The organism is Agrobacterium sp. 22-221-1 (genome assembly GCF_053522445.1).
This window is the reverse complement of the sequence record NZ_JBNWCL010000027.1, coordinates 1-57,062: the sequence shown is the minus strand read 5'-3', so window position 1 is coordinate 57,062 and position 57,062 is coordinate 1. Positions and strand designations below refer to the sequence as shown.

The 57,062-nt window shown below is 60.9% G+C and carries 52 protein-coding genes (1 of these 52 running past the window's edge); 22 read left to right on the top strand and 30 right to left on the bottom strand.

From position 1 onward, the window contains the following. From ACQZ5N_RS25185 to ACQZ5N_RS25175, 3 genes are all read right to left on the bottom strand, one after another. Nucleotides 1-689, bottom strand: the 5' portion of a protein-coding gene (locus ACQZ5N_RS25185) for an MFS transporter (protein WP_448734436.1). 493 nt of this gene lie to the left of the window's left edge; 689 of the gene's 1,182 nt are visible here — the first part of the coding sequence; it begins with the start codon at nt 687-689; its stop codon lies off the left edge, out of view. Nucleotides 690-893: 204 nt separating this feature from the next. Beyond that, nucleotides 894-1,541: an outer membrane protein gene (locus tag ACQZ5N_RS25180; protein ID WP_448734435.1), complete on the bottom strand. Its 648-nt coding sequence runs from the start codon at nt 1,539-1,541 to the stop codon at nt 894-896. Between the two features lie 545 nt (nt 1,542-2,086). Next, nucleotides 2,087-2,374 (bottom strand): hypothetical protein, encoded by a 288-nt coding sequence (locus ACQZ5N_RS25175; RefSeq protein ID WP_004433441.1) that lies wholly within the window; start codon nt 2,372-2,374, stop codon nt 2,087-2,089. A gap of 270 nt (nt 2,375-2,644) precedes the next feature. Between ACQZ5N_RS25175 and ACQZ5N_RS25170 the strand changes: the two genes are divergently transcribed. The 3 genes from ACQZ5N_RS25170 to ACQZ5N_RS25160 all read left to right on the top strand — a co-directional run bounded on the left by ACQZ5N_RS25170 (nt 2,645) and on the right by ACQZ5N_RS25160 (nt 5,615). After that, nucleotides 2,645-3,823: a hypothetical protein gene (locus ACQZ5N_RS25170; RefSeq protein ID WP_448734434.1), complete on the top strand. Its 1,179-nt coding sequence runs from the start codon at nt 2,645-2,647 to the stop codon at nt 3,821-3,823. Between the two features lie 107 nt (nt 3,824-3,930). Continuing rightward, nucleotides 3,931-4,572 carry a DUF1007 family protein gene (locus ACQZ5N_RS25165; protein ID WP_164865297.1) on the top strand — a complete coding sequence of 214 codons (642 nt, stop codon included), beginning with the start codon at nt 3,931-3,933 and terminating at the stop codon, nt 4,570-4,572. Further along, entirely contained in the window at nt 4,566-5,615 is a 1,050-nt protein-coding gene (locus ACQZ5N_RS25160) for a nickel/cobalt transporter (protein WP_448734433.1), read from the top strand. The genes ACQZ5N_RS25165 and ACQZ5N_RS25160 overlap by 7 nt, the downstream gene beginning before the upstream one ends. On the opposite strand, the gene ACQZ5N_RS25155 is transcribed toward ACQZ5N_RS25160, so the two are convergent. The 4 genes from ACQZ5N_RS25155 to ACQZ5N_RS25140 form a co-directional block, all read right to left on the bottom strand. Then, complete coding sequence (locus ACQZ5N_RS25155; RefSeq protein WP_004433425.1) at nt 5,612-5,857, bottom strand: hypothetical protein; 246 nt, start codon at nt 5,855-5,857, stop codon at nt 5,612-5,614. The two genes, ACQZ5N_RS25160 and ACQZ5N_RS25155, sit on opposite strands and share 4 nt — an antisense overlap. Continuing rightward, nucleotides 5,844-6,536 carry a GNAT family N-acetyltransferase gene (locus tag ACQZ5N_RS25150; protein ID WP_448734432.1) on the bottom strand — a complete coding sequence of 231 codons (693 nt, stop codon included), beginning with the start codon at nt 6,534-6,536 and terminating at the stop codon, nt 5,844-5,846. The genes ACQZ5N_RS25155 and ACQZ5N_RS25150 overlap by 14 nt, the downstream gene beginning before the upstream one ends. A gap of 263 nt (nt 6,537-6,799) precedes the next feature. Next, a complete protein-coding gene (locus ACQZ5N_RS25145; protein ID WP_004445183.1) occupies nt 6,800-7,495 on the bottom strand; it encodes a tellurite resistance TerB family protein in 696 nt (231 codons plus the stop codon). A gap of 108 nt (nt 7,496-7,603) precedes the next feature. Then, nucleotides 7,604-8,242, bottom strand: coding sequence for a 2-dehydro-3-deoxy-phosphogluconate aldolase (locus ACQZ5N_RS25140; RefSeq protein WP_004433419.1), 639 nt, complete (start codon nt 8,240-8,242; stop codon nt 7,604-7,606). 171 nt (nt 8,243-8,413) lie between these two features. On the opposite strand from ACQZ5N_RS25140, the gene ACQZ5N_RS25135 reads away from it, so the two are divergent. From ACQZ5N_RS25135 to trhO, 3 genes are all read left to right on the top strand, one after another. Next, on the top strand, nt 8,414-8,917 hold the full coding sequence (locus ACQZ5N_RS25135) for a CYTH domain-containing protein (RefSeq protein ID WP_448734431.1): 504 nt from the start codon (nt 8,414-8,416) through the stop codon (nt 8,915-8,917). Next, nucleotides 8,901-9,809: a CHAD domain-containing protein gene (locus tag ACQZ5N_RS25130; RefSeq protein WP_080819088.1), complete on the top strand. Its 909-nt coding sequence runs from the start codon at nt 8,901-8,903 to the stop codon at nt 9,807-9,809. The genes ACQZ5N_RS25135 and ACQZ5N_RS25130 overlap by 17 nt, the downstream gene beginning before the upstream one ends. 275 nt (nt 9,810-10,084) lie before the next feature. Then, a complete protein-coding gene (gene trhO, locus ACQZ5N_RS25125) occupies nt 10,085-11,029 on the top strand; it encodes an oxygen-dependent tRNA uridine(34) hydroxylase TrhO (protein ID WP_080853567.1) in 945 nt (314 codons plus the stop codon). A gap of 224 nt (nt 11,030-11,253) precedes the next feature. On the opposite strand, the gene ACQZ5N_RS25120 is transcribed toward trhO, so the two are convergent. The 11 genes from ACQZ5N_RS25120 to ACQZ5N_RS25070 all read right to left on the bottom strand — a co-directional run bounded on the left by ACQZ5N_RS25120 (nt 11,254) and on the right by ACQZ5N_RS25070 (nt 27,016). Continuing rightward, nucleotides 11,254-13,497: a putative bifunctional diguanylate cyclase/phosphodiesterase gene (locus ACQZ5N_RS25120; RefSeq protein ID WP_448734430.1), complete on the bottom strand. Its 2,244-nt coding sequence runs from the start codon at nt 13,495-13,497 to the stop codon at nt 11,254-11,256. Between the two features lie 258 nt (nt 13,498-13,755). Continuing rightward, nucleotides 13,756-14,535, bottom strand: coding sequence for a MetQ/NlpA family ABC transporter substrate-binding protein (locus ACQZ5N_RS25115; protein ID WP_004433407.1), 780 nt, complete (start codon nt 14,533-14,535; stop codon nt 13,756-13,758). Nucleotides 14,536-14,568: 33 nt separating this feature from the next. Continuing rightward, the gene (locus tag ACQZ5N_RS25110) at nt 14,569-15,237 is read right to left on the bottom strand and encodes a methionine ABC transporter permease (protein WP_004433403.1); all 669 of its coding nucleotides are present in this window, start codon (nt 15,235-15,237) and stop codon (nt 14,569-14,571) included. Next, entirely contained in the window at nt 15,227-16,267 is a 1,041-nt protein-coding gene (locus ACQZ5N_RS25105) for a methionine ABC transporter ATP-binding protein (protein ID WP_059758520.1), read from the bottom strand. The genes ACQZ5N_RS25110 and ACQZ5N_RS25105 overlap by 11 nt, the downstream gene beginning before the upstream one ends. A 367-nt stretch (nt 16,268-16,634) precedes the next feature. Beyond that, nucleotides 16,635-17,264, bottom strand: coding sequence for an NAD(P)H-dependent oxidoreductase (locus ACQZ5N_RS25100; protein WP_080853569.1), 630 nt, complete (start codon nt 17,262-17,264; stop codon nt 16,635-16,637). Between the two features lie 368 nt (nt 17,265-17,632). Beyond that, a complete protein-coding gene (locus ACQZ5N_RS25095; RefSeq protein ID WP_448734429.1) occupies nt 17,633-19,012 on the bottom strand; it encodes a GH1 family beta-glucosidase in 1,380 nt (459 codons plus the stop codon). Between the two features lie 727 nt (nt 19,013-19,739). Continuing rightward, nucleotides 19,740-21,050 carry a xylose isomerase gene (xylA, locus tag ACQZ5N_RS25090; RefSeq protein WP_080853571.1) on the bottom strand — a complete coding sequence of 437 codons (1,311 nt, stop codon included), beginning with the start codon at nt 21,048-21,050 and terminating at the stop codon, nt 19,740-19,742. Between the two features lie 204 nt (nt 21,051-21,254). Beyond that, the gene (gene xylB, locus ACQZ5N_RS25085; protein ID WP_137454217.1) at nt 21,255-22,709 is read right to left on the bottom strand and encodes a xylulokinase; all 1,455 of its coding nucleotides are present in this window, start codon (nt 22,707-22,709) and stop codon (nt 21,255-21,257) included. Nucleotides 22,710-22,813: 104 nt separating this feature from the next. Continuing rightward, entirely contained in the window at nt 22,814-23,836 is a 1,023-nt protein-coding gene (locus ACQZ5N_RS25080) for a LacI family DNA-binding transcriptional regulator (protein WP_448734428.1), read from the bottom strand. Between the two features lie 347 nt (nt 23,837-24,183). Continuing rightward, nucleotides 24,184-25,767 (bottom strand): DHA2 family efflux MFS transporter permease subunit, encoded by a 1,584-nt coding sequence (locus ACQZ5N_RS25075; RefSeq protein ID WP_003520997.1) that lies wholly within the window; start codon nt 25,765-25,767, stop codon nt 24,184-24,186. Between the two features lie 34 nt (nt 25,768-25,801). After that, complete coding sequence (locus ACQZ5N_RS25070; protein WP_080853573.1) at nt 25,802-27,016, bottom strand: HlyD family secretion protein; 1,215 nt, start codon at nt 27,014-27,016, stop codon at nt 25,802-25,804. 160 nt (nt 27,017-27,176) lie between these two features. Here ACQZ5N_RS25070 and ACQZ5N_RS25065 point away from each other — a divergent pair, with 160 nt between their 5' ends. From ACQZ5N_RS25065 to ACQZ5N_RS25035, 7 genes are all read left to right on the top strand, one after another. Beyond that, nucleotides 27,177-27,863 carry a TetR/AcrR family transcriptional regulator gene (locus ACQZ5N_RS25065; RefSeq protein ID WP_059758536.1) on the top strand — a complete coding sequence of 229 codons (687 nt, stop codon included), beginning with the start codon at nt 27,177-27,179 and terminating at the stop codon, nt 27,861-27,863. Between the two features lie 163 nt (nt 27,864-28,026). After that, nucleotides 28,027-28,773, top strand: a complete 747-nt coding sequence (locus ACQZ5N_RS25060; RefSeq protein WP_080853574.1) for a TerC family protein — start codon at nt 28,027-28,029, stop codon at nt 28,771-28,773. A 29-nt stretch (nt 28,774-28,802) separates the two neighbouring features. Continuing rightward, nucleotides 28,803-29,291: a hypothetical protein gene (locus tag ACQZ5N_RS25055; RefSeq protein ID WP_448734427.1), complete on the top strand. Its 489-nt coding sequence runs from the start codon at nt 28,803-28,805 to the stop codon at nt 29,289-29,291. A 114-nt stretch (nt 29,292-29,405) separates the two neighbouring features. Further along, nucleotides 29,406-31,178, top strand: coding sequence for an SLC13 family permease (locus ACQZ5N_RS25050; protein WP_448734426.1), 1,773 nt, complete (start codon nt 29,406-29,408; stop codon nt 31,176-31,178). A gap of 212 nt (nt 31,179-31,390) precedes the next feature. Next, entirely contained in the window at nt 31,391-32,848 is a 1,458-nt protein-coding gene (gene gltX, locus ACQZ5N_RS25045; protein WP_080854793.1) for a glutamate--tRNA ligase, read from the top strand. 223 nt (nt 32,849-33,071) lie between these two features. Next, complete coding sequence (lysS, locus tag ACQZ5N_RS25040; protein ID WP_448734425.1) at nt 33,072-34,571, top strand: lysine--tRNA ligase; 1,500 nt, start codon at nt 33,072-33,074, stop codon at nt 34,569-34,571. A gap of 306 nt (nt 34,572-34,877) precedes the next feature. Further along, entirely contained in the window at nt 34,878-36,617 is a 1,740-nt protein-coding gene (locus ACQZ5N_RS25035) for a patatin-like phospholipase family protein (protein WP_448734424.1), read from the top strand. A 54-nt stretch (nt 36,618-36,671) separates the two neighbouring features. Here ACQZ5N_RS25035 and ACQZ5N_RS25030 read toward each other — a convergent pair whose 3' ends face one another. Then, nucleotides 36,672-37,574, bottom strand: coding sequence for a hypothetical protein (locus tag ACQZ5N_RS25030; protein WP_448734438.1), 903 nt, complete (start codon nt 37,572-37,574; stop codon nt 36,672-36,674). 314 nt (nt 37,575-37,888) lie between these two features. Between ACQZ5N_RS25030 and ACQZ5N_RS25025 the strand changes: the two genes are divergently transcribed. From ACQZ5N_RS25025 to ACQZ5N_RS25005, 5 genes are all read left to right on the top strand, one after another. Next, entirely contained in the window at nt 37,889-38,779 is an 891-nt protein-coding gene (locus tag ACQZ5N_RS25025) for a metal ABC transporter substrate-binding protein (protein ID WP_448734423.1), read from the top strand. After that, nucleotides 38,776-39,684 (top strand): manganese/iron ABC transporter ATP-binding protein, encoded by a 909-nt coding sequence (locus tag ACQZ5N_RS25020; RefSeq protein ID WP_003523118.1) that lies wholly within the window; start codon nt 38,776-38,778, stop codon nt 39,682-39,684. The genes ACQZ5N_RS25025 and ACQZ5N_RS25020 overlap by 4 nt, the downstream gene beginning before the upstream one ends. Beyond that, a complete protein-coding gene (locus tag ACQZ5N_RS25015; protein WP_448734422.1) occupies nt 39,665-40,525 on the top strand; it encodes a metal ABC transporter permease in 861 nt (286 codons plus the stop codon). The genes ACQZ5N_RS25020 and ACQZ5N_RS25015 overlap by 20 nt, the downstream gene beginning before the upstream one ends. After that, a complete protein-coding gene (locus tag ACQZ5N_RS25010; protein ID WP_448734421.1) occupies nt 40,522-41,376 on the top strand; it encodes a metal ABC transporter permease in 855 nt (284 codons plus the stop codon). The genes ACQZ5N_RS25015 and ACQZ5N_RS25010 overlap by 4 nt, the downstream gene beginning before the upstream one ends. Nucleotides 41,377-41,587: 211 nt before the next feature. Beyond that, nucleotides 41,588-41,761, top strand: a complete 174-nt coding sequence (locus tag ACQZ5N_RS25005; RefSeq protein WP_003499086.1) for a DUF1328 domain-containing protein — start codon at nt 41,588-41,590, stop codon at nt 41,759-41,761. Between the two features lie 57 nt (nt 41,762-41,818). Here ACQZ5N_RS25005 and ACQZ5N_RS25000 read toward each other — a convergent pair whose 3' ends face one another. Next, on the bottom strand, nt 41,819-42,550 hold the full coding sequence (locus tag ACQZ5N_RS25000) for an SDR family oxidoreductase (RefSeq protein ID WP_448734420.1): 732 nt from the start codon (nt 42,548-42,550) through the stop codon (nt 41,819-41,821). 199 nt (nt 42,551-42,749) lie between these two features. Here ACQZ5N_RS25000 and ACQZ5N_RS24995 point away from each other — a divergent pair, with 199 nt between their 5' ends. Beyond that, on the top strand, nt 42,750-43,523 hold the full coding sequence (locus ACQZ5N_RS24995; RefSeq protein ID WP_425644918.1) for an IclR family transcriptional regulator: 774 nt from the start codon (nt 42,750-42,752) through the stop codon (nt 43,521-43,523). Between the two features lie 106 nt (nt 43,524-43,629). On the opposite strand, the gene tal is transcribed toward ACQZ5N_RS24995, so the two are convergent. Then, complete coding sequence (tal, locus tag ACQZ5N_RS24990; RefSeq protein WP_003523123.1) at nt 43,630-44,595, bottom strand: transaldolase; 966 nt, start codon at nt 44,593-44,595, stop codon at nt 43,630-43,632. Nucleotides 44,596-44,801: 206 nt separating this feature from the next. Between tal and ACQZ5N_RS24985 the strand changes: the two genes are divergently transcribed. Further along, entirely contained in the window at nt 44,802-45,788 is a 987-nt protein-coding gene (locus tag ACQZ5N_RS24985) for a sugar-binding transcriptional regulator (RefSeq protein WP_059759550.1), read from the top strand. A 152-nt stretch (nt 45,789-45,940) separates the two neighbouring features. On the opposite strand, the gene ACQZ5N_RS24980 is transcribed toward ACQZ5N_RS24985, so the two are convergent. Further along, nucleotides 45,941-46,813 (bottom strand): methylated-DNA--[protein]-cysteine S-methyltransferase, encoded by an 873-nt coding sequence (locus ACQZ5N_RS24980; RefSeq protein ID WP_035259893.1) that lies wholly within the window; start codon nt 46,811-46,813, stop codon nt 45,941-45,943. A gap of 267 nt (nt 46,814-47,080) precedes the next feature. After that, complete coding sequence (locus ACQZ5N_RS24975) at nt 47,081-47,563, bottom strand: DUF2244 domain-containing protein (protein WP_003523126.1); 483 nt, start codon at nt 47,561-47,563, stop codon at nt 47,081-47,083. Between the two features lie 37 nt (nt 47,564-47,600). On the opposite strand from ACQZ5N_RS24975, the gene nth reads away from it, so the two are divergent. Continuing rightward, nucleotides 47,601-48,383 carry an endonuclease III gene (gene nth, locus ACQZ5N_RS24970; protein ID WP_137005569.1) on the top strand — a complete coding sequence of 261 codons (783 nt, stop codon included), beginning with the start codon at nt 47,601-47,603 and terminating at the stop codon, nt 48,381-48,383. On the opposite strand, the gene ACQZ5N_RS24965 is transcribed toward nth, so the two are convergent. Further along, on the bottom strand, nt 48,345-49,082 hold the full coding sequence (locus ACQZ5N_RS24965; protein ID WP_425644920.1) for a sulfate transporter family protein: 738 nt from the start codon (nt 49,080-49,082) through the stop codon (nt 48,345-48,347). The genes nth and ACQZ5N_RS24965 overlap by 39 nt on opposite strands. A 298-nt stretch (nt 49,083-49,380) precedes the next feature. Here ACQZ5N_RS24965 and ACQZ5N_RS24960 point away from each other — a divergent pair, with 298 nt between their 5' ends. Beyond that, nucleotides 49,381-50,214 (top strand): MurR/RpiR family transcriptional regulator, encoded by an 834-nt coding sequence (locus ACQZ5N_RS24960; protein WP_425644921.1) that lies wholly within the window; start codon nt 49,381-49,383, stop codon nt 50,212-50,214. Nucleotides 50,215-50,322: 108 nt separating this feature from the next. Here ACQZ5N_RS24960 and ACQZ5N_RS24955 read toward each other — a convergent pair whose 3' ends face one another. From ACQZ5N_RS24955 to ACQZ5N_RS24930, 6 genes are all read right to left on the bottom strand, one after another. Next, a complete protein-coding gene (locus tag ACQZ5N_RS24955) occupies nt 50,323-51,252 on the bottom strand; it encodes an IS110 family RNA-guided transposase (RefSeq protein ID WP_448734419.1) in 930 nt (309 codons plus the stop codon). A 306-nt stretch (nt 51,253-51,558) separates the two neighbouring features. Then, nucleotides 51,559-53,133, bottom strand: a complete 1,575-nt coding sequence (locus ACQZ5N_RS24950; protein WP_448734437.1) for an FGGY-family carbohydrate kinase — start codon at nt 53,131-53,133, stop codon at nt 51,559-51,561. 60 nt (nt 53,134-53,193) lie between these two features. Further along, complete coding sequence (locus ACQZ5N_RS24945; RefSeq protein ID WP_425644922.1) at nt 53,194-53,913, bottom strand: HAD family hydrolase; 720 nt, start codon at nt 53,911-53,913, stop codon at nt 53,194-53,196. A gap of 7 nt (nt 53,914-53,920) precedes the next feature. Next, entirely contained in the window at nt 53,921-55,405 is a 1,485-nt protein-coding gene (locus ACQZ5N_RS24940) for a mannitol dehydrogenase family protein (protein ID WP_448734418.1), read from the bottom strand. Between the two features lie 61 nt (nt 55,406-55,466). Continuing rightward, complete coding sequence (locus ACQZ5N_RS24935) at nt 55,467-56,243, bottom strand: L-iditol 2-dehydrogenase (protein WP_425644926.1); 777 nt, start codon at nt 56,241-56,243, stop codon at nt 55,467-55,469. Continuing rightward, on the bottom strand, nt 56,240-57,062 hold an 823-nt coding region (locus ACQZ5N_RS24930; RefSeq protein WP_448734417.1), incomplete at its 5' end, for an ABC transporter ATP-binding protein. The genes ACQZ5N_RS24935 and ACQZ5N_RS24930, both read right to left, overlap by 4 nt.

The window sequence follows — 57,062 nt, the reverse complement described above, 5'->3', positions numbered from 1 at the left end:
GCATGGGCAAAAGACATGCAGAAGCTGGCGGCCGCCGCCAGAAGCAGCGGCAGGTTGCGCCCTGTATCGTCGTCACCCGCCTGTCGCCGCTCCATCGGGCTGGTCTGGTCGCGCGGCACGACCGCAAGAGCAAGCCCGCCCCAGATGACCGCCATCAGCATGGCATTCACGAACACGGCTTTCGCGCCGGCAAGATCGAAGATCAGATAGGCGGCGGCGGGAAGCAGCATCCATGCCAGCGACACCATCGTCCGCAGGAAGGCATTATAGGCGGCCGTATCCAGCGCCTTCACCCGGCCATGATACCGGCCGTAACTGAAAATGAGCGTGCTGGCGGCATTGGAAAGCCCCATGCCGGTCGCCGTTATCGCCACCAGCAGCGCCAGATGCCCGAAACTCGCCGCCGCGGCCGCGACAAAAGCGCCGCACACGGAAAGTATCAACAGCGGCCTCACCCGCACCCCGGCATCGACACGCTCGCCATAAACACGGCTGGCGACAATCGAAGCCAGCGCCGCCGTCACGCTGTAAAAACCGACGGTCGCCGGCGGATGGCCAAGCACCTGGATAATGTAAAAACCGATAAACGGGACGACGGCCGCATTGGTGCTGCCGGCAATAAAAACCAGCAGGGCGATCAAATAGGCCTGACGATCGAAAGCGCCCGGCAAAGTGCTTTTCTGTAGCATGGGAATCGACTGAAGGCTGGGAGGCGGGACGGGATGACGGCGACCACCATCACACCAAAACGGCCTGCTGTTCAAGCCTGCCCGAAAAGCAATGCGCGTTTTCATCTTCGGCGAAACGCTCGCTGGATTGATGCCAGGATCGCCGCATCGAGCGCGTGGGGCGTCGCAAGGTTGCGCCGCCCCCTGTCGAAAACGGAATAACCGTCAGAACTTTACGCCGAGGCCAACCTTGACGACGTGTTCGCTGACATCGCCGGTCGAGGTGATCGGACCGGTACGGTAGGTTGCCTTGCCGAAGTCGTTGTAACGATATTCGACGCGTCCAAACAGGTTGTTGGTGAAGGCATAATCGACACCCGCACCGACCGTCCAGCCGTGCAGGACCTTGCTGTCCTCACCGAACGGCGCTTTGACTTCGCTATCCGTCGCGGTGTAGCCGGCGGCGGTATAGATCAGCGCACGGTCGACAGCGTAGCCGGCGCGCAGGCGTGCAGAACCATTCAGGCCTGCGGAAACCTCGCTGGTAACGATGGTCTTGTCGCCCCAGGCGTAACCGAGATCACCCTCGACGCCGAGAATGACGGAAGGGGCAACTTCGAAATTATAGCCCGCGAAACCGGAAAAACGGCCGCCGTCAAATTCATGCTTCGTGGTGACGCCAAAAGTCGTCGACTTAACCCGGTTCCAGCCGTAACCCGCAGACGCACCGACATAAACACCATCCCAGGAAAAGGCAGGCGCAACGTCGTTGACGACCGGCGCGGACGGAATGTCGCTGACGGCATCGGCGGCAACGGCCACGCCGGAGAAAACACCGAGCAGGCCGAGCGCGAGAAGTGATTGTTTCAACATGCGATAGCTCCTTGAAAATAACATCCCGTCACCTGCGGGCTGCGAGTATTTCGCGACCAGAAGCGCAGCGTCGTGACGGGGTTAACGCACCCGTAGATTGAAGAACATCGTGGTTAAAATCGCGTAAATAGCGCAGATAAAATAGCCGTCATGAAACGTATTTCGATTAATATCTGCAATATTTACCAAATATAAATTAGAATTAACGCGGATATTCACAAGTCGGCCGCCGCAACGTAAAAACGGCTCCCACCACATCACAAAAACCACCACGAGTAGTGGCCATCCCGCACTTCTGTGCGCGTCGTTCACATCGGCAACGCGGACAAAAAAAGAGGGCCGCGAGGCCCTCTTCCAGTCATGCGATGCGCCGTTTGTTCTTGCCGGAAACGCCATGCGTCAAACACACGCAACTCGAGGATCATTGCCGGCTTATGCGCTGCGCGCATCGTCTGCGTCGAAAATCCCTGATGATTTTCGAGCTGTTGCGTTGGAGCGGGATGGAGAAAAGCCCGATGGTTTCGCCATCCCGTTCCACGTTTCGGTTAGTGGCGGCGCTTTTTGCCGCCGTCATTCTTGTTGTCGATGACATCGACGGACGTCTTGTTGCCGTTCAGCACACCGTTCAGGATACCGGTCTTGTTGCCATTCAGAATCCCGTTATTGGACAGGATACCGCTGACACCGAGATCGATGCTCGGCGAGACGACGACAAGGGCGCCGCCCTTGTTGCTGTTGCCGGACAGGATGCCTCCCAGAAGACCGCCCGCATTGGCCTGACCAACGGAAGCGACAGTAAGAATAGCGGCTACACAAGCGAACTTTGCAATCATTTCTCTCTCCTCTTTTGTTTGATCACGCCATCTGGCGTAACTGAACTGTATATTTAGAGGATTCTAATTCAAGCAAAGGCTAATATTACAATAAACGATTAACACTAATACTTGCGATTTTAATAAAATTTTACATATCGCATCTTCGCGTTTCCGCCCCTTGTTCAAACAATGTCGGTCAGCACCTGTGCCGCAACAGTAAAGCGGCGCGGGAAACTTTATTAACCATCCAAATATAAGATATTGCTTAATTAGAGACCGGAGATGCGAATGCGGGTGGGGGGATATATCGCGCTTGTTCTCGGGCTTGCCTGCGCCTGCGGCGCGCGGGCGGGGGAAAAGGCCGATGAGCACAATGTCACCTATAAATCCGGCATTGCTTATGACAGCAATTATTTCGCCGACACCAACCGGCTGAGCGCGATTTCGCTGCGCGCCGGCTTCGGGCTCAATGGCAAGATCGCGCTGGAAGGGGCTGAGCTGCGTTATTCGCTCGAGCAGGAAGAGGTTCGCCTGCCCCGTTATCGTTTCGCCAATGAACATAACACCATCGCGGCGCTGGGGCTGACGAAACGATTTTCCGAAAAGCTGGAATGGGCCCTTGAGCTGCGCGGCACCCGCAGCGATGCCGGCGATATCTTCCTGCACCTGCCGGAAGAAGACATTGGCTACCGGCAGCTGGATCACAAGCTGGAGGCGTCTTCCCAGCTCGGCATCCTCGCCCTTGGCGGCAAGAACACGCTGACGGCAAGCCTCGCCAGCCTGATGAAAGGCAAGGCGCGCTTCCGCCCGGCCTATTTCCTGCCCACCCGACTGGAAGCGAACGAGGCGCTTTTATCGCTGAAGGCGGAACATGCACGATCGCTCGGCGGCGGCGAGGCCGGGTTGACGCTTGCTTACGACCGTATCGCCGTTCCTGAGGGGCAGCAGGAAAAATATGAACGTTTCCCGGCCAATACGCTGCGAGGTTCTCTGGCCTATGGTTACAGGTTCTCCGACCGTTTCGCGATTCTGGCCGAAGCGGGCTTCACCTCCATTTCCGGCGATGAGATCAGCGACAAGGTAAAGCGCACCCGCCCCTATCTGCGGGCCGAGGCCGAGGTGAAGGCCACCGAGCGTATCGCCTTCGGCGCGGGCTTTTCGCAGGACTATGCGCTTTTCGACCCGGATGACCCGATTGCCGAATTCCATCGCCGCTTTCAATTCGTCGTGAAAAGCAGGCTCACCGAAAAGGTGGGGCTCGATCTTGCGCTGCACCGGGTCCACAAGGACTGGATCTATTATAATTACGATACCAGCGAGCGCCGGCTGGTCGCGACGCTTTCCTTCGATACCGGCAAGAACAGCAAGCTGGAGGTGGAGTTCAACCGCCTGCTGCATGGCGAGCGCGATACCGATCTTGCCTATAGCGGCTCCAGCATCACCTCGCGTTTCAGCGGCACCTTCTGAAATTTAGTGTCAGCCCGCGCGAAGGATCAGCCGCATCAGGTCGAAATTCGGTCCCAATTTCTGCTAGAGTCAGGCCTCAAAGATTCGAAGGCAGGACAGACCGGATAATGAACAGACGCTTTTTGCTCCTCGCGGCCGGCCTTGCCTGCGTTCCCGTCGCCGCGGCGGCCCATCCGCATATCTTTGCCGAAGCCCGCATGGAAATCGTCGAGGGGCCAAACGGCACCGTTCAGGAAGTGCGCAATATCTGGCGTTTCGACGAGATGTTCTCGGCAAGCGTAGTGATGGACTACGACAAGAACAGCGATCTGAAGCTCGACAAGGACGAGCTGGCCGAGATCGGCAATACCGTGCTCGAATCGCTCGCTGAATATTCCTACTACACCTTCATCACCGCCAATGGAAAACCGGTGGAATTTTCCAAGCCCGAGGCCATTCACGTGGACTACAAGGATCAGCAGATCCTGATGTTCTTCTCCGTGAAGCCGGCCAAGCCTCTGGCCGTCAAGGGCAAGCTCAGCTTCGGCGCCTGGGATCCAACCATGTATACGGCAATCGATTTCGCCAAGGACGGCGATATCGCCACGCAGGGTAAGGATCTGAATGCCTGCAAGCACCACGTGGTGCGCCCCGATCCCGACGAGGTGATCTCACAGAACCAGGGCACGCTCACCGACGCCTTCTTCAACGATCCGACCGGCACCGACATGACCAAGCTCTTCGCCACCCGGCTGGAGGTCTCATGCTGAGCCGCAGGGCCGGCCTCTTCGCCGTCGCCATCGGCCTTATTGCCGTGGCCGGTGCGGCCCATGCGCAGTCGCCGCTCGGCATCGGCTCGGCCGAACCTTCCTTTTCCGTCGGCGGTCCCTTTGCGCCGCTGATGCAATGGATCAATGTGCACCAGCAGATGTTTTATCGGGCGCTGACCGGGGCGCTGAAGGCCATGCGTGAGGATGGCTGGGCGCTCAGCTCGCTGATAGGCCTCTCCTTTGCTTATGGCGTTTTCCACGCCGCCGGCCCCGGCCACGGCAAGGCGGTCATTTCGTCCTACATGATTGCCAATGAAACCCAGCTGAAACGCGGCATTCTCATTTCCTTCGTCTCGGCGCTCATTCAGGGTTTGATGGCCATCGGCCTCGTCGGTGCGGCCTGGCTCGTGCTGCGCGGCACCTCCATCACCATGACGAAGGCGACGCAGGCGATGGAGATCGCCAGCTTCGCCATGGTCGCGCTGTTCGGCGCCTGGCTGCTGGTGCGAAAACTCTGGTCGCTGCGTATCCGGCGCGAGCCTGTCGCGGTTTTCGCGCCGGCAGGAGAAACCTCGGCCGGCAGAACCACCGGCATGGGCACGGGGCTGCGGTTCCAGGGCAAGCCGGTCTTTGCAGATCACGACCATGACGGCACCGGTGATCTCTGCGCTGCCTGCGGAAAGTCCCACGCGCCCGATCCCATGTTGTTGAAGAGCAAGAACTTCAGCCTGCACGAGGCATGGTCCGCCATCATCGCCGTGGGGCTCAGGCCCTGCTCGGGCGCGATCATCGTCATGAGCTTCGCGCTTCTGAACGGGCTTTATCTCGGCGGCGTGCTCTCCGTCCTCGCCATGTCGCTCGGCACGGCCATAACGGTATCGCTGCTCGCCATCATGGCGGTCTCGGCAAAAGGCCTCGCCGTGCGTTTCGCCGGCCCCGGCAGCCGCAGGGCAGCCGGCATCAGCCATGCGATAGAGATCGCCGGTGCGTTCTTCGTGCTCATCATGGGGCTGTTGCTGCTCGGCGCGTCGCTTAGGCTCTAACCGTCACGACGACGCTGGTAGCGGGCGCGCAGCCAGAACAGCAGGAAGAAACACAACACCGCCACCGTGCCGAAGGCCGCGGCGAGCCAGGGCGAATAATCGCCAAGCCACAGCATGATCTTCGGCATGACGAAGAAGACCAGCCCGAAACCGACGATGATGAGGGCGGCGGCGATGGCCGGCGACCAATCCTTCTTGCCGGGGCTCGGCTTTTCAGGCGCCGGGTTTTCAGGCAATGGCATCGGCAAACTCCGCACGGATATCCTCAAGCTTGCGCTTCTGCGCGCCATCGTCCGCAAAATTCTCCGGCGCAAGCCAGGCTTCGAAGGCTTTGCCGATCAGCGGCCACTCGCCGTCGATCATGGAAAACCACGCCGTATCGCGATTTTGCCCCTTCGAGATCATATGCTGGCGGAAGACGCCCTCGAAGGTGAAGCCATAACGCTTCGCCGTTATCTTGGAGGGCTCGTTTTCATTGTGGCATTTCCACTCGTAACGGCGATACCCCAGATCCTCGAAAACATGTTTCGCCATCAGGTAATGCGCCTCGGTGGAAAGAGGCGAGCGCTTCATCTTCGCGCCATGGGCGACGGAGCCGACCTCGACCACCCCGTTGGCGGGATCGGGCCGCATATAGCTCGCCATGCCGACGATATCGCCGGTGGCGTTTTCAACGAAGACCAGCGTGACCCAGTTGAGCTTCTGCCCCGCGCCGACGAGCCAGTCGCCGAAAGCGTCGGCATCGGGAAAGGCGCTTTGCGGGAAATATTTGAGCAGCGCATTCACGCCCTCGCCGCCAAGTGCGGCCCAGAGCCTTGCAAGATGTCTTTCGCGATCGAACGGCTCAGCCGTCACGTAACGGCCCTTCAACACCACCGGCTGCGGCGGCGGACATCCCTTGAAATCACTCAGATCGCGCATTCTCTTCCCCATTTGCTGGGAGAAGGATTAGGGCAAGCGGGGCGGGATGACAACAGTGCATGTGTCGGGTCGGCGGGTGTGGTTTACCCCCCTCTGCCCTGCCGGGCATCTCCCCCTCAAGGGGGGAGATCGACCCGAGGCGACCTCTCGGCCATCTTCAGCGTTGCGAGTGAGCGAGCGTTTTCTTCTGGCTGATCTCCCCCCTTGAGGGGGAGATGCCCGGCAGGGCAGAGGGGGGTGAACCGCGCCCGCCGAGGCTAACCTCAAACCTTCGCCGCCACCACCGTCGCCTCGATATGGTCGACCAGCGCATCCGGCAGCCCAAGCCGCCCGGCAAGAAGGTCGAGATAGCCCCGCTCCGCCCGCGTATCGGCCTCGATGGCAAGCCGCGAGGCGGTGTAAAGCTCCACTTTCTGCTCTTCCGTGCGGGCGGCAGCCACCAGCGCGTCGATGTCGAGCGGATCAGCCAGTTCCTTTTCGAGGAAACGCTCGGCTTCGCTATCAAGGCCGGAGACCTGCACCTTGTCCATGATGTTGGCGCGCTCCTTCTCATCGATATGGCCGTCCGCCTTGGCGGCGGCGATCATCGCCTGGATGAGCTTCAGCGCAAAATCGTTGGAAAGGGCCGGCGATTGCGGATGGAAGGCGGAATCGGCGGGCGGGGCGAGCAGCTCCGGCTCGGGTTTCGGCGCGGCTTCAGGCGCCTGGCCGGACTTGTAATTCTTGTAGGCGAGGTAACCGAGACCGGCGATGGCGGCCACGCCGCCGATGGTGGCGACATTGCCGGCGAGCTTGCGGCCGGTCTTGGTGCCCAGAATGGCGGCGGCGAGCGCGCCGGCCTTTAGCGGATTGTTCTTGGCGATATCGGCGGCCTGCCCGGCTCTGTCACGGACGCTTCCCGAAAGGCCCGGCACCTGCGAGCCGAGGAATTGTTCAAGAAGCTTCTTGGCGTCGAACATCAAAATCTCCTGTAGAGGTCAAATCTACAGGGGAGATAGGAAGCCGTGGGCCGAAAACAAATGTCAAACCCGCTCACGCCTTCGTGAACGGGTTTGACAGAATGCAAATCAGGCGCGCAGTGCGGCGGCTTCGGCGGCAAGCTTGGTGATGCCCGCCCAGTCACCCGTCGCCACCAATTCGCGCGGGGCAACCCAGGAGCCGCCGACGCAGACGACGTTCGGCAGGGAGAGGTAATCATTGGCATTCTTGAGCGACACGCTGCCGGTCGGGCAGAAGACCGTGCCGGCGAGCGGCGAGGACAGCGCTTTGAGATAAGGTGCGCCGCCGGCCTGTTCGGCCGGGAAGAACTTCAGCACCTTGTAACCCTCGTCGCGCAGCGCCATGACTTCGCTGGCGGTGGCAGCCCCCGGAAGCAACGGCACTTTGGAACCGCGCGCGGCTTCCAGCACGCTTTTGTTGATGCCGGGGCTGACGATGAAGGTGGAGCCGGCTTCCGCCGCAGCTTCGAAATCCCTGGCATTGAGAATGGTGCCGGCGCCGACATTCGCGCCCTCCACTTCCGCCGCAACCGCACGGATGGCGTCGAGCGCCGCCGGCGTGCGCATGGTGATCTCGATTGCCTTCAGGCCGCCTGCGACCAAAGCGCGCGCAAGCGGCACCGCGGAAGCGGCATCATCCACGATCAGCACCGGCACGACCGGCTGGAGCTTGAGGATGGAGAGCAGTTTTTCGGAGTCCTGGGCCAAGATGAGCCTCCCTTGCGCAATTGAAACGATTGAAATTCCGTCTACCGATTAGCCTGCCTCGGCTTTCATGTCGAGGCGCGCCAGCCGCATTTTTATCCAGATACTTCAATCAATTCGCTTCATCACACTATCATATTGCGATAATCTGGCGCCCCAGTTCGCGGAGACAGCATGGCCAAGGAAATTGAACGGAAGTTTCTTGTTGCAGGCGGTGAATGGCGCAATGAGGTCACGCATAGCATGGCTTTCCGGCAGGCATATGTCGCCTCGATGGAAAACCGCTCGGTCCGGGTCAGGATCGTCGACCGGCGCGATGCAACCCTGACCATCAAGATCGGCGCAAGCGCGCTTGTTCGCGACGAATATGAATATTCCATCCCCCTCAAGGACGCCGAAGAGCTGATGGCGAGCGCGCCGGGCGTGGTGATCGAAAAAACCCGCCACACCGTCGATCATGGCGGCTTCACCTGGGAAGTGGATGTTTTCGAAGGGAAATATCACGGGCTGGTGGTGGCGGAAGTGGAAATGAACGACGAGAATGCCGATCCCGATCTGCCGTCCTGGCTGGGCAGGGAAGTAACCGGAGACAAGCGCTTCTCCAACCAGTCGCTCGCCATGGACTGCCTGAATATGGACTGTCCGAACGGAGACCTGCCGGATGCCCTTCAGAATTGATCCGAAAAAGCCCTTCGACAATGAAATCCGTCGGGCCGGGCTGGAGCTGATCGACGATACGGTCACGATCCTTCGCGACCAGCCGTCCGGATCCCACGAGGCCGTGCATGACGCCCGCAAGCGGTTCAAGCGGCTGCGCGCCCTCTATCGCCTCATCCGCAAGGCGGCGCCGGACTTCGGCCGCGAGGAAAACGCCCGTATTCGCGATATCGCCCGCTCCCTCGCCTTTGCGCGCGATGCCACGGCGCTGGTGGAGACGGCGGAATATCTCGAGGCCTTCGCGCGCTCGGACGCGCAGGGCGAAGCGTTGCGCTCGATCACCGCGATGCTGCGCGCGCGCCGCGACGACGCCATAGAACATGAGGCCGGTCTCGACGAGGCCATTGCCGCCGCCATTGCCGGCTGCGGGGAAGCGCGCAGGAAGCTCGAGGACCTGTCGCTGCCGGATGAGTTGAAAGACACCGCCCGGCTGCTCAGAAGCGCCTGGGCGAAACAGAGGAAAACGGCACGCAAGGCGCTCACCGATTGCCACGAACAGGCCGACGTTGAGCATTTCCATGAATTGCGCAAGTCCGGGCAGGCCTATTGGATGCATCTTGGCCTGATGCGCCGGCTCTGGCCTTCCGCCATGCGCGCCAAGCGGGCCGATACCAAGCGGCTGGTGGACATTCTCGGCCACGAGCACGATCTCTCGGTTCTCGCCGCCGTCGCAGACCGCGAGCCGGAGCGTTTCGGCAATGGTGAGCGGCTGGCCCTGCTGCTCGATGCCATCATCGAAAGACAACAGGCACTGCGCACGGAAGGCCTTGCGCTGGCGAACGAGGTGTTTTCCGAATCCGCCCGCACCGAAAGCCGCATCGTCGGCCTGTTGTGGCGGCAGGCGGCGAAATAGGCTGGAGACGGCGTGAAAACGTCCCGCCGGGCTCGACGTCATCCTCGGGCTCGTCCCGAGGATCTGCAACGTTTCGATTTTGCGCGACGTGATTAGATCCTTGGGACAGGCCCAAGGATGACGGAAGACAGGTCTTGCGCTTTCACCGATGTCGGATTTGAGGCACGAAGCGCCTCCCATTTACCCCACTCCGGCAGATATTTGACGATTTTCAAAATACCCGAACCCGCCGATAAATATTGCTTTGCGGCCGCCGTCGCTGTATTTCAGCGCCCATGACCGACACGACCATTCTCCCCCGCCCGGAAGTCTCTGGCGATTTCCTTGTGGCCGCGCTTTATCATTTCGCCCGCCTGCCGCGGTTCGAGAGCCTGCGCGAGCCGTTGTTTGCGCTCTGCCAGGAAAACGGCGTCAAGGGCACGCTGCTGCTTGCCGCCGAAGGTATCAACGGCACCATTGCCGGGCCGGATGCGGGCATTCACGCCGTGCTCTCTTTCCTGCGCGCCCAGCCGGAATTCGCCGCGCTGGAGCACAAGGAAAGCCGCGCCTCGCACATGCCTTTCGTGCGACTGAAGGTGAAGCTCAAGAAAGAGATCGTCACCATGGGCGTGCCGGATATCGATCCGAACCGCATCGTCGGCACCTATGTCGACCCGCGCGACTGGAACGAGCTGATCTCCGATCCGGATACAATCGTCATCGACACCCGCAACGATTACGAGACCGCCATCGGCGTCTTCAAGGGCGCGGTCGATCCGCAGACGAAAACTTTCCGCGAATTTCCCGACTGGGTGAAGAACAATCCCGGCCTGCACAACAAGCCGAAGATCGCCATGTATTGCACCGGCGGCATTCGCTGCGAAAAGGCCACTGCCTTCATGAAGGAACAGGGTTTCGACGAGGTCTATCACCTCAAGGGCGGCATCCTGAAATATCTGGAAGAAGTGCCGGAAGAAGAAAGCCTGTGGGAAGGCGCCTGCTTCGTCTTCGACGAGCGCGTGTCGGTGGTGCACGGCCTTGCCGAAGGCGACCACCAGCTTTGCCACGCCTGCCGCAACCCGATTACGCCGGAAGTGCGCCTATCCCCCAAATTCGAGGAAGGCGTGTCCTGCCCGAGCTGCTACGATGACCGCAGCGAAGAGGATCGCCAGCGTTTCCGCGACCGGCAGCAGCAGATCGAACTGGCAAAGAAGCGCGGCGAGCGGCATCTGGGGCGGTAAGCAGGGTCGGCTATCGGCATTCAGAGTAGGATTTCGATTGAGCGGCCCCCGCGTGTTTCTTCTCCCCGTCGGGGAGAAGTCCGCGGCAGCGGGATGAGGGGGCAAGCTCTCGAAATCCGGCGACGTCGCCCCCTCATCCGACCCTTCGGGCCACCTTCTCCCCGGCGGGGAGAAGAAATGGGCCGCACCTTCAGGTGATCAAGAATGGGTGGAAGTAATCAGCCTCACGCCCCTGCCCGCAACGCAAAGAGCGGTGCGTCCTGCCCGTCCAGCATGGCGGTGATCTCTTCCGCCGCGACCGGTTTCGAGAACAGGTAACCCTGCAACTCATCGCAGCCGCACAGATGCAGGATGGCCGCCTGCTCTTCCGTTTCCACGCCTTCGGCCGTTACCGGAATATCGAGCGACTTTGCCAGCGCCACGGTGGCCTGCAGCATTTCCAGCGACCGGCCGCCCTTGTCCAGCGCCATGATCAGCGAACGGTCGATCTTCATGCGGTCGAAACCGAAGCGGCGCAGATAACCGACACTGGCGAAGCCGGCGCCGAAATCGTCGAGCGCTATATGCAGGCCAAGCTGCTTCAGCTTGTCGATGGCCGCACTCGCCCGTTCCGGATGCTGGATGAAATAACCTTCCGTCATTTCCAGCCGCAGCCTTTCGGGCGGCGTCTGCGTCGCGTCGAGAATATCGGCCACATGGCCGGAGAAGGCCGGATTGCGGAACTGCACGGGAGAGATATTCACCGAGAGCTTGATGGACGGCCATTGCTGCGCCGTCTCGCAGGCCTTGTGCAGGACGAGAAGGCCGAGCCGGTCGATAAGGCCGCTGGTCTCGGCAGCGGCGATGAAGATATCCGGCGGCACGAAGCCATATCCCGGCCGCTGCCAGCGGGCCAGCGCCTCCACCCCGGTAATACAGCGCGTGGCGGCGCTGACGACCGGCTGATAGACCACCTGTATCTCATCGTTCAGAATGGCGGAGCGAAGATCGGCTTCGAGCTGCAGCTTTTCCTCGCGCAGCGCATCCATCTTCAGCTCATAGGAAACGTAACGCCCGCGCCCGTTCTCCTTGGCCTGATACATGGCCATATCGGCACGCCGCAGCAACTCCTCGCCATTGATATCGCCGGCGCGGGAAACCGAGGTGCCGATGCTGCAACCGATGCTCGCCACCCTTTCACCGATGCTGAAAGGCTCGGTAAAGAGTTCAAGAAGCGCCAGACACAGTTTGCGGCCTTCGGCCCAGACATCGTTGCCCTGAATGGCGATGGCGAATTCGTCGCCGCCGAGCCGCGCCAGCACCGCGCCTTCCGGCACCAGCACTCTCAGCGCCGCCGCCACGCCCTTGATCAGCCGGTCGCCGGCGGCGTGGCCGTAGGAATCGTTGATTTCCTTGAAACCGTCGAGATCGAGATAGAGCAGCTTGATATCCGTCTTGTCATGGCGACCCCTGTCGACCATGCGGTTCAGCCTGGCGAAGAGCCCGGCGCGGTTGCTGAGCCCGCTCAGCCGGTCGCGCAGCGCCTCCTCCCGCGCCGCCGCCTCATCCGCCTTCAGACGGTCGAGCGTGGCCGAACCGATGATGAGCAGCACCAGAAAAAACGTGCCGGCAATGCCAAGCGCGGTAAAGACGACCGGACGCGCCTCATGAAAGCTGACATCTCCCGGCAGGTGCGAGCGCCAGACGAGCCGGGCCAGCACCTCCCCCAGCGGATTGACGATATCCACATGGTTGGCGGCAGGCCCGTCGCCATATTGCAGTTCCAGACCGTCGATGACGTAATTGCGGGCAAGCTTGTCCACCGTCGCCTGCTTGAGATGACGGGCGAAAACCAGGTAACGCCGCTCCGCACCGACCGGCGGCAGCGCCCCGGACTTCATCCGCACGAGCGCGACGCCCGCGGCGGCGATACCGTCGCGGGTCTTGACGAAACCGGTCACCTGCGAGGTGATACCCGGACGCATGGAACGCACGCGCTCGATCATTTCCCGGAGGCCGCCGGCAAAATAGGCGTCCGGCTTCCATGCCACCGGCTTGCCGTCCTGATAGGCCATGCGGACCTTGCCGTCCTCATCGATGACCACGGCAGTATCGAAGAGATCGTTATTGACCGTCATCTCGCCATAATTGCTTGCCACCCAGTCGAAACGATCAGGGGCATAGACATATTCGGCGGCGTCGTCCCAGGCGGCGTAGTCGTTCAGCGTCGCGCCGAGCTGTTCGCGAAAGGTGACGAGGGCGCCCGCCGTCGTCTCACGCGAACGGGCATTATCGAGCAGGTTGGCCTTTTCCCGGACCTGGCTCAAGGCGGATAAAACCAGCGCGGTGACGATGATAAGCACCAGCGCGAAGGTGGACAATACGACGCCCACGGCGGTTCTGCGCCCGACCGGCAAATAGTCCCCAATGTTGCGCGGCGCAATCCGCATAAAATCCCCTTCGAAAGCATCATCTTCCGAAGGAAACATTCAAAAGCGGTTAAGCCGCATTGTGGCCCCGCCCCAAAAAACCACGGGTATAAAACGACAGTCCGACAGAGGCGCTGAAAAATCCTTCCCTGAAATGCCCTGGGTTTTTCATGGAAGGCGGATTTGCGTCCGTCCGGAAAAGAAAAAACCTCCCCCGCGAACGGGAGAGGTCGTGATTTTTTTAGACCGGGATGGCGAAAAGTGTAAGCGGTTTTCGCCTTAAATACCGGTCTCATCCTGATCTAGTGCAGGAGCGGCTTACCAGGACGGGATGACCGTGCCGTTGTACTTTTCCAGAATGAAGGCCTTCACTTCCGGGCTCTGGTAGGATTCAACCAGCGTCTTCACCCACGGCTTGTCCTTGTCCTGCGCACGAACGGCGATGACGTTCGCGTAAGGGGACTTTTCGCTTTCGATGGCGATGGCGTCCTTCTTCGGGTTCAGGCCGGCAGCCGTCGCATAGTTGGTGTTGATGACCGAAGCGTCGGTATCGTCAAGCGAGCGCGGCAGCTGGGCGGCGTCGAGTTCGACGATCTGGATGTTCTTCGGGTTTTCGGTGATGTCGGCAGGGGTTACCTTGAGGCCGGCTTCTTCCTTGACCTTGAGCACGCCCTTGGAAGCGAGAACCAGCAGCGCGCGGCCGCCATTGGTCGGGTCGTTCGGGATGCCGACGGTTGCGCCGTCCTTCAGCTCGTCGAGGTTCTTCACCTTCTTCGAATAAACGCCCATCGGGGTGGTGATGGTGGTGCCGACGCTGACGAGATCGAACTTGCGGTCAGCGATCTGGTTGTCGAGGTAAGGCTGGTGCTGGAAGGAGTTGGCCTGCAACTCGCCATCGGCCAGCGCCTGGTTCGGCACGACATAGTCGGAGAATTCGACGATATCGATATCGAGACCCTTGGCGGCCGCGATCTTCTTCACCTGCTCCATGATCTGCGCGTGCTCGGCGGGGGTTACGCCGATCTTGATGGTCTCGGCCAGCGCCTGACCGGCGGTGAAGAGAGCGGCGAGCGAAGCCGCGAGAATGAGTTTCTTCATGGGTGTCTCCTTGGGTTGTTATTATAAACGCAGTTAATTCTTCCGGGTCCGCTTGTCGAAGCTGCGGGCCAGCCTGTCGCCGGCGCTCTGCACCAGTTGCACCAGCACGATGAGCACCAGAACCACGACCAGCATCACATCCGGCATGAAGCGCTGGTAACCGTAGCGGATGCCGAGATCGCCCAGCCCGCCGCCGCCGACCGCTCCGACCATGGCCGAATAACCGATGAGGCTGACCAGCGTGAGCGTCAGCGCCAGCGTGATGCCGGGCTTGGCCTCGGCCAGAAGCACCTTGGTCACGATCTGCAGCGGCGTGGCGCCCATGGCGCGGGCGGCCTCGATCAGGCCCTTGTCCACCTCGCGGATCGCCGCTTCCACCAGCCTTGCGATGAAGGGCACGGTCGCGACCGTCAGCGGCACGATGGCCGCGCTGGTGCCGATGGAGGTGCCGGCGACGAGACGGGTGAACGGAATGATCGCCACCACCAGAATGATGAAGGGCGTGGAGCGCGCGGCGTTCACGACGAGGCCGAGGATGCGGTTGGTCATCGGCGCCGGAAACAGCTCGCCCTTGCCGCTGGTGGCAAGGAAAACGCCCATGGGCACGCCGATCAGCGAGCCGACGATGCCGGCAACGGCGACCATGTGCAGCGTCTGCAACAGGCCCTTGGAAAGAAGGCTGAACAGCATATCAGGCGACATAACCGAGCACCTCCGTGTGAAGACCAGTCTCAGCATAAAAGCGATTGGCGCGGGCGGTGACATCCGCCGAGGCCGGATAGGAGACGACCAGCGAGCCGAAGGGCTGGCCGGAAATTTCCTCGATGGTGCCGGCAAGGATGTTCACGTCCGGGCCGATTTCGGCGACAAGGCGCGCCGTCAGCGGCTGGAAGGCCGTCTCGCCGAAGAACACCAGACGCACCAGAACACGGTCGCCTTCCGCCGCCTGCGGTTTCAGGCCCGAAGTGACCCAATGCGGCAGCTTCACGCCAACCGAGGACGACAGCAGGCTGCGGGTCGTCTCGTGTTTCGGCGCGGTGAAGATATCGAAGGTCGTGCCTTGCTCGACGATCAGGCCCCTGTCGATGACCGCCACCTGCGAGGCGATGGTCTTCACCACCTCCATCTCGTGGGTGATGAGCAGCACGGTGAGCCCCAGCTCGGCATTGATGCGCTTCAGCAGTTCGAGAATGGATTGCGTCGTTTCCGGATCGAGCGCCGATGTCGCCTCGTCGGAAAGGAGCAGCTTCGGCTGGGTGGCGAGCGCACGGGCAATGCCGACACGCTGCTTCTGGCCGCCGGAGAGTTCCGCCGGATAACGCTTCGCCTTGTCGGAAAGCCCGACGAGATCGAGCAGCGGCGCAACGCGCGTTTCGATCTCCTTCTTGCCCATGCCGGCGATTTCGAGCGGCAGGGCCACATTGTCGAAAGCGGTGCGCGAGGACAAAAGGTTGAAGTGCTGGAAGATCATGCCGACGGAACGGCGCAGCGTGCGCAGGCTCTTTTCATCGAGCGCCGCGACATCGACGCCATCGACGACCACGCGGCCGGTCGAGGGCTTTTCAAGGCCGTTGGCGAGGCGGATGAGCGTGGATTTGCCCGCACCGGAGCGGCCGATGATGCCGGTGATGGAGCCTTTCGGCACGACGTAGTCGATACCGGCAAGGGCTGCGAAGCCCGGCTTGCCGCCGGCGCCGCCAAAGGTCTTGGTCACGCCTTCAAACGTGACCATAGGCTCCTTTGCCGACCCTTCAGGGACCGCCTGTTCTTGGCGCGCGGGGGATGCCGCGCTGGATGGAAAACTCATTGTAAACTCTGGGAATGCGTGACGGATCGGGTCTCAAAAAATCCTGTTGCGGTGCTGAACCGCTCTCTTCATGCAGCCTTCGGGCACATTCGATGACAGCTGATTTTCCGGGTCATTTCGTCAGGCTTTCACTCAGAAATGCCGGGGATCGGCAATTCGATGGCGCATACTTGCCCGCACACGCCACCTTTTAACAGGGATGTTTTTTCAATTATCTGAAAAGAGAGGAAAAATCTACCGCAAAGCCGTGTAGGCGGCCCTGCGGCAGTCAAGCTTTCGCGATTGGGAGAAATCAGACGCGGCTGACGAATTCATCGGCCGGGCGGCGCACCTTCTTCAGGTTCACCAGCCAGTCGCCTTCCGGCTGGCGATAACCGAGCGGCAGGATGGTGACGGAGCGCAGGCCCTTTTCACGCAAGCCGAGGATTTCATCGAGCTTCGCCGGATCGAAGCCTTCCATCGGGGTGGAATCCACGCCCTCGAAAGCGGCCTGCGCCACGGCCATGCCGAAGCCGATATAGGCCTGACGGGCGGCGTGTTCGAAATTCACCTGCTGCTCGCGCTGCGGATAAGTGGAAAGCAGCATCTGGCGATAGGCTTCCCAGCCTTCATTCTTGATGCCGCGTTCTTCGTTGACCAGATCGAACATTCGGTTGATCCGCTCTTCGGTGTAATTGTCCCATGCCGCAAAGACCAGCAGATGCGAACCGTCGGTGACCTGCGCCTGGTTCCAGGCGATCTCGCGGATCTTGGCGCGCACTTCGGGATCGGTGACGACGATCACCTCGAAGGGCTGAAGGCCGCTGGAGGTGGGGGCAAGCCGCGCCGCCTCGACAATGCGCTCGACCTTGTCTTCCGACACGGCCTTGGAAGGATCCATTTTCTTGGTGGCGTAACGCCAGTTGAGTTTTTCGATAAGCATGTTCGTTTTCCCTGGGAGGACCAACCCGCCCTGCCCCTTGGACGCCAGAACGGGTGCTACGCCTTCGTAGCCCGTCTGACATAGGAGGCGGGACGGCGGGCGCAAGCAGGTACCGCGGGGTAACCGATAAAAAAGTTTGGAAAACTGATAATAAGGGGAGAGAACTTTATTGCGGCGGGCGCTGACACGTCGCCTGCTACCGGATGCGGCGCGTAAAGTTCATGCACGGCCGTCCCCCAACCCTCATTCCTGTGTTCGTCACAGGAATCCAGCCGACACGCGTCTGCGTGGCGGAAAGACTCTTTTCAGCCCAAGGACTTGGGCTGGCTGGATCCCTGTGACAAGCACAGGGATGAGGGAGGTGACCGTTACGGCTTCACCAAACCGTGATTGCCCTTCGGAAAGCCCGAAGCCAGCGCGCTGTACCATTTGCCGCTGTTCTTCAGCGTCCGCACCTGCGTGTCGTAATCCACATGCACGAGACCGAAGCGCATGCGATAGCCCTCTGCCCATTCGAAATTATCCATCAGGCTCCAGGCGAAATAACCGCGCATCGGATAACCCTCGCGGATGAGATCGGCGACGATGCCGAGATGTTCGGCGTAATAGTCGAGACGCGGCTGGTCATCCACCTCGCCGTTTTCCACGCCCATATTATAGCAGGCGCCGTTTTCGGTGATGTAGCATTCCGGCAGGTCGTAACGCTTGTAGAGCGTTTCCACCAGCGACTGGAGCGCCGGGGCATAGACCTCCCAGCCGATATCGGTCTTCACATCGCTGACGGCCGGGGCCGGTGTCGTGGCGGGGAATTCCGCGCCCGGCGTCGCATCGTCGGCAACGCGCATCGGCGTGTAATAATTCAGGCCCCACCAGTCGAGCTTCTGGCTGATGATGGCGAGGTCTTCCGCCTCCACCACCGGCATGCGGCTTCCCAGCGCCTCCATCATCTCGGCCGGATATTCACCCTTGAAGACCGGATCGAAAAACGCGCCGTTGTGGAACTGGAAGGCCCGTTCGGCGGCCTTGAGATCGGCCTCGTTATCGGAAGCCGGGATGACGGAATGGGCGTTCAGCACCAGCCCCACCGGCACTTTCGGCGCGACATGGCGGGAGGCTTCCACGCCGAAACCATGGGCGAGATTGATGTGATGCATGGCGGCAAGGGCTGCCTCCATATTGCGCTCGCCCGGCGCATGAATGCCATAGAGATGGCTGAGCCACACCGCGCACCAGGGTTCGTTGAAGGTCGCCACCGCATCCAGCCGGTCCCCCAAGCGGGCCATCACGGTCTTGGCGTATCGCTGGAAGGCGTGCGCGGTGGAGCGCGAGGCCCAGCCGCCATCGCCCATCAGCGTCAGCGGCAGGTCCCAATGGTAAAGCGTCGCATAGGTCTTGATGCCGCGCGCCTTGCAGCCATCGACGAGGCGGTCGTAGAAATCCAGCCCCTTCTCGTTGATCGGCCCGAAACCATCCGGAATGATGCGCGGCCAGGCGATGGAGAAACGATAGGCCTCGACACCCATGTCCTTGATGAGATCGAGATCCTGCTCCCAGCGATTATAATGATCGCAGGCAATATCGCCATTGTGACGCTCGAAGACATGGCCCGGCATATTGCAGAAGGCGTCCCAGATGGAGGGCTTGCGGCCATCCGCCTTCGTGGAGCCTTCGATCTGGAAAGAGGCGGTCGCGACGCCGAACAGGAAATCGCCGGGGAAACGGGCGGCTAGCGTTTTGGGATCGGTCATCTACGAGGCCCTTCTCTGTCCATCGAGCTTGAAAAGATCAGCAGCGGTTTAGACCATGTCGGCCGGTAGGTACAGTCGTGGGCGGCAGGAATCTACAACGTTTCAGGATGCGCAGTTAACAAGTCCAAAGCGCTTTGCATGGGGGGAGTGCCGCCGCTGCGGTTTGCCGGCGGCGCGAGGCATCGACCCGGCGAATGCGGGTGGGAGATGGGAGGTGGTGGAAGTCGTTGCATTCACCGGGCCGTATCATCAGGCCGCCACGGCAGCCCATCGGTCACAGCCTTTTCACGGCACCTATCGGATCGGTCCTTCCCGCCTCTGGCCCGGCGGAATGCCTTTCCGAAACACGGTCTGCCAGAACCATGCTTGTCGATGCCGGCCTCCCGTTCGCGAAAGGCGCCGCGCGTATCGCCCTTCCGTTCCGGTTGCGGGAGGAATGATGCGGCCAAATGGGCTGATGGGGATGGAAGGGGAAATGTTTCGGGATAAGTGGCTGTAAGGAAAAGAAGGACGGAGAAAAATTGTCCGCGCTTTATTGAGGAGGGGAGCAAGCCCCCTCATCCGGCCCTTCGGGCCACCTTCTCCCCGGCGGGGAGAAGAAATATGTCGCGCCCACACCATTTCGGGCAAAGAGCACCCCGCTTGTTCTTCTCCCCGCCGGGGAGAAGTGCCGGAGCGAAGCGAGGCGATGAGGGGGCGACGCTCCCGTTGCCCCCTATTGCCCGCGTCAAACGTAACGATTGACCACGTTTTCGAGATATTCCTGACGGCCGGACTTCGGCTCGGGATTGATATCCTCACGCTCCACCAGAGCGGCGATCTCTTCCAGCTTCAGCTCGCCGCGCAGCATCTTCTGGGCTTCAGCCGAATCCCACCCGGCGTAACGCTCCGCAAGCGGCTTCGACAGCGCGCCGTCCTCGATCATCTTCGCCGCCGCCTTCAGGCCGCGGGCGCAGCAATCCATGCCGCCGATATGGCCGATCAGCAGGTCCTGCGGATCGAGCGACTGACGGCGCAGCTTGGAATCGAAGTTGGTGCCGCCGTTCTTGAAACCGCCGCCGGCCAGAACATGGTAATAGGCGAGCGCCATTTCCGGCACGTTGTTGGGGAACTGGTCGGTATCCCAGCCCGACTGGTAATCGTTACGGTTCATGTCGATGGAGCCGAAAATGCCGAAGGCATTGGCCATGGCCAGCTCATGTTCGAAGGAATGGCCGGCGAGAATGGCGTGGCCCTGCTCGATATTGACCTTCACTTCCTTTTCCAGACCGTTCTTCTGCAGGAAGGCGTAAACGGTGGCGACGTCGTAGTCATACTGGTGCTTGGTCGGCTCCTGCGGCTTCGGCTCGATCAGGATCGTACCTTCGAAGCCGATCTTGTATTTATACTCCACCACCAGATTGAGGAAGCGGCCGAGCTGGTCGAGTTCACGCGACAGATCGGTGTTGAGCAGGGTCTCGTAACCTTCGCGGCCGCCCCACAGAACATAGTTCGCGCCGCCGAGTTTCTTGGTGGCGTCCATGCAGGTCTTCACGGTCGCGGCGGAGAAAGCGAAAACATCCGGATCGGGATTGGTGGCAGCACCCGACATGAAGCGGCGGTTGGAGAAGAGGTTGGCCGTGCCCCACAGAAGCTTCACGCCGGTATCGGCCTGCTTTTGGGCAAAATAATCAACGATCTCGTTGAGGTTCTTGGTATTCTCCGCGAAGTTCCGGCCCTCCGGGCGCACATCGGCGTCGTGGAAGCAATAAAACGGCGAACCGAGCAGCGAGAAGAATTCGAAAGCCACATCCGCCTTCAGTTTCGCCGCCTGCATCGTATCTTCGAACCATGGGCGCAGGAAGGTCTGGCCGCCGAAGGGGTCGCCGCCCGGCCAGGTGAAGGTGTGCCAATAGGCCACCGCAAAACGCAGGTGATCTTCCATGCGCTTGCCGGCGACGATTTCGTCGGGATTGTAATGACGGAAGGCCAGCGGGTTGGTGCTGTCGGGGCCTTCATATTTGATCTTGGCAATATCGCCGAAGAAACCTGTGCTCATGGTGATCCTCCTTGGTGGGTTTAGATGAAATGCCGGAGGGTGTGGCTACCCCCCTCTGTCCTGCCGGACATCTCCCCCACAAGGGGGGAGATCAGATGCCGTACTCGCTCGTTCTATGGGCGAGGTGTCCGCCGCTTGTCGATCTCCCCCCTTGTGGGGGAGATGTCCGGCAGGACAGAGGGGGGTAGCCACACCCTCAACACCTCAATGCGAAAGCGCCCGAATAGCCGGATAAAGCGCATGATAGCGCCGGTAAGCCTCCTCATAGGCACCGGCCAGCGCCGCCACCGGCTCGATGGTCCGCGCCGTTTCCGGCTGCGCGCAAACCGCCACCGGATCGGCCCCGGTCGCAGCGATGAGGCCGAGGCGGGCCGCACCGAAAGCGGCGCCGAAATCGCCCTCGGCCGGAATATCGACGGGCACGCCGAGCGAGGTGGCGATGGAGGCCAGCCAATAGGCCGAGCGCGAGCCGCCGCCGATGGCGGTGACGCGGGAAATAGAGGTACCGGCGGATTTCAGCGCTTCGAGATTGTCCCTGATCGCGAAAGTTACGCCTTCCAGCACCGCCTGGGTCAGCGCCTTGCGGTCGCTTTCATGCGAAAGGCCGATGAAGGAGCCGCGAATGGCGGCATCGTTATGCGGGGTGCGCTCGCCAGAGAGATAGGGCGCGAAGGTGACACCGGTTGGTGCAAGCAGCGTTTCGCCCAGCTCGCCGGTCAGATCGGCGGCGGATTGGCCGGTGAGGCGTGAATACCAGTTCAGCGCATCGGTGGCGGAGAGGATGACGCCCATCTGGTGCCAGGTATTGGGCAGCGCATGGCAGAAGGCGTGCACGGCGCTTTCCGGCTTCGGCAGGTAAGATGCATTGGCGGCGAAAAGCACGCCGGATGTGCCGAGCGACACGAAGGCGTGGCCTTCCTTCACCGTGCCCATGCCGCAGGCGGAAGCGGCATTGTCGCCCGCGCCGCCGGCAACGACGGTGCGGCCGGAAATGCCCCATTCGGAGCCAAGTTCGGCGCGCAGGACGCCCGCCTCATCCGTGCCTTCCACCAGCGAGGGCATGTGTTTTTCATCCAGACCGGTGGCGGCGAGAAGCTCGGAAGACCATTTGCGCGCGCCGGTATCGAGCCAGGAGGTGCCGGCGGAATCCGACATTTCGGAGATATAGTCACCAGTCAGCCACAGACGCAGATAATCCTTCGGCAGCAACACCTTGGCGACTTTCGCGAAGATTTCAGGTTCGTTTTTCGCCACCCAGGCAAGTTTCGGCGCGGTGAAGCCGGGGAAAACGATGTTGCCGGTGATCTTGCGGAAGCGCGGATCGGCATCCAGCGCGGCGGCCTCGGCATAAGAGCGCGTGTCGTTCCACAGGATGCAGGGGCGCAGCACCTTGCCGGCCGCATCGATCAGCGTTGCGCCATGCATCTGGCCGGAAAGGCCGATGCCCTTGACGGCGGCAAGCTCCTTCGGGAACTTCTGCTTCAGGCCGGCAACGGCGGTTTTCGTGGCGGCAATCCAGTCGGCCGGATCCTGTTCCGACCAGCCGTGATGCGGGCGCGAAACGTCCAGCGAGCCGTTGGCCGAACCGATGATTTTCTGATCGCCGTCCATCAGCAGGGCTTTGACGCCGGATGTGCCAAGATCGAGACCGAGATACATGTATTTCTCCATTCCGGCGCGCCATGCGCCGCTTTCAGCGGTTTTAAGTGTCACCGCATTTCCGGACGGAAAACCGGCGGCCACTTTTCCTGGAAATGCTCTCATCAGGGAAGATTGTCCCTGAGGAATATGTCGATACGGATACGTTCCTGCGCGGCGATGACGGGTAGACCGTCGGCCCGCGCCTTCAAAACGCGGATGGCGCTGCGCACCTCATGGCCGGCATCCTGGTTGAGCACGGCGTCCAGCAGCCCTTCCCGGAGCGCATTGGCGGTGTTTTCCGTCAGCTCATGGGCGATGACCGAAAGCGCTCTTTCGCCCTCTGCCGCGCCAAGCGCCCGGATGAGGCCGCGATTGCCCGCGCCGAGGCTGTAGATGCCTGACAGCGCGGCATTGCCCAGCGCCTTGCGCACCAGCGTCTCGACGGTGAGCGGATCGTCCCTGCCCTCCAGCACCGGCAGCAGCCGCAATTGCGGAAATTCGGTCTCGATGACGGCGCGAAATCCTTCCAGACGTTCTCGATGGTCGCGCACCAGCATGGAGCCGGCCACAACCGCGACATCGCCGCCGCGCCCGGAGAGAAAACGTCCCATCAGGCTCGCCGCCGTGCGCCCGGCCGCGACGTTGTCCACGCCGGCATAATGATCCCGCCGCGAACCGGAAAGATCGGACACCAGCGTCACCGTGGCGATGCCGTCTTCGGCCAGCCGGTCGGCGGCTTCCGCCACATCTTCGGAATCGGTGGCGACGAAGGCGACGCCCGAGGGCTTTTCCCGCCGCGCGACTTCCAGAGCCTCCGTCAGCGCCGTGGCATTGAACGGCGGCACCTCGATAACGCAGATCGCCGTGCGCTCCAGATGCGCCCGTGCCGCTGCGGCCCGCACTTCGGCGCGCAGCGTCGCCATAAAGGAATTGTCATTGCCCGGCAGGATGAAGACCAGCGAATAATTGCGGCCCTTGGCCAGATTGGCGGCCGCGATATCGCGCACATAACCAAGCTCGGCAATGGCCGCCTCCACCCGTGCCCGCGTTGCCGCATGCACGCCGGGGCGCATGTTCAGCACCCGGTCGATGGTGGCGAGACTGACGCCCGCCCGCTCGGCAATATCGTGAACTGTCGGCTTCATGGCTCCTCCCTCCCCTTTGCATATCCAGCTTTGCGGTCGAGGTAAACTGAAAAATGATGTACGTACCTCATATTCTGTCTAAAGCCGCAGCGATCAATCGGCGGAGGTTCGTTCACGGCGTTGCCGCGCGTTTCTTCTCCCCGAGGGGGAGAAGGTGGCCCGAAGGGTCGGATGAGGGGGCAAGCTCTCAATCTATCTCTACCCTTGCCCCCTCATCCCGCTGCCGCGGACTTCTCCCCGGCGGGGAGAAGAAGCGGGCGGCACCCCGCTCGCTCCATATTTAAAACAAAAAAGGGGCCGTCATTTCCGACGGCCCCAGCTCTGCGGTGGATGGGAGGGGATTCTTGTTAGTGCGCCGCGTCTGGCGGCGGCGCTGCCTTGGGTTTCTGGATCAGCACGGTCATGAAGATCAGGCTCGAGAACAACAGCGTCAGCGCGAAGAACACATCCGCGAAGGCCAATATCCATGCCTGCTGCGAGACCATGCCGACCAGTTTCTTGACGGCGACGGACGCGCCGTCCAGCCCGTAGGAATCGTAGTTGGCACCGACACTGTTCAGCCATTCCAGCGCCTGCGGGTTGGAATAACTCACATGTTCGGCCAGCCGCACATAATGGTCGTCCGTGCGCTGCGAGAGCATGGTGTTGATGATGGCAAGACCGACCGCGCCGCCGAGGTTACGGGTGAGGTTGAACAGGCCGGACGCATTGCGGATGCGGGCAGGCGGCAGGGTGCCGAGCGCAATGTTGTTGATCGGCACCATGCACATCATCAGGCCGAAACCGCGCAGGATCTGCGGGATCAGCAGCTCGTAGAAATCCCAGTCGGTCGTCACATGCGTCATGATCCATGTGCCGCAGCCGAAGCTGATGAAGCCGATGGCCATCATCGCCCGCGGATCGAGCTTGGTGGAAACCTTGCCGGCAATCGGCGCGGTGAAGAACATGGCAAGACCGGAGACGAACATGGTCTCGCCGATCATCAGCGCATCGTAACCGCGCACGCGGCCGAGATAGAGCGGGTAAAGATAGGTCAGCCCGTAAAGCCCGATGCCCATGACGAAGGAAAACAGCGAGCCGATGGAGAAGTTGCGGTCGGCGAAGGCGCGGATATCGACGACAGGGAATTCCACCTTGAAGGCTCGCCAGAAGAACACGACCGCGCCGATGACCATGGCGACCGTTCCCATGACGATGTGCTCGTCGTTGAACCAGTCCTTGTTGTTGCCCTCTTCCAGCACATATTCCAGCGAGCCGAGGAAGACGGCCATGGAGATCAGCCCCCACCAGTCGAACTTCTTCCAGAGCGACTTTTCCGGCTTGTCGAAATCGATCAGGCTCCAGGTGAGGATGGTGACGATGATGCCGGGGATGATGTTGACGAGGAACAGCCAGTGCCAGGAAAAGGCATTGGAGAGATAACCGCCGACCGTCGGGCCGATGGTGGGCGCAAGCGTTGCGACGAGACCTATGATCGGCGAGACGACCGAACGCTTCGAGGGCGGGAAGATCGTGAAGGCGGCGGCGAAGACGGAGGGGATCATGCCGCCGCCGATAAAGCCCTGGATCGCGCGATAGACGATCATCTGGTCGATATTGGTGGCTGTGGCGCAGAGCGCGCTCGATATGGTGAAACCGGCCGCGCAGGTGGCGAAGAGCACGCGCGTGGAGAGAATGCGCGCCAGCGTGCCCGACAGCGGGATCATGATGACTTCGGCGATCAGATAGGAGGTCTGCACCCAGGCGATCTCATCGGAACCCGCGCCGAGACCCGCCTGGATTTCCGCCAGCGAGGCGGAGACAATCTGAATGTCGAGGATGGACATGAACATGCCGAAGACCATCGCGAAGAAGGCGATGAGCCTGCGCCTGTCCATCGGGGGATCGGCGGGGATGGACGCCCCGCCCGTACCGACAACCGTAGCCGCCATGATCTTGACCTCAACGGCGCATCAGCGATGCGCCTTACTTGGCTTCCGGGTTAACTTGCGCCGTTTTCGTGGTTTCCGGCGCCGTGCGGGTATCGACGTCGACAACGACGCTGAGGCCGGCGCGCAGATTGTGCTTTGCAAGGTCTTCCTTGGAGAAGACGATGCGCACCGGCACGCGCTGGATGACCTTGGTGAAGTTGCCGGTCGCATTTTCTGGCGGCAGCATGGAGAAGACCGAGCCCGAGCCGGGCGAAATCGACTGCACCGTGCCCTCGATCGTCGCATCGTCAAAGGCGTCGACATGCACGCGCACCTTCGAACCGGGCACGACGCGGGCAAGCTGCGTTTCCTTGAAATTGGCGTCGATATAAAGCTCGTTCATCGGCACCAGCGAAGCCAGACGCTTGCCGACCGAAACCAGATCGCCGTTCTGAACCGCCAGATTGCCGATGACGCCGTCATAGGGCGCCTTCAGAACCGTGAAGGAAAGATCGCGGGCGGCCTTGTCGCGGGAAAGCTGCAGCGAACGGATCGTGCTTTCGGCTTCCTCGCGCTGGGCGCGCAGGAGTTCCACATTGGCCTTGGCCGAGGAGATGGCGGCATCGCCGGCCACGACATTCGCCTTGGCCTGATCGAGCGCGACCTGCGCATTGTCGGAAGCGGCAACCGTGCCGACATCCTTCGCCTGCAGTTCGCTGGCGCGCTTCTGGGTGATTTCGGCACCGCGAAGGGCGGCATCCAGCGCACCCTTCTGGGCGACGGCCTGTTCCAGCGAAGCTTCGCCGCCGACGATCTGCGCATCGATGCGCTTCAGCGACAGTTCTTCGGTGCGGATCTGGGCTTCGGCCTGATCGAGCGCGATGCGATAATCGCCGTCGTCCAGCGTCACCAGCGGATCGCCCGCCTTGACTTCCTGGTTCTCGACCACGTTCACCTTGGCGACATATCCCGAAACCTTCGGTGCGATGACGGCGATATCGCCTTCTATATAGGCGTCGTCCGTCGACACCATGAAGCGGCCGTCAACCCACCAGTTGTAACCGTACCAGCCGGCGCCGGCGAGAAGGGCAACGGCGATGACCGGCAGAAGCTTGGAACGCTTCTTCTGCTTCGGCGCAGCAATGGTCTGGGGCTGCTGCTGCGGCGCGGCCTCGGCCGGCTTTGCCGGAGAGGTCTCGGCCTTGGCGGAAATATCCGCCTCTTCCGCATCGTTGACGGCGCGAACCGCGCTATTCTTCTGGGCCGACATGGGAGCTTACCGTGATAAATTGAAGAAAGTTTTTCGAACTGAACCGTTCGGTTCGATTGACATAATCTCTTTCCTGACACATATCAAGTGTTATCGAACCGATTGGTTCGACGTTCGGTTAATTTTTTTTACGCCATTGCGATGCTAAGAGACGGTAGCGATGGCAGGTGAAGACAGGGATATGGAGACGGAAACGGAAACGGGCTGTCCGGGCAATGCCGCCGGGCGTTTTGCGGCGGGTGAAGACCCGGCCAAACGCGAGCAGATTCTGGCGGGCGCCTGGCGTGTGTTCAAGCGCAAGGGTTTCGATGCGGCCAGCATGAACGACATCACGCGCGAGGCGGGCGTTTCCAAGGGCACGATCTATGTCTATTTCTCCAACAAGGAGGATCTGTTCGCGGCGCTGGTCGATCACCACCGGCAGGAATTCGCCACCTCGATGCGCAATATTCTGGCCGGCACCGAAGAGGTGCGCGACGGGCTGAGACAGTTCGGCAAGGCCTTCGCCAACAAGATGATCTGTTCGGAGATGATCCCGGCCATGCGCTCGGTCATCGGCGTCATCGACCGCATGCCGAAGCTGGCGCAGCGCTTCTTCATCGCCGCACCCAACAATGTCCGCACCGTGCTTCAGGATTTTATCGAGCACCACGTCGCGCTCGGCCATCTGAAGGTCGATGACGTGGAGCTGGCCGCCCGGCAATATATCGAGCTTTCCACCGGCACCTTCTTCAAGCTGCGCCTGTTCGGAGAGATCGAAGGCCCGGTTCCGGAAGAAGAACTGGACCGGGTGATCGCCAGCGCCATCAAGGTATTCATGGCCGCCTACGGAACCGACAAGGCCTGAAATCATTCAGCAACGGCGTGAACGCCAATACGCGGTCTGCGCGAAATTTCGATGAAATCTTGCGCCCCGGAGCCATCAACTCCTTGTTTCTCGCGTATTGCGCTATAAATTCCACCCACCGAATGTTTCGGCTGGCTTTGTTGCTGAAAGGAAAACCTACCTGATGGAGTCCATTCTCCCTCTTCTATCTGACCCCGCCGCCTGGGTGGCGCTCGTCACGCTGATCGTCATGGAGGTCGTGCTTGGCATCGACAACCTGATCTTCATCTCCATCCTCACCAACAAGCTGCCGCCCGAACAGCGCGAAAAAGCCCGCAAGATCGGTATAGGCCTTGCGCTCGTCATGCGTCTCGGCCTGCTCGGCACCGTCGCATGGATCGTGCAGCTCACCACGCCGGTCTTCGAACTCTTCGGCCACGCCTTCTCCTGGAAGGACATGATCCTGATCGCCGGCGGTCTTTTCCTGATGTGGAAGGCCACCAAGGAAATCCACCACAATGTCGACCCGGAAGACCACAAGGAAGACATGGTGGGCGGCCCCGTGGGCATGAATTTCGGCGCCGCCATCGGCCAGATCCTGCTGCTCGACCTCGTCTTCTCGGTGGACAGCATCATCACCGCCGTCGGTATGACGCCGCATCTGCCGATCATGATCGTCGCGGTCATCGTGGCCGTCACCGTCATGCTGCTGGCCGCAACGCCGCTCGCCAACTTCATCGAGCGCAACCCCACCATCGTCATGCTGGCGCTCGCCTTCCTGATGATGATCGGCACGACGCTGATCGCCGAAGGCATGGGCTTCCATGTTCCGAAGGGCTACGTCTATGCCGCCATGGCGTTCTCGGCGCTGGTGGAACTGCTCAACATGCTGGCCCGTAATGCGAGGCGAAAGAAAAAACAGCCGCAGTGACGGCTGCGACGACTTGCAGGGCCCGCCGCATGCGGGCCTTGCGCTACCAAAACCGGACAAAGCGGTGTCGACATCCCGCACCGCCCGGAGGGGAAGAGAACATGGCTTTCGTCATCAAAGCGGAAATCTCAAATCCCGACGCGGAAACCTTCGCATTCGCCGCGCAAAAAACCATGTATGGCGGCAAGACCATAACGGAAGGCGACACCGTTTTTCTGTTTGCCAGTGAAAATGAGGGCGGGCATGGCCTCATCGCGCGCGGCACGGTGACAAGCGCCCAAGTAGTTGCCCGCAAACCCAGCATCGCGCGACAGACACCCCGGGTCGATCTCACCATAAAACGAACCGCAACCGCTCTGCGTCCGCTGGGTCGTGCGGAACTTCGCGACTTCCGTGACTGGGACGACGGGCAGCCCGGAACCGAGCTCAATTTCAAGCTTTACCGCCAGGCGACAGACAAGATCGTCGGCATCTCTGACCGGGCAGCGGGTTATATCGACACTTTTTTCATGCAATGAAACGATATGCGCCTGCGGGAGGAACTCCCGTTGCGCACTTGCGTTGATGGATACGTTCCTTACAAAAAAGCAGATACGATTCTATCTCCCCGCATGCGAAAGTAACCCGCCCAGATGACGACAGACCAGATTCTCGCCTTCACCGTCATCGCCGGCATGATGGTCGCGTTCATCTGGGACAGGCTGCGGTACGATGTCGTCGCCTGCAGTGCGCTACTCGTGGCCGTGGCGCTCGGCGTCGTGCCTTTCGAAAAAGCTTTTTCCGGTTTTTCGGACGATATCGTCATCATCGTCGGCAGCGCGCTGGTGGTCAGCTCGGCGGTGGCGCGGTCGGGCATCGTCGATATGACGATCAAGAAATATTTCCCCGAAATGCACTCCAAGAGCCTGCAGCTCGCCTTCCTGATGATCGTCGTCGCCATTATGTCGGCCTTCATCAAGAATATCGGCGCGCTCGCCATCATGATGCCGGTCGCCTTCCAGTTCGCCCGCAAATCCGGCAGCCCGGTCTCCTATTATCTGATGCCCATGGCCTTCGCCGCCCTGCTGGGCGGGTTGATGACGCAGATCGGCACCTCGCCCAACATCGTCGTCTCGCGGCTGCGCGAGGAAATGACCGGGCAGAGTTTTTCGATGTTCGACTTCACCCCCGTCGGCGCGGGGCTGACCGTCATCGGCATCATCTTCCTGACCTTCGGTTACCGCCTGCTGCCGGTGCGCAACCGCCAGCAGGCGTCGGTGGAAGATATTCTCGACCAGTCCGCCTATACCGCCGAAGCCACCCTGCCCGCCGACAGCACCCATGCGGAAAAGCCGCTGCGCGAATTGCTGAAACAGGCCGACGGCGATGTGATCGCCAGCACCATCCTGCGCGGACCGCGACGCATCTCCCCCTTCCCCGACGTGACGCTGAAGGCGGGCGATACGATTCTTCTCGAAGGCAGTCCAGAGGGACTGGATCGCATCGTCTCGCAGGCGAAGCTATTGCTTTCCGGCAAGCCGCTCACCGAAAACGGCCAGAAAACCGCCGATCTCATTTCCATGGAAGCGGTGATCAGCAATGAATCGGTGCTGAGCGGCATTTCCGCGCGCGAGCTTTCGCTCTCCTATACGCGCGGCGTCAATCTGATCGCCGTCAGCCGGCGCGGCCAGCGCGTCAGCCAGCGGCTCTCCGAACTGACATTGCAGGCGGGCGACGTCATTCTTCTGCAGGGCAGCCGCAAGAACCTGCCGCAGGTATTGCAGGAATTTTCGCTCTTGCCGCTGGCGCAGCGGGAAATCCTGCTGGGCGTGCAGCGCCGCGCGCTTCTGCCCGTCATCGTGCTCGCCGCCGCCATGATCGCCGCCGGCAGCGGGTTGCTGCCGGTCTCCGTCGCCTTTTTCGCCGCCGCCTTCATGATGATCGTCGTCGGCGCGATACCGCTCACCGAGGTCTATAAATCCATCGACGGGCCGATCCTCGTCATGCTCGCCGCCCTTATTCCCGTCAGCGACAGCCTGCGTACCAGCGGGGCGAGCGAACTGATCGCCGCCTGGCTCGGTCATGCCGCGCAAGGATTGCCGCCCTTTGCGGCGCTCGGCATGATCCTGCTCACCGCCATGGCGGTGACGCCCTTTCTCAACAATGCCGCCACCGTGCTGGTCATGGCCCCCATCGCCGCCGGTTTCGCCACCACGCTCGGTTTCCGGCCGGAGGCCTTCCTGATGGCGGTGGCGATCGGCGCGGGCTGCGATTTCCTCACCCCCATCGGCCACCAGTGCAATACGCTGGTCATGGGTCCCGGCGGTTATCGCTTCAGCGACTATCCGCGCCTCGGCCTGCCGCTGTCGATCATGATCGTCATCGCCAGCATTCCCATGCTGCTTTACGTCTGGCCAGTGAGCTAGGACTCTAAGCTAGGACGCTGAACCAGCGCGGGCTTCGTATTTCCTTGACGCCTGCGGCAGAATATGGCCTAAGCCGAAGCTGAACGGGAATGTGCAAAAGGCGGTTTCATTGCGTCTTCCAGCATGATTTCCTGCCGCATCCAAACGAAAACATCGTGACAGACGGGTGAAACCGCCCCGATGTCACTGCCACGTCACGACGAGTGAATTTCATGACCACTTCCGGCGTTCGCGTCCGCATCGCACCTTCCCCCACCGGCGAGCCGCATGTCGGCACCGCCTATATCGCGCTGTTCAACTATCTCTTCGCCAAGAAACACGGCGGCGAGTTCATCCTGCGCATCGAGGATACCGACGCCACCCGCTCGACCCTTGAATATGAGCAGAAAGTGCTGGAGGCCCTGCGCTGGACCGGGCTGACCTGGTCGGAAGGCCCTGACGTCGGCGGCCCTTACGGTCCCTACCGCCAGTCCGAGCGCAAGGCCATGTATTGGCCATACGCCGAAGAACTGCTGGAAAAAGGCCATGCCTTCCGCTGTTTCTGCACGCCCGAGCGGCTGGAAGAAATGCGCGAAGCCCAGCGCGCCGCCGGCAAGCCGCCGAAATATGATGGCCACTGCCTCAACCTGAAGGCCGAGGAAGTTACCGCCCGCGTCGCCGCCGGCGAGGCCAACGTCGTGCGCATGAAAATCCCGACCGAAGGCTCGTGCGATTTCCATGACGGCGTTTATGGCGATGTCTCGATCCCGTGGGATTCGGTCGATATGCAGGTGCTGATCAAGGCCGATGGCATGCCGACCTATCACATGGCCAACGTCATCGACGACCATCTGATGAAGATCACCCATGTGGCGCGCGGTGAGGAATGGCTGGCATCCGTGCCCAAGCACATTCTGCTTTACCGTTATTTCGGCTGGGACCAGCCCACGTTCATGCATCTTTCGCTGATGCGCAACGCCGACAAGTCTAAGCTTTCCAAGCGCAAGAACCCGACCTCGATCTCCTATTATTCCGCGCTCGGTTACCTGCCGGAAGCGCTGATGAACTTCCTTGGCCTGTTCTTCATCCAGATCGCCGAAGGCGAAGAACTTCTGACCATGGACGAGCTGGCGGCGAAGTTCGACCCGGAAGCGCTGTCCAAGGCCGGCGCCATCTTCGACATCCAGAAGCTGGACTGGCTGAACGGCCGCTGGCTGCGCGAGAAGCTTTCGCCGGAAGAATTCATTGCCCGCACGCTGGAATGGGCGATGGAAAATGCCCGCCTGACCGAAGGCCTGAAGCTTGCCCAGAGCCGCATTTCCAGACTCGGCGAATTGCCGAACCTTGCCGGCTTCCTGCTGGCAAGCGATGTCGGCCTGACGCCGGCTTCCTTTGCCGGGCTCAAAAGCAAACCCGAGGAAATCCACGAAATCCTCACCACGGTTGCAGCCGACCTCGAGAAGATGCCGGACTGGAATGTGGAAGCGATCGAGGCGGAGCTGCGCGATGTGGCCGAACGCACCGGCAAGAAGCTGCGCGTCGTGACGCCGCCGCTCTTCGTCGCCATGTCCGGCTCGTCGCGCTCGCTGCCGTTGTTTGACTCGATGGCGCTGCTTGGCCGCTCCGTGGTGCGCCAGCGTTTGAAGATGGCGATTGCCGTTGTGGCCACGATGGTGGGCAGCGGAAGCTGATAGTTATGTGCTGGCGGTGACGCCGGCATTCTGAATATACCCGAAATACCCCCCTCTGCCCTGCCGGGCATCTCCCCCACAAGGGGGGAGATCAGATGCCACACCCGCTCGTTCCATGGGCAAGGTGTAAGCCACTTGTCGATCTCCCCCCTTGTGGGGGAGATGCCCGGCAGGGCAGAGGGGGGTAACCGCAACGAACAAAGCCCTCTTAAGGCAAAAAACAATGACCGAAACCAAGACCGAAACCACCGCCCTCTCCTCCGACGCCACCGAAGTGCGCCGCCAGAAACTCGCGCTGCTGCGCGAACAGATCGGCGATGTCTATCCGGCGCATTTCCACCGCACGCTGACCAATGCGGAGCTGGCGGAAAAATACGCCGATATCGAAGCCGACGTCGAAACCGGCGATACGGTGACGGTGGCCGGCCGCGTTTATTCCTCGCGCAATTCCGGCATGTTCATGGATATCCATGACGCCTCGGGCAAGGTGCAGATCTTCTCCCACAAGGATACGACGCCGGAAGCAGCGCGCAACCTGCTGCCGATGATCGATATCGGCGACATCATCGGCGTGACCGGCAAGGTGCGCCGCACCAAGCGCGGCGAGCTGACGATCAACGCCGAAGAAATCACCATGCTGACCAAGTCGCTGCTGCCGATGCCCGAAAAGTGGCATGGCGTCTCCGACATCGAGCTGCGTTACCGCAAGCGCCATCTGGATATCCTCTCCAACGAGGAATCCAAGCTGCGCTTCCTGCAGCGTTCGAAGATCCTCTCCGGCATCCGCCGCTTCATGGAGGCCGAAGGCTTCCTCGAAGTGGAAACGCCGATGCTGCAGACCATCTATGGCGGCGCGACGGCCGATCCGTTCAAGACCTTCCACAACACGCTGAAGATGGACATGTATCTGCGCATCGCGCCGGAACTGTTCCTGAAGCGCACGCTGGTTTCGGGCCTCACCGACAAGGTCTTCGAAATCAACCGCAACTTCCGCAACGAAGGCGTTTCCACAAGGCACAATCCTGAATTCACCATGATGGAGTGCTATTGGGCCTATGCCGACTACGAAGACATCATGGGTCTCGTGGAGCGGCTGTTCGAGACGCTGGCGATTGCCCTGCACGGCACGACCGAAGTTGAATTCCAGGGCCAGACGATCTCCTTCAAGGGTCCGTTCAAGCGCGTGCCGATGCCCGACGCGGTGAAGGAAGCGACCGGTATCGATTTCCTTGGCCTCAAGACCGACGAAGAAGCCCGCACCGCCGCCAAGGCTGCCGGTTTTGCTGTCGAGAAGGACTGGACCTGGGGCGAATGCCTTGCCTTCATCTTCGAAGAAAAGGTGGAAGGCACGCTGATCCAACCGAGCCACGTGACGCATTTCCCGAAGGACATCTCGCCCTTCGCCAAGGAAGTGCCGGGCGAACCGCGCCTCGTCGAGCGTTTCGAAAGCTATTGCAACGCCTGGGAAGTGGGCAACGCCTTCTCGGAACTCAACGATCCGGAAGAACAGCGCCGCCGCATGGTGGAGCAGCTGGAGCAGGCGCACGCCCGCGGCGAAAAGGACAAGCAGCTGGACGACGAGTTCCTCGACGCCATCGACCAGGGCATGCCGCCCGCCGGCGGCCTCGGCATCGGCGTCGACCGCCTGATCATGCTTCTGACCAACGCCCCGTCGATCCGCGACGTCATTCTCTTCCCGGCCCGCCGCAACAAGGCGGACTGATCGGACGAAACCAGGGGCGGCCTAACGGCCGCCTTCCGCGCCCCAACTTTCTCGCTGGTGGCGAAGGGGCGTATTTTCTTGACGTCGGAGAGTGTGGCGAGGTTTCGCACCGTTTGTCTGTCGGCTTTCCCCTCCATAGATAGACGCTCGCAAGTAATTATCCGGCTTTCAGCGAACGGATCGCGCAAGTTTATTTAACTTTCAGTAGAATATACTGGCGATATCGCCTCAACTTGTGATACCCATTCTCCATCATTCGCATTGTGTTTGACGGCTTTCGATCAGGAGCCGCCGGGGGAGATACGCATGCCCGAGAATGAGCTTCCCAAATACCAGCCCGATATGTTCGCCGCACCCGAAAAGGAATGCGACGTGGTGATGAAAGGCGGCATCACCTCCGGCGTCGTTTATCCCTATGCCGTTCTGGAACTGGCGCGCCGGTATCGCTTCCGCTCGATAGGCGGCACATCGGCCGGGGCGATTGCCGCCGCTTTTGCGGCGGCAGCGGAATATTCCCGCACCGTCAGAAACGATCCGGATGGCTTCACCCGCCTGCAGGCTCATTGCGACACGATACCCACTATTCTGGACAGGCTTTTCCAGCCGCAGCGCCGTTTTCGCCCGCTGATGCGTTACCTGCTGTGGGCGCAGGCCGGCGGCTGGCCGGGCAAGGTTTTGGGCTTGCTCCTGGCTTTTCCGCTGGCAGCCATAGTTGGCATTGTCATCGGCGCCGGCGCCTTGTGGGTTCTGGGCGGCGGTTGGGCCGGGTCGGTTCTAGGCGGATTGGTGGGAATGCTGGCCGGCATCCTCGGCCAGATCCTGTGGCTGGTTTTCTACCGGTTGCCAAGGGACGGCTTCGGTTTCTGCTCGGGACTAACGGTTTCCGATGCCGAGGTTCCGGGCCTCACGGAATGGCTTCACGCATCGATCCAGGACATCGCTTTCGGCAGCGACGCCGCAACCGCGCCACCGCTGACCTTCGGCGATCTCATCGGCGCGGAGCCGGAGAAGCCGGTCATCAACCTGAAGATGGTCACGACGAACCTGTCGATGCGGCGGCCGCACACGCTTCCGACCACCAATCTCATGGTGGCTTACGACCCGGCGGAATGGAGCCAGCTCTTTCCCGCGGCCGTGATGAACTGGCTGAAGCAGATCGCAACACCGGGCGGCCCCTTTCCCGAACTCAAGGCTTTTCCAGAACCCGCCCAGTTGCCGGTCATCATCGCGACACGCATGAGCCTGAGCTTCCCGGTGCTGTTCAAGGCCATTCCGGCCTATACCAACGATCGCGGCACGCTGGATATCGTGCAGCGTCTCGGTGGCAAAGCGCGGCCCGTCATGAAGGCGAAAATCTGGTTCTCCGATGGCGGCATCAGCAGCAACTTTCCCATCCATCTTTTCGATGCCCTGCTTCCGTCGCGTCCCACTTTCGCGCTTAGCCTCGATGAATTGCCGAAATCCATCGCAAGTAGCGGCAAGCGCGTCACGATCCCGCAGTCCGCGGGCGAAGGGATCGGCGTGCCCGTTCACAAGATGGAAAAAATGAGCGGCTTTCTCGGCAGCATCCTCAGCTCGGCGAAGGACTGGCAGGATCAGTCGCTCGCCACCATGCCGGGCCAGAGAGAACGCATCGCCCGCGTTTTCCTCAACGAGGAGGAAGGCGGGCTGAACCTCACCATGCCGCCGGAACGCTCTGCGAAGCTGATGAGCTACGGCCTCGAGGTCGGATCTCTCTTCGCCAATGGCGCGCTGGATTTCGACGAGCATCGCTGGCGACGGACGCTCGTTGCCTATGATCGGCTGGAAGACACGGTGTTTGCGACTGAGCGCCTTTGGAACGAAGGCAAATATCAAGACTGGCTGACGGGCTATATCGACGAGATCAAGAGCTACGAGGCCGTGACAAAGGGTGATCGGGAAAAGCTGATCGCCCGCATTGCCGCCTTTGCCGCCCTGTCGCAGAGTTTCTCTCCGGCAATCGTTAACAAACGGAAGAAATTTCCAAATCCCGCTGGCCGCCTGCGGATCGGGCCGGATATCTGACAAGCGAGGTATTCGGTCGCCGCAAGGATTCGGGGAGAAACCGCCCTCGCCCGTTTAGTGGCTCGCGGCCTTTTTCTCCGCACCGGGTTCTTCCGCCGGCGCATTTTGGGCAGCCGGCTTTTCTTCCGCCGCCTGTGCGGTCGTCGAGCCTTTGCCGAAGATCAGCGATTTCAGATAAGACAGGCTGAAGATGCTGCCGCCATCGGCTTCCGGCGTCGAGGTCAGAAGTTCGTCGGCAGCCGGTTCACCATGCGCTTCGGGAGATGGGGTTTCGCCATGATCGGCCCCACCGTCCTTGGCTTCCGCCGGCGCGCCGCCATGGCCGCCCGCGCCGTCATCTTTGGTTTCGCCGTGTCCCGTCGCACTTTTCGCGGGTTTTGCTTCATGGCCTTCGGAACCGCCATCGAGAGCCGGGGTCGCACAATCGGCCGAATCGCTGAGGCTTGCCGCCAGCGCCTCGGCATCTTCCAGCGGCAGATCGATACGCAGGCCGTAAAACTGGCCGCCGGCATTGGCGGCGCCATCGTAATAAAAGGCCGAATAACGATGGGCATCCGCGCCTTCGGGAATTTTTGCCGGATCGGGAATGAAAACCACCTGTGCGGCAATGGCACGGCCACGCATTTCCGAACGCAGCTGCGGACCGTTCTTGTCGAGCACGGAGACCTGAACCAGATCGGGTTTCTGCTTGTCGTAAACTGCCCTTGCGACACGAAGCGCAGTCTTCAGCCGCTCTGTGCCGTCACCGCCCTGGGTGCGAATGAATTTGCGGATCCATAGAGAACCGTTCTTGCGGATATTGACCGTCTGGACCGCGTCGCAGGAAAGCCCGTTGGTGGAGGCGTAGGATGGGCCGAGCAGCCGCTCGCTGCCGATAAACACGGCAGCAGAGCCGGTCGCACCCGCCAAAAGCAGGATCCCGCCTCCAATCATAACGAGCTTGCGCGAAAACCGCATTCGTCCGAATACAGCTTTCACCCGCAACATCCTGACATCAAGTACCCCGTCTTACGCCCTCACCCCAAAACGTGGCTCGAAGGATGAGGAACACACGCGGGACAAGCTCCGGACCACGCTGTCCGAGCCTTGCGATAGTGCCGCTTTCTCATTGAAAAAAGTTTAATCCCGCCGGCGCAACACCGGCAAAAACGCACCATTTTCGGACATTTGCGAAATGCGCTAATTTGCGAATGATTTGCAATAGCGTTGACAAGCGTGATTTTATAACAGATGGTATTGCGAATTAATCGCAACAAAATCTGGTGAGCCCCGTGAACTTCCATAAAATCCGCCACGCCATTTTCGCTTTTTCGCTTTTTCTTCCCGGCGTCGCCCTTGCTCAGGAAAAACCGACCGTCGTGACGACCTTCACCATCATCGCCGACATGGCGCGCAATGTGGCGGGCGATGCGGCCGAGGTGGAAAGCATTACCAAGCCGGGCGCTGAAATTCACAACTACCAGCCAACGCCGCGCGATATTCTCAAAGCCCGCAAGGCCGATCTGGTGCTTCGCAATGGCCTCAATCTTGAATTGTGGTTCGAAAAGTTCCTGGCCAATCTTTCCGGCGTGCCGAGCGTGACGGTGAGCGAAGGGGTGGAACCCATGGCCATCAGCGGCGGCGCCTATCAGGGCAAACCCAATCCGCACGCCTGGATGTCCCCTGATAACGCCTTGATCTACGTGGAAAATATCCGCAAGGGCCTGACCGAGATCGACCCCGCCCATGCCGATGTCTATGCCGCCAATGCCAAGGCCTATTCGGACAAGATCAGAGCGACCGTACAGCCGATCCGCGACACGCTTTCCGTTCTGCCGGAAAACAAGCGGTGGTTGGTAACGAGCGAAGGCGCGTTTTCTTATCTCGCCCGCGATTTCGGCCTGAAGGAACTGTTCCTGTGGCCGGTCAATGCCGACAGCCAGGGCACACCGCAGCAGGTGCGCGGCGTGATCGACGCCATGCGCGAGCACAATATCCACGTCATCTTCAGCGAAAGCACGGTTTCCGCCGATCCCGCAGAGCAGGTGGCCAAGGAAACCGGCGCGGCCTATGGCGGCATCCTCTATGTGGACTCGCTGAGCGAGACGGACGGCCCGGTTCCGACCTATCTCGACCTTTTGCGCGTAACCAGCGAAACCATCGCCAAGGGGCTGTCTTCATGAGAATGGGCAGTAAAAAATCAGGCGGCGGCCTGACGGTTCAAAATGCGACAGTGACCTATCGAAACGGCCACACCGCATTAAGAAATGCCAGCTTTTCCATCCCCCGCGGAACGATCACTGCACTTGTCGGCGTCAATGGCGCCGGCAAGTCCACGATTTTCAAGGCCATCATGGGTTTCGTGCCGTTGGCCGCCGGTTCCGTCTCTATTTTCGACCTGCCGGTAAAGGAAGCGCTCAGGAAAAACCTCGTCGCCTATGTGCCGCAGGCCGAGGAGGTGGACTGGAGCTTTCCGGTGCTGGTGGAGGATGTGGTGATGATGGGCCGTTACGGCCACATGAATTTCCTGCGCATCCCCTCGAAACGCGACCATCACATGGTCGAAGAGGCGCTGAAACGCGTCAACATGCTCGATTATCGCAAGCGCCAGATCGGCGAACTCTCCGGCGGGCAGAAGAAACGGGTGTTTCTGGCCCGCGCGCTGGCGCAGGAAGGGCAGGTGATCCTGCTGGACGAGCCTTTCACCGGTGTCGACGTAACGACGGAAGAGCAGATCGTCGCACTTTTGAAGGCGCTGCGCGACGAGGGCCGGGTCATGCTGGTCTCCACCCATAATCTCGGCAGCGTGCCGGAATTCTGTGACCGCGCCGTCTTCGTTAAGGGCACGGTGCTGGCATCGGGCAAGACGGCGGATACCTTCAACGAGGAGAACCTGCAAAAGGCCTTCGGCGGCAGCCTGCGCCACTTCGTGCTGGGCGGGGCAGACCTGCATAACGACGCCGATCCGCGCCGGGTGAAGGTCATTACCGATGACGAGCGGCCTTTCGTGATCTACGGCAAGAATGGCCAGAACGGGCGCGACCCTGAGGCTCCGAAAGAAAAAGTCGATGATAAACAGCCTTCTTGAGCCTTTCACTTACGGTTACATGCTGAACGCCATCTGGGTCAGCGCACTGGTGGGCGGCGTCTGCGGTTTTCTCTCGGCCTATCTGATGCTGAAGGGCTGGTCGCTGATCGGCGATGCGCTTTCCCACGCCATCGTTCCGGGTGTGGCGGGCGCCTATATGCTGGGCCTGCCCTTTTCGCTCGGCGCCTTTCTCTCCGGCGGGCTTGCGGCCGGCTCCATGCTGTTCCTGAACCAGAAGACACGGCTGAAGGAAGACGCGATCATCGGGTTGATCTTCACCTCATTTTTCGGGCTTGGCCTGTTCATGGTCTCGCTCTCGCCCACCTCGGTCAATATCCAGACCATCGTGCTCGGCAATATTCTGGCGATCACCGCCGAAGACACCATTCAACTCGCTTTGATCGGCGGCATCAGCCTCATCGTGCTGGCGCTGAAATGGCGAGACTTCATGGTGGTGTTCTTCGATGAGAACCACGCCCGCACCGTGGGGCTGAAGCCGGAAGTGCTGAAGGTGATCTTCTTCACCCTGCTGGCCGCTTCCACGGTTGCCGCCCTTCAGACCGTCGGGGCATTCCTCGTCGTCGCCATGGTGGTGACGCCCGGCGCCACCGCCTATCTCTTGACTGACCGTTTCCAGCGGCTGATCCTGATGAGCCTCATCATCGGCGCGGCCACCAGCTTCGTCGGCGCTTATCTCAGCTATTTTCTCGATGGCGCGACCGGCGGCGTCATCGTTGTGCTGCAGACCGCGATCTTCCTTGCCGCTTTTGTCTTTGCGCCCAAGCACGGGCTTCTCGCCTCCAGGGCCAAGGCCCGCAAGGCGCTGGGGGAAACGCCATGAGCGAATATCTCGAACTCGCCATGCTGCCGTTTCAGCTGCCCTTCATGCAATATGCCTTCGTGATCACTTTGATGATCGCGGTGCCGATGGCGATGCTCTCCTGTCTTCTGGTGCTGCAGGGCTGGTCGCTGATGGGCGATGCGGTTTCCCACGCCGTGCTGCCCGGCGTGGTGCTGGCCTATATCGTCAACATCCCGCTTTCCATCGGCGCCTTCATCGCCGGCATGATTTGCGCGCTCGCCACCGGTTTCATCAAGGAAAACAGCCGCATCAAGGAAGACACGGTGCTCGGCATCGTCTTTTCCGGCATGTTCGGGCTGGGGCTGGTGCTTTATGTGAAGGTGCAGAGCGATGTGCATCTCGACCACATTCTCTTCGGCGACATGCTGGGTATTGCGCCGTCGGACATGCTGGAGACGGGTCTGATCGCGCTTTTCGCCACGCTGTTTCTCGGCATTCTGCGCAAGGATCTGCTGGTCAACGCCTTCGATGCGCAACATGCGAAAGCCATCGGCCTGCCGGTGCGTGTCCTGCATTATGGCCTGCTGATGGTTCTGTCGCTCACCGTCGTCGGGGCGCTGAAGGCGGTGGGTATCATCCTCTCGGTCGCCATGCTGGTCGCGCCGGGCGCAATCGCCTTCCTGCTGACCCGGCGTTTTTCCGCCATGCTGCTGGTGGCCATTGCGGTGGCGATAACCTCATCGCTGGCAGGCATATGGCTGAGCTTCCTCATCGACAGCGCGCCGGCTCCCACCATCGTCATGTTCATGAGCCTTGCTTTCGTCGCAACCTTCATCCGCACCATCTGGAACGCCCGCCGGATCGATGCGGCGCGTGAAACGGGCTTCTAGAGCATTTCCAGGAAAAGTGGAGCCCGGTTTTCCGTCCGGAAATGCGCCAAAACAAAGAGTTAGAGTGTTTTCGCCATTCGAAGCAAAGCGAAAACACTCTAAAACAACGATTTTTGCGGGAGTATGGAACATTTTCGCCTTTTGCGCGTCATTTTACCGAGCCTGTCGCGGGGCGGCGGGCTCGGGAAAATTATGCAAAAGGGGAAGCGCCATGCTGAAGTGGGCTCTTATTTTCTTTGTTATCTCTTTGATCGCGGGCGTATTCGGCTTTACCGGCATTTCGGCAGCCGCGGCGGGCGTGGCCCGAATCCTGTTCTTCATCGCCGTGGTGATCTTCCTGGTCTTCCTCGTGCTTGCACTGATGGCCGGAAGCGCCGTCGTCTGAACGAAAAAGGCGACCGGTTTTTACGCCGGTCGCCTCTCCTCTCTCCCTTAAAAAGATTCAGCCAGTCCAGCCGCCGTCAATGACGTGAATCTGGCCGGTGGTGAAACCTGCATCGTCCGACGCGAGATAGGTAACCAGCGCCGCGATTTCTTCCGGCGTGGCGATGCGGCCCATCGGTTGGCGGGCGATGAAATCGGCCAGGGCCTGTTCGTAATTGCCGGTGGCGCGCAGGCGGTCATGCAGGGACGGGCTATCGACCGTGCCGGGGCAGATGGCGTTGCAGCGAATGCCCTTGGTGACGAAATCGGCAGCAATCGCCTTGGTCAGACCCACCACGGCCGCCTTGGACGCGGTATAGGCGAAACGGTTCGGCACGCCCTTCACACTGGAAGCGACGGAGGACATGTTGACGATCGCGCCCTTGCCCTTTTCCAGCATGCCGGGCAGGAAGGCGCGGCAGGTGCGATACATGGCCTTGGCGTTGAGATCGAAGGAGAAATCCCAGTCCTTCTCTTCGCAATCGAGAATGGTGCCGGAATGAACGAAACCGGCGCAGTTGAACAGCACATCCGCATGGCCGATATCGGCGGCGAAATCCTTGACGCCATCGCCATCCAGCACGTTCAAAACCCGGGTTTCCGCACCCTTCAGCGTCGAAAGCGCCTGCTCATTGATATCGGTGGCGATGACGCGCGCGCCGAGCGAGACGAACCGCTCCGCCGCCGCCCGGCCGATACCCTGACCGGCGGCGGTAATCACCACTGTCCGGCCGTTAAAATCCTGCACCATGAATAGCCTCCCGCTAAGGCCCGCCCGCCCTGCGGGGACCGGACCGCTGAATTTCGATGATCTCAAATATGGATCGACAATTCATATGTAAACGCGGTATTCATATGGCGTCAAGCAAACTTGCGTGGATGTCGGCTATCGGGCAACCATATTTTCAGGCAGCCCACCCGGCGACCGCGCAAAACACCATCGAGGCCAGATGACCGACGACGACAGCGAAAGATATCGCGCTCCCGCCCTCGACAAGGGTCTGGACATTCTCGAACTTCTGGCCCGCACCGATGGCGGGCTGACCCAGATCGAGATCGCCAAGTCTATCGGCAAAAGCCCGAACGAGCTTTATCGCATGCTGGACCGGCTGGTGCGCCGCGGTTATGTGCAGCGGCTTGACGGAGACCGCTTCTCATTAACGCTGAAGATGTTCGGGCTGGCGCATTTCCATGCGCCGATCCGCCGGCTGGTTTCTTTCGCCGCACCGGTCATGCGCGATTTTTCGGCAAGTGCCGAGCAGGCTTGCCATCTGGCAATTTATGATCGCGGCAGCGTCGTCGTCATCGCCCAGCAGGAATCGTCCACCTATTGGGCCATGTCCATGCGGGTCGGCGCGCAGATGAGCCTGTTCCACACCGGCTCCGGCCATGTGCTTCTGGCTTTCCAGACGGAAGCGCAGCGCCAGATCATGATAACCGAACAGGTGCGCGGCGGCGGCGAAACCGTGCCGCCGGACCTTGCCGGGCGACTGGCGGAGGTGCGCAAAAACGGTTTAGAATCCATGGACAGCCTTCAGACCGCCGGCGTGCGCAATATTTCCGCCCCGGTGCTGACGCTGGACGGCACGGCGCTTGCCGTCATCACCTGCCCCTATATTACCCCGCTTGGCGGCAAGGCCCCGACACGCGAGGCCTGTGAAGCGCTGATCCGCGAGGCGGCAAAGCGGATTTCCGAAGTGGCGACGGGAAACGGAAATTCCTGAAACGCACAAAAAAACGCGACCGGCAGGGACCCGATCGCGTTTTGAGTGACTGGAGATTTATATCTCTTAAACGCAGGGGGAACGTGGATGGTTCCCCCTTTTTGTATCAGGCCGCAGCCAGCGTCAGTTCCTTGCGGACCATTTCGCGCAGCGTCACCAGATCCTTGGCGAACAGGCGGATGCCTTCCGAGAGCTTCTCGGTGGCCATCGCGTCTTCGTTGAGCGCCCAGCGGAATGCCTTCTCGTCAAGCGACTGCAGCGGCTCTGCCTTGATATTGTCGGGCGAAAGCTTGCGCTCCAGCTTGCCGCTGTCCTTGTCCAGCTCTTCCAGCAGTGCCGGGCTGATCGTCAGGCGGTCGCAACCGGCCAGCGCTTCGATTTCGCCGACATTGCGGAAGGACGCGCCCATGACGACGGTGCTGATGCCATTGGCCTTGTAGTAATTGTAGATGCTGCGCACCGACACGACGCCCGGATCGGTTTCGGCAGTGTAGGTCTCACCGGTGGACTTCTTGTACCAGTCGAGAATACGGCCGACGAAGGGCGAGATGAGGAAGACCTTGGCTTCGGCGCAGGCAATCGCCTGGGCCTGCGAGAAGAGCAGCGTCAGGTTGCAGTCGATGCCTTCGGACTGGAGAACCTCGGCGGCCTTGATGCCTTCCCAGGTGGAAGCGAGCTTGATGAGAATGCGTTCACGCTCGATGCCGCGCTCCTTATAGGCGGCAATGATGTGGCGCGCCTTGGTGATGGAGGCTTGCGTATCGAAGGAAAGGTCGGCATCGACTTCGGTCGACACACGGCCGGGAACGAGGCCGGCAAGAGCCGCACCCACGGAAATGGCGAGACGATCGGCAACGGCAGCGACGACGGCGTCGGACTGGCCGCCCTGCTTCTTGCCCCAGGCGACGGCTTCCTTCACCGCATCGGCAAAGGCCGGTGTGCCGAGCGCCTTCAGAACGATGGTCGGGTTGGTGGTGCAATCCACCGGCTTCAGGCGCGCAACCGCCTCGATATCGCCGGTATCGGCAACGACCGTGGTGATGGCGCGAAGTTGTTCGAGTTTGGACGTCATATCGAATGATCCTTCATGATCTCTTGAAAACTTGCTCTGCCGTCATTTCGTTCCCGCACCATGGGGGCGCCCAAGGCCGAAATCGCGGTTTGTCCGGCTCCGACTATCGCAAGCGGCACGGTCGAAAGTCAAGACATTTGCGCATCGCAATTGACATAAGTTTCACGCCTGCGATACTCGGCCGCTAATAAAGAATGGCGGAAACCGTGGCGAAACTGAGAAGAGAAACCCATACGGCCTATTCGGAAGCGGCGTCTCTGCGGCTGCGCGCCGCATGGCTCTATTATAATCAGGGCATGACGCAGAAAGACGTCGCGGAAAAACTCGGCATCAGCCGCTCCACCGTCATCCGCCTGCTGGACGAGGCGATGAAACGCTCCGAAGTACAGATATGGATCAACGAAGGCATCGAGGACTTCGTCGAGCTGGCCGGCCGGCTGGAGGCGGCTTATGGGCTGGACGAGGCGGTGATCATCCCTTCCCCCGGCCCATCCCCGGATAAGACGAATGCCGAAGGCACGGCCAAGGCGGTCGGGCTGGCGCTCGGGCAATTCCTCTCCGAAGCGGTGCCGAACGAGGCCACCATCGGCGTCGGCTGGGGCCGCACCATGACCGCCTCGCTTTCCAGCTTCCGCCCGCCGCGCCGGGAAAATTGCAAGGTCGTCTCGCTGCTCGGCGGTATCGTCGCCGTGCACCAGACCAACCCGCTCGACTACACCTGGCGGCTGGCGAGCGCGCTCGGGGCGGAATGTTACATGTTCCTTGCGCCGCTGCTGGTGGATTCGGTTGAGACCAAACGGGCACTGATCGAAAAATGCGGGCTTGCGACGCTTTACGATCTCGCCGAAACGCTCGATCTCGCCATCGTCTCCTGCGGCGATATCGGGCCACATTCGACATCGCTATCAGAAGGCTTCATTTCCAAGGCGACGCTGCAGGAACTCATCGATGCCGGCTGTGTCTGCGACACCATGTTCAATTTCATCGATGCCGAAGGTCGCTCGGTCGATCACCCGATCAACCAGCGCGCCATGGCGATCGATCTCGACACGCTGCGCAAGGCAAAACACATCGTGCTGGCCTCCGGCGGTGCCCACCGCGCCATCGCCATCCGCGCTACGATCAAGCGGATCGGATGCAATACGCTGATAACAGACGAGGCGGCGGCGCGGGCGTTGATGGAGCTGGTTTAGGCTTCGTCAGTCGATTTAGGCCCGCCCTCATTCCTGTGCTTGTCACAGGAATCCAGTCGGCGCGCGTCTGCGCGACGGGAAGAGTCTTTTCAACCCAAGGACTTGGGTTGGCTGGATCCCTGTGACAAGCACAGGGAAGAGGGAAACCTGCGTCACACCTTCCCCGTTTCCCAGCCGAGCATAGCCCGCTTGCGGGTCAGGCCCCAGTGATACCCCGTCAGAGCCCCGCTTTTGCCGACGGCGCGATGGCAGGGAACGACGAAGGAGACCGGGTTTGCCCCGACCGCCGCACCCACGGCACGCGACGCGGTGGGCTGGCCGATATCGCAGGCGATGTGCGAATAGGTAACCGCGCGGCCCATCGGGATTTTCAGGAGGCTTTCCCAGACCCGCACCTGAAAATCCGTGCCAAGCAGCACGACGCGCAGCGGCCTGTCCGCCGACCACATGGATGGATCGAAGATGCGGGCGGCGTAGGGCGCGGTCGCTTCGCGATCCTCGACATAACCGGCATTCGGCCAGCGGCCGGCCATGTCCTCGAAACAGGCCCTTTCCTCACCCGGATCGGCAAAGGCGCAGCCGGCAAGGCCACGATCGGTCACCATGACCAGCGCAAGACCGAAGGGCGAGGTGTGGAAACCGTAACGGATCGTCAGCCCGCCGCCCTTGGCCTTCCATTCGCCGGGCGACATGGCCTCATGGGTAACGAACAGATCGTGCAGGCGTCCGGGGCCAGACATGCCGACCTCGATCGAGGTTTCCAGCAGCGGCAAATCCTCTTCGCGCAACAGCCGCTTGGCATGATCGAGCGTTACGGCCTGCAGGAATGCCTTGGGCGAAAGGCCGGCCCAACGGGTGAAGGTCTTCTGCAATTGCGTCGGCGACTGGCCAAGCTCTGCGGCAATGGCTTCGAGGGAGGGCTGCTCGCGATAATCCAGCGTCAAAAGCTCGATAACCCCGCGCACCGTGTCGTAATCCGTTCCGATGGGGGTGATGTCTTCGTTCAGCGTAATATTGGCGTTCATCGCAAATCTCCTAACGGGTAAGAGAAAATCACTAAAGCGACTTCGTCTCCACCCGTTTCTTGCGCGGCATCACGATACGCAAGGAATGTTCGTTAGCCGGAACACCCACGCACCCTCATTCCTGTGCTTGTCACAGGAATCCAGCCGACGCGCGTCCGCGTGGCGAAGGACTCTTTTCAGCCCAAAGACTTGGGCTGGCTGGATCCCTGTGACGAGCACAGGGATGAGGGAAAGAGACTACAGCGCCACGACAACCCTCTGATCCGTTCACATCCGCCGCCGCACAGTCGCCAGCGCACCGCCAAACGCCTTCGCGAAACTTTCCCGGTCATCCGGATTGAGAAACGAACCGATATCGGTCGCCCGGCCTTCACCCGTCACATGCATGGAGACGATGCCGATCTCGTCGTGCCGCCTCACCCTGAAGCGCGCCCAGAAGGGATTGAAGCGATGTTCCACCATCCGCCCGGCGGGAGAAAATTTGCGGATAGACAGGCTGGTGCGCGAGACGCTGACCTCTTCCCGCGCCTTCGCCGCCCGGTAATTGGCGCGGAAGGCGGCATAAAGCAGCAGGAAATCCAGCCCGAAGAACAGGCCGACCGGCCATGCCCCGGTGGCGAGGAAAAAGCCGCCATAGACAAGGCAGGCCAGGCCGGAGAAAAGCAGGAGCAGCCGGAAACCCCTTCTGCCAAGCGAACGGTGCGGAACGAGTTCCGCCGCGAAAATCGGCTGGTCGTTGAGCGTATCCACGTTGCTTTCCTCAGGGCGGGCTGGCTATAGATAGTCCATGACAGTCGCCAAAAAACGATCCAGCACCCAAACATTGAAAAAGTCAAATCCGGCATCCGCGCGCAAGCCGGCGCGGGTGAAAACGGCCTATTCCAAGGACGAGCTCACCGAGATCTTCCGCCGCTTTTCCATTCAGCGACCGGAGCCGAAAGGCGAGCTGGAACATACCAATCCCTTTACCCTGCTGGTGGCCGTGGCGCTTTCCGCGCAGGCGACCGATGTGGGCGTGAACCGGGCCACACGCGCGCTGTTCAAGGTGGCCGATACGCCGGAAAAGATGCTGGCGCTCGGCGAGGAAGAACTGATCGGTTATATCAAGACCATCGGGCTTTACCGCAACAAGGCGAAAAACGTCATTGCCCTGTCCCAGATGCTGATCGACAATTTCGGCGGCGAGGTGCCGAAAACCCGCGAGGAGCTGGTGACCCTGCCCGGCGTCGGCCGCAAGACCGCCAATGTGGTGATGTCCATGGCTTTCGGCGTGCCCACGCTTGCGGTTGATACACATGTGTTCCGCATCGCCAACCGGCTCTGTCTTGCGCCGGGCAAAACCCCTGACGAGGTTGAAGACCGGCTGATCCGCATCATTCCCGAACAATATCTGTTCCACGCCCATCACTGGCTGATTCTGCACGGGCGTTACTGCTGCAAGGCGCGCAAGCCGGAATGCGAACGCTGCGTGATTGCCGATATCTGCAAGTCGCCGGAAAAGACCTTCGATATTCCGGCGCCGCTGGTGGAATTACCCGCGCAGCTGTTCGGTGCGGCCGGCGGCGAATGAGGGATCGCGCCGGCTGACGGCCTTATGCAGATGCACCATCATCGAGGCGGCAAAAAGTGGCGTCAACAGGTTGAGGAACGGCACCGCCAGGAAGGCCGCGATTACCAGCCCGGCCATGAAAACGGTGGCGCGGTGTTTTGAACGGAACAACCTCGCTTCGGCGGGCGAGCGGAAACGCATCGCCGCGAATTCGAAGAATTCCCGGCCGAGCAGATAGCCGTTCACCAGAAAAAACGCGATGAGATTGATACCCGGCACCAGAAGCAGCAACAGCGCGACAAGGTTGCCGGCAATGACGACACCGAAGAACTTGATGGACGACAGAACAGCTTCGCCGACCGGCATCGCCTTGCCCGGCGGATCGTTCGGATAGTTCTTTTTCTCAACCACTTCGGCGACATCGTCGAGAAACAGGCCGGCAATGACGGCGGTGACCGGCGAAATGAGCAGCGCGAGCGCCAGCGCCAGCCCGATGCCGGCGAAAATGGCGAAAACGAAGGTCAGCCAGCCCGCCCAGTCCGGCACGCCGGGGATAAGCGTATCCACCCACGGCAGGGCGAAATAAATGAAGATCGAGCGGATGGCGAACCACAGCGCCGCAAGCACGAGAAGCGTGAGCCCCAGAACCTTCCAGAAGACCGACCGGGTTTCGGCGGCAAAGAGATTGTGGAAGGCAAGCCTCGCCGCATCAAAAATCATCCGGAACTCCTCGACGCCTTTCGCGTTAAAACACACTTACCAGACGAGAGATAAGCGCTGCCCGCCCACTCTGCAAGACGGACGGAAAGATGCCAAATGGCTGGATTTAAACCGCAGATGGAATTTCTCTTGAATAAAAGGTATCTCTAAAATATAATAATACACCTATTACATTTCGCATTCCGGTCCGGTGGAGGACAAGGCCGGAAAAGCTATCCCCCACCGTCAAATTGCGGTTCGCACGCTCGTTTGCGCGCGCGCATGCATCATCGTTCAATAAAGATAAAAGAATGAGGCGTTGGTGGAAAAGCTGCTGTTGAACCTTACGCGCGCCATGAAGGCAGGCACCCCTTCAGAGCGCAAGATCGCCAAATATCTGATCGAACATCTGGACGAATTGCCGTTCGAGACGGCGCAGACGCTGGCCGCCAAGCTCAGCCTCAGTCCGATGACGGTCGGCCGTTTCCTGCGCTCGCTGGGATACCGGCAATTCAGCGATATACGCGCCGATCTGCGCCATGCCGAAGAAACGGCCGGCGCGGACCAGCCCGCCATGGCAGAAGGCGGCGAACGCCATTCCAACCCGTTTTCGCAGCTTCTGTCGCAGCAGATTCAGGCCATCCAGACCGCTTTCGACATGACCACCCAATCGGTCTGGCGGGTCGCCATGAACGAGATCGCCACGGCGGGCAATGTTTTTCTGGCAACCTCTCCGGAAGGTCTCGATGCCGGGCGGCATTTTTACGGGCGGCTTCTGGAGAGCCGGGGCCATATCCATTATCTCGGCAGCGACAGCGCGGCCTATGTCGCCCTGTGGGATTTCGACCCCGCGCAGGCGCTGCTCGTCATCATGGATTGCGGCGGCGCCCTGTCGCCCCTGCAACGCCTGTCGGCAATGGCGCGCAAGAGCGGCTACAGGACATTGCTGATCACCACACGCTTTTATGAATGGGGACCGGAAAGCGCAGATCTCTGCCTTGCCATGCCGCAGGCGCAGAATGGCGGCCAGGGCCTGCTGCAACTGGTCTCCCTGCTGGAATTCACCCTCTGTGCGCTTGGCGCCAGCGCCGATGACAGCGGCAGGGCAAGGGCAAAGAACCTCACGGCCCTGAAACGCTCGCTGCGCAGTTGATTGCGCCTGGCGGCAATGCGGGGGCCGAGGGATCGAGTGGTTACCGCTCGTTTTTTCTCCTCGTCGGGGAGAAGGTCGCGGCAGCGGGATGAGCGACTGTCTTTGATGTCAAGCGTTTTGCCATGGTTTGCTGTCTCTGATGATGGCGTTGAGGATGGTCAGGAGTTTTCGCATGGTTGCGACGGTAGCGAGGATTTTCGGCTTTCCGGCTTCCACGAGGCGATCGCGAAAGGCCTTGAGGACTGGATTGTGCCGTGCCCCTACCAGCGCCGCCATGAACAACACCGCCCGGACCTTGCCCCTTCCGCCACCGATGAAGCTTTTGCCCTTCCATTTGCCCGATTGTCGGGTCCAGGGAGCAAGGCCCGCCAGCGAGGCGATTTGACGCCGGTCGAGATTGCCCAGTTCCGGCATCTCGGCAAGAAGCGTGCGCGCCGTTGCAGGCCCCACACCGGGAACGGAGGTCAGCAGCGCCTCGCGCACACGCCACACGGGGGATTTGCGGATGTGATCGTCCATTTCCGCATCAATGCTGTCCACCTCCCGGCGCAGGGCGGCAAGCAGGCGCTGAATGCTTTTGCGGGTCGATTTCTCCAGCGCCATGCGTAACCGGTTCTCTTCGGCCACGATCATCTGCACGATCTGCCGCCTGCGGTCGACAAGTGCCGACAAAAGCTGGGTTTGCTGATCACGCAGAGGCCGTATCTGTGGCTTGGTGGCAGACACGAAAGCAGCAATCACTGCCGCATCGACCGCGTCGGTCTTGGCACGGCGACCAATGGCATTGGCATAGGCACGCACCTGCGCCGGATTGACCACGATCACCGCAAATCCTGCCGCCGAAAGCCGTGCCACGGCCAGCGTCTCGAAGCCGCCTGTGGCTTCCAGTGCCACGATATCGGCATGCACCTCTTTGAGACGCTCTACCAGATCGTCGATCCCGGCATGGCTGTTCTCGACGAAGAACGCCGTGCCCGATGCTGCGAACGCCACATCCAGACGGTCCTTGGAAACGTCGATGCCAACACTATTATCCATCTTATCCCATCCTTGCCTAATCGGGCTTCGCACACGCAAGCGGCCCCGGCGACTGTTCGGGTTCGATGAAAAAGCGGAGGGAGACCCGGGCTCATCCACGGGATCAATGTCCCCAGGGGGGATCGGTCTTCCATCCGCCACCGCACAAGCGACAATAGCACAGTGCGATGAAGGGAAGTTACAAGGGGGCTAGAGTGCGTTCTATCGCTGGCGTTCCCCCTCATCCGGCCCTTCGGGCCACCTTCTCCCCGGCGGGGAGAAGAAATGCGCGGCATCCGTCGAAGCCAATCATTGGCCTTTAGAAAATCAAAGGCTTTCCAGTTCCTGACGATGGCGGTGCATGGCGAGAAAACGGCGATAATCCCGCTCATAACGGGGGCCACGCACCGGATTGCCTGATATTTCCGCATTGCCCGGATACATGGCGGCCCCTGCTGCCGCAAGGTTCGCATGCACCCCGCCGGCCGTCGCCGCCGTCATCGCCGTGCCGAGCAGCACCGCATCGGCGGTGGCGGGAACGACGATGCGCTTGCCCGTCACATCGGCATAAAGCTCCATCAGCAGCGGGTTCTTCACATGCCCGCCGGTAACGTGCAGGCCTTCCACCGCATAACCGAAACGCTCCATCGCATCGAGCACATGGCGGGCGCCGAGCGCAATGGCGACGGCCGTGCGCCAGTATAGACGGCAGAGACTGTCGAAAGACGTATCCAATGTCAGCCCGCTGATGACGCCGACCGCATGCGGATCGGCAAGCGGCGAGCGGTTGCCGTGGAAATCCGGCAGCACATGCAGCCGCTCGGCGAAGGCCTCGCCCTCAAGCGCGCGCAATTCCGTTACCCGCGCAACGATGCGGGCATGCAGCGCCGTATCCGGCTCACCGCCTGCCGCATGCATGCGCACAATATGGTCGAGCAGCGCGCCGGTGGCCGATTGCCCGCCCTCCACCAGCCAGTGACCCGGCAGGATCGCCTGCCAATAGGGCCCCCAGAGGCTGTGGCCGGGCATCTGTCGCTCCGACATGGCGACAAGGCAGCTCGACGTACCGGCGATCAGCGCCACATGCCGGCCCACATCCGCAGACAGGCAGCCGCCCAATGCGCCGAGCGCGCCGGCATAGGCGTCGATCATGCCCGCCGCCACCTGGCAACCGGTATCGAGACCCAGTTCGGCGGCAGCTTCGGGCGAAAGCGGGCCGATGCTTTCCCCCGACATTACCGTGGTCTCGGGCAGCCCTGCCCGCTCTCTCAAATCGGCGAGGCCCGCCAATTCGAGATAATCCGCCTGCCAGCCGGGATTTTCCTGCGCCAGAAAATTCCACTTCGCCGTCTGCGTGCAATTTGAGCGCTGCGCTGAACCGGTCGCCCTCCACGTCAGGAAATCCGCCAGATCGAAAGCGAAGGACATGCGCGACCAGCTTGCCGGCATATGCGTCTTCAGCCACATCAGCTTCGGCATCTGCATTTCCGGCGAGACGCTGTTGCCGGCAAAATCCAGCACCCGGTGGCCGGATGCCGTCAGCCGGTCGGCCTCGTCGATTGCCCGATGATCGAGCCAGACGATGGTGTCGAACCGGTCCTCCCCGGTAACGGAAACCGAAACCGGCTCACCCCGCCCATCGCGGATGACCAGCGAGCAGGTGGCGTCGAAACCGATGGCGGCAATGCTTTGCGGCGAAACACCGGCCTCGGCAAGCGCCGCCCTCACCACGATGCAGACCGCTTTCCATATGTCGGTGGAATCGTGTTCGGCGTGGTTTTCCTGCGGCCTCCGCATCAGGATGGGATGGGTGGAGCGGGCAAGCAGCCGGCCGGCCGGATCGAAAATGCCGGCCCGGGCGCTGGCGGTGCCGACATCGACAGCGACGAGATTTTGACGCATCAAGACTGCAATTCCATCCCTTGCGCAACGACCCGGCGACGGCGGCAGGCAAAATCTACTTCAGCCCGCATCACGTTCCATTTGGCCGTCAAAACCGCCCTTCCCCACATAGCTACGGACAAGTTGGACCAAATCCGGCATCGCGTCAAACACCGCATCCGCGCCAAGCCCGGCGATCTTTTCACGGAATGCGGGAAAGCGCGCATGCGAACCGCCGGTAAAGGCAAAAACGCCCATACCCGCGGCCTTTGCGGCGGCAATGCCGGCCGGGCTGTCCTCGATCACGATGCAGTGACGCGGCTCGACGCCCATTTCGCGCGCCGCATGCAGGAAAAGATCGGGCGCCGGCTTGCCGTTCTTTACCATGGTGGCGCTGAAGACATGCGGTTCGAATTTGTCGATCAGGCCGGTCAGCCCCAACGAATAACGGATGCGTTCCGGCTGGCTTGAGGAAGCGACGCAGCGCCGCAGCGGCAGGAGCCTGTTCAGCGTTTCGCCAATGCCGTCAATCGGCCGAAGCTCGGTGCGGAAACGCTCGAACAGCGTCGCCCGCATATGGTCGAGAAAATCGATGTCGGTTTCGACACCGTAATCCTCAAACAGCGTCGCCGTCATGCTGGCGACGCTGCGGCCGAGAAAGCGCTCATAGGCCTCTTCCTCTCCCATCGTCACGCCGAGATGGGAGAGCATGTCGAGAAGGACGGAGATGGAGACCGGCTCGCTATCGACGAGAACGCCGTCGCAATCGAAAATCAAAAGGGGCCCGGTCTCGTCTTCCATCTCTCAGTCACTTTTCAGCCAGCTTGTCATCCAGATAAAGCTGCAAGGTCTTCGCCGTGCCTTCTTGCCACAGCGTCTTCACTGCATGGGCAAAGCGTTTACGGAAAAGCTCCGATTCGGCAACCGTTCCGAAGATATCCTCAAGCGCGAGGAAGGCCACGGGATCGTCCTTGGCTTTGATCGCCGCCGCTTGCAGCCGCTCGGCGCTCGCATCGTTGAAGGCGATTTCCTTGCCGCTGTCGGAGGTGCCCTGGAAATAGCGGCACCACAGCGCCGAGACCAGCGAAAGGCCGACAATATCTTCACCGCGCGCCAGACGGTCGGCGGTGGATGGCAGGATAAATTTCGGCTGGCGGTTGGAACCGTCCTGCGCCAAACGCGGAATGGTGTCGCCGATTTTCGGATTGAGGAAACGCCGCTCGATCAGCGCGAAATAATCGGCGAGATTTGTATCGGGAACCGGCGGAATGACCGGGATGATCTCTTCATTTTCAAGCTTCGCCAGAAATGCCCGGATCAGCGGATGTTCCATCGCCTCATGCACGAAATGAATGTCGAGCAGCGCCGCCGGATAGGCGATTGCCGCGTGGCCGCCATTGAGGATGCGGATTTTCATGTGCTCATAGGGCGCAACGTCCCTGACAAACTGTACGCCGGCCTTTTCCAGCGCCGGGCGACCGGCGGGAAAATTATCCTCCATCACCCATTGCTTGAACTCCTCGCAGAAGACCGGCCAATTGTCCTCGATGCCGAAGTCGTCGCGGGCAATATTGCGTTCGCGCTCGCCGGTAGCAGGCGTGATGCGGTCAACCATGGAATTGGGGAATGCGACGTTTTCGCCGATCCAGTTGGCGAAGGCCGGATCGGACAGGGCCGCGAGCCCGACCACCGCATTTTTCGTGACCTTGCCATTATGCGGAATGTTGTCGCAGGACATAACGGTGAAGGGTTGCAGCCCCTTGTCGCGCCGCGCCTTCAGCCCGGCGACGATGAGGCCGAACACGGTTTTCGGCGAAGCCGGGTTTCTGCCATCCTCGGCAATGGCCGGATGCTGCGGGTTGAAGGAACCGGAAGCATCGATGAAATAACCGCCCTCGGTAATCGTCATCGAGACGATGCGGATTTTCGGATCGGCGAGCGTATCGATGATGGCCTTTGTATCGCCAACCTTCAGAATGTCGATCATCGGGCCGGTAACGCGCGCACCGGTGCGGTTATTGTCCTGCTCCACCACCGTCGTCAGGAAATCCTGCGCAGCGAGTTTCTCGCGCATCACCGCATCGGACGGCAGAACGCCCGCGCCGATGATGGCGAAGTCATGGTCCGTTCCGGTGTTGAACAGGTCATCCAGATAAACCGCCTGATGGGCGCGGTGGAAATTGCCGACGCCGAAATGCACGATGCCGGCGGAAAGATCGGCCCGGGAATAGGCCGGAACCGCCGCGGTTTTTCTGGCGTCGTCAAGCGTTGCGAGGGAGAGTTTGCATGTCATGTCACGATCCTCGAAGGGGAAACGTTGTTCGTGCCAAGGCCGGGCGGCAGACGCCCGATACTCAGCTCATCCAGTTGCCGCCATCGACATTATAGGTCTGGGCGACGATGTATTCGGCCTCATCGGAGGCAAGGAAGATCGCCATGCCGGTCAGGTCTTCGGCACGGCCCATGCGGCCGAAGGGCACGGCCTCCCCGACCAGCCGCTTCTTTTCACCGGCGGGGCGGTTTTCATATTTCGCAAACAGCGCATCCACGCCGTCCCAGTGCTCGCCATCGACCACGCCCGGCGCAATCGCGTTGACGTTGATGCCGTGCCTGATGAGATCGAGCCCGGCCGATTGGGTGAGGCTGATGACGGCGGCCTTGGTGGCGCAATAAACCGCCACCAAGGCCTCGCCGCGCCGGCCCGCCTGGCTTGCCATGTTGATGATCTTGCCGCCTTTTCCCCGAGCAATCATTGTTTTTGCGGCGGCCTGCATCATGAACAGCGTGCCGGAGACGTTGATCGAAAACAGTCTTTCGTAGCTCTCGCGTTTGATCTCGATAATCGGTGCGAGGTCGAACAGCGCGGCATTATTGATGAGGATATCGAGTCCGCCCGTCTGACCCTCCACCGTGCGAATGGCGGTGTCGATGGAATGCTGTTTGGTCACGTCGAGTTCGACGGCATAGGCATTCTCGCCGATCTCGCGGGCGGTCTTGCTGGCGCGCTCGAAATCGATATCGGCAATGGCGACGGTTGCCCCCTCGCGTATATAGGCCTCCGCAAAGGCGCGGCCGATGCCGCGCGCCGAACCTGTTATAAGCGCGGATTTGCCTTCCAGTCTTCCCGTCATATCGCCTTACCCTTTTCTTCGAACCTGTGGATCTTGGTATCATCGGGGGTGATGAAGACGGTATCGCCGTGTTTGCATTCGAACTCGCCGTCGGTCCTTGCGGTAATCGGGCCGATACCATCGACCTCGAGATGCAGGAAGGTATCCGATCCGAGATGTTCGGCGACGGTCACCTTGCCCTGCCACAGCCCCGCTTCCTTCGACAGCACCAGATGCTCCGGCCGCACGCCGGCGGTGGTCGCACCCTTTTGGCGAGCGTAATCGCCCGTCACCAGGTTCATGCGCGGCGAGCCGATGAAGCCGGCGACGAAGAGGTTGGCGGGAGAGCGGTAAAGCTCCATCGGCGAGCCGACCTGCTCGATATTGCCGCGGTTGAGCACGACGATCTTGTCGGCCATGGTCATGGCTTCCACCTGGTCGTGGGTGACATAGATCATCGTTGTCTTCAGCGTGTTGTGCAGCTCGGAGATTTCCAGCCGCATGGTGCCGCGCAGCGCCGCATCGAGGTTGGAAAGCGGCTCGTCGAACAGGAAGGCGGAAGGTTCGCGCACGATGGCGCGGCCGATGGCGACACGCTGGCGCTGGCCGCCGGACAACTGCGAGGGCCGGCGTTCGAGATAATCGGTGAGGTTCAGCACCCGGGCAGCGTCTTCCACCTTTTTATCGATGATCGCCTTGTCGAGCTTGGCCATCTTCAGCGGGAAGGCGATGTTGTTCCTGACACTCATATGCGGATAAAGCGCATAGGACTGGAACACCATGGCAAGGCCGCGCTCGGCCGGCGCCTTTTCGGTGACATCCTTGCCGTCGATGACGATC

Bases quoted from the DNA above. Each gene is read 5' to 3' on its own strand.
- ACQZ5N_RS24945 (WP_425644922.1), bottom strand. From the start codon at position 53,913: ATGGAAGACGAGACCGGGCCCCTTTTGATTTTCGATTGCGACGGCGTT.
- ACQZ5N_RS24965 (WP_425644920.1), bottom strand. From the start codon at position 49,082: ATGATTTTTGATGCGGCGAGGCTTGCCTTCCACAATCTCTTTGCCGCC.
- ACQZ5N_RS25055 (WP_448734427.1), top strand. From the start codon at position 28,803: ATGCGGGCCTTGCGCTACCAAAACCGGACAAAGCGGTGTCGACATCCC.
- ACQZ5N_RS25075 (WP_003520997.1), bottom strand. From the start codon at position 25,767: ATGGCGGCTACGGTTGTCGGTACGGGCGGGGCGTCCATCCCCGCCGAT.
- ACQZ5N_RS25165 (WP_164865297.1), top strand. From the start codon at position 3,931: ATGAACAGACGCTTTTTGCTCCTCGCGGCCGGCCTTGCCTGCGTTCCC.
- gltX (WP_080854793.1), top strand. From the start codon at position 31,391: ATGACCACTTCCGGCGTTCGCGTCCGCATCGCACCTTCCCCCACCGGC.
- ACQZ5N_RS25115 (WP_004433407.1), bottom strand. From the start codon at position 14,535: ATGAAGAAACTCATTCTCGCGGCTTCGCTCGCCGCTCTCTTCACCGCC.
- ACQZ5N_RS24935 (WP_425644926.1), bottom strand. From the start codon at position 56,243: ATGACGGGAAGACTGGAAGGCAAATCCGCGCTTATAACAGGTTCGGCG.
- tal (WP_003523123.1), bottom strand. From the start codon at position 44,595: ATGACGTCCAAACTCGAACAACTTCGCGCCATCACCACGGTCGTTGCC.
- xylA (WP_080853571.1), bottom strand. From the start codon at position 21,050: ATGAGCACAGGTTTCTTCGGCGATATTGCCAAGATCAAATATGAAGGC.
- ACQZ5N_RS25170 (WP_448734434.1), top strand. From the start codon at position 2,645: ATGCGGGTGGGGGGATATATCGCGCTTGTTCTCGGGCTTGCCTGCGCC.
- ACQZ5N_RS25145 (WP_004445183.1), bottom strand. From the start codon at position 7,495: ATGTTCGACGCCAAGAAGCTTCTTGAACAATTCCTCGGCTCGCAGGTG.
- ACQZ5N_RS25020 (WP_003523118.1), top strand. From the start codon at position 38,776: ATGAGAATGGGCAGTAAAAAATCAGGCGGCGGCCTGACGGTTCAAAAT.
- ACQZ5N_RS25070 (WP_080853573.1), bottom strand. From the start codon at position 27,016: ATGTCGGCCCAGAAGAATAGCGCGGTTCGCGCCGTCAACGATGCGGAA.
- ACQZ5N_RS25080 (WP_448734428.1), bottom strand. From the start codon at position 23,836: ATGAAGCCGACAGTTCACGATATTGCCGAGCGGGCGGGCGTCAGTCTC.
- ACQZ5N_RS25160 (WP_448734433.1), top strand. From the start codon at position 4,566: ATGCTGAGCCGCAGGGCCGGCCTCTTCGCCGTCGCCATCGGCCTTATT.
- ACQZ5N_RS25035 (WP_448734424.1), top strand. From the start codon at position 34,878: ATGCCCGAGAATGAGCTTCCCAAATACCAGCCCGATATGTTCGCCGCA.
- ACQZ5N_RS25135 (WP_448734431.1), top strand. From the start codon at position 8,414: ATGGCCAAGGAAATTGAACGGAAGTTTCTTGTTGCAGGCGGTGAATGG.
- ACQZ5N_RS25015 (WP_448734422.1), top strand. From the start codon at position 39,665: ATGATAAACAGCCTTCTTGAGCCTTTCACTTACGGTTACATGCTGAAC.
- ACQZ5N_RS25120 (WP_448734430.1), bottom strand. From the start codon at position 13,497: ATGTTTCCTTCGGAAGATGATGCTTTCGAAGGGGATTTTATGCGGATT.
- ACQZ5N_RS25010 (WP_448734421.1), top strand. From the start codon at position 40,522: ATGAGCGAATATCTCGAACTCGCCATGCTGCCGTTTCAGCTGCCCTTC.
- trhO (WP_080853567.1), top strand. From the start codon at position 10,085: ATGACCGACACGACCATTCTCCCCCGCCCGGAAGTCTCTGGCGATTTC.
- ACQZ5N_RS24940 (WP_448734418.1), bottom strand. From the start codon at position 55,405: ATGACATGCAAACTCTCCCTCGCAACGCTTGACGACGCCAGAAAAACC.
- ACQZ5N_RS24995 (WP_425644918.1), top strand. From the start codon at position 42,750: ATGACCGACGACGACAGCGAAAGATATCGCGCTCCCGCCCTCGACAAG.
- nth (WP_137005569.1), top strand. From the start codon at position 47,601: ATGACAGTCGCCAAAAAACGATCCAGCACCCAAACATTGAAAAAGTCA.
- ACQZ5N_RS24950 (WP_448734437.1), bottom strand. From the start codon at position 53,133: ATGCGTCAAAATCTCGTCGCTGTCGATGTCGGCACCGCCAGCGCCCGG.
- ACQZ5N_RS25130 (WP_080819088.1), top strand. From the start codon at position 8,901: ATGCCCTTCAGAATTGATCCGAAAAAGCCCTTCGACAATGAAATCCGT.
- ACQZ5N_RS25105 (WP_059758520.1), bottom strand. From the start codon at position 16,267: ATGGTCACGTTTGAAGGCGTGACCAAGACCTTTGGCGGCGCCGGCGGC.
- lysS (WP_448734425.1), top strand. From the start codon at position 33,072: ATGACCGAAACCAAGACCGAAACCACCGCCCTCTCCTCCGACGCCACC.
- ACQZ5N_RS24955 (WP_448734419.1), bottom strand. From the start codon at position 51,252: ATGGATAATAGTGTTGGCATCGACGTTTCCAAGGACCGTCTGGATGTG.
- ACQZ5N_RS25000 (WP_448734420.1), bottom strand. From the start codon at position 42,550: ATGGTGCAGGATTTTAACGGCCGGACAGTGGTGATTACCGCCGCCGGT.
- ACQZ5N_RS25030 (WP_448734438.1), bottom strand. From the start codon at position 37,574: ATGCGGTTTTCGCGCAAGCTCGTTATGATTGGAGGCGGGATCCTGCTT.
- ACQZ5N_RS25175 (WP_004433441.1), bottom strand. From the start codon at position 2,374: ATGATTGCAAAGTTCGCTTGTGTAGCCGCTATTCTTACTGTCGCTTCC.
- ACQZ5N_RS25095 (WP_448734429.1), bottom strand. From the start codon at position 19,012: ATGACCGATCCCAAAACGCTAGCCGCCCGTTTCCCCGGCGATTTCCTG.
- ACQZ5N_RS25150 (WP_448734432.1), bottom strand. From the start codon at position 6,536: ATGCGCGATCTGAGTGATTTCAAGGGATGTCCGCCGCCGCAGCCGGTG.
- ACQZ5N_RS24980 (WP_035259893.1), bottom strand. From the start codon at position 46,813: ATGAACGCCAATATTACGCTGAACGAAGACATCACCCCCATCGGAACG.
- ACQZ5N_RS25065 (WP_059758536.1), top strand. From the start codon at position 27,177: ATGGCAGGTGAAGACAGGGATATGGAGACGGAAACGGAAACGGGCTGT.
- ACQZ5N_RS25155 (WP_004433425.1), bottom strand. From the start codon at position 5,857: ATGCCATTGCCTGAAAACCCGGCGCCTGAAAAGCCGAGCCCCGGCAAG.
- xylB (WP_137454217.1), bottom strand. From the start codon at position 22,709: ATGTATCTCGGTCTCGATCTTGGCACATCCGGCGTCAAAGCCCTGCTG.
- ACQZ5N_RS25060 (WP_080853574.1), top strand. From the start codon at position 28,027: ATGGAGTCCATTCTCCCTCTTCTATCTGACCCCGCCGCCTGGGTGGCG.
- ACQZ5N_RS25110 (WP_004433403.1), bottom strand. From the start codon at position 15,237: ATGTCGCCTGATATGCTGTTCAGCCTTCTTTCCAAGGGCCTGTTGCAG.
- ACQZ5N_RS25050 (WP_448734426.1), top strand. From the start codon at position 29,406: ATGACGACAGACCAGATTCTCGCCTTCACCGTCATCGCCGGCATGATG.
- ACQZ5N_RS25100 (WP_080853569.1), bottom strand. From the start codon at position 17,264: ATGCTTATCGAAAAACTCAACTGGCGTTACGCCACCAAGAAAATGGAT.
- ACQZ5N_RS25180 (WP_448734435.1), bottom strand. From the start codon at position 1,541: ATGTTGAAACAATCACTTCTCGCGCTCGGCCTGCTCGGTGTTTTCTCC.
- ACQZ5N_RS25005 (WP_003499086.1), top strand. From the start codon at position 41,588: ATGCTGAAGTGGGCTCTTATTTTCTTTGTTATCTCTTTGATCGCGGGC.